54 protein-coding genes and 7 pseudogenes (1 of these 61 cut by a window edge) are annotated in these 55,957 nt (G+C 69.0%); 25 read left to right on the top strand and 36 right to left on the bottom strand.

Going from position 1 to position 55,957, the window contains the following annotated elements; translation table 11 throughout:
- Positions 1-153: 153 nt before the first annotated feature.
- The 4 genes and pseudogenes from ACFRKB_RS09015 to ACFRKB_RS09025 all read right to left on the bottom strand — a co-directional run.
- Positions 154-906 (bottom strand): methyltransferase, encoded by a 753-nt coding sequence (locus ACFRKB_RS09015; protein WP_383104526.1) that lies wholly within the window; start codon positions 904-906, stop codon positions 154-156.
- A gap of 54 nt (positions 907-960) precedes the next feature.
- Positions 961-1,230, bottom strand: a pseudogene (locus ACFRKB_RS38930) (methyltransferase family protein); the annotation flags it as partial.
- Between the two features lie 7 nt (positions 1,231-1,237).
- The gene (locus ACFRKB_RS09020) at positions 1,238-2,098 is read right to left on the bottom strand and encodes a P-loop NTPase family protein (RefSeq protein WP_383104528.1); all 861 of its coding nucleotides are present in this window, start codon (positions 2,096-2,098) and stop codon (positions 1,238-1,240) included.
- A pseudogene (locus ACFRKB_RS09025) lies at positions 2,079-2,258 on the bottom strand (carbamoyltransferase C-terminal domain-containing protein); the annotation flags it as partial. The pseudogene ACFRKB_RS09025 and the gene ACFRKB_RS09020, both read right to left, overlap by 20 nt.
- Positions 2,259-2,278: 20 nt before the next feature.
- Here ACFRKB_RS09025 and ACFRKB_RS09030 point away from each other — a divergent pair.
- Together ACFRKB_RS09030 and truD are read left to right on the top strand one after the other, a co-directional pair.
- Entirely contained in the window at positions 2,279-3,094 is an 816-nt protein-coding gene (locus ACFRKB_RS09030) for an MFS transporter (protein ID WP_383104530.1), read from the top strand.
- A 2-nt stretch (positions 3,095-3,096) separates the two neighbouring features.
- Complete coding sequence (gene truD / locus ACFRKB_RS09035; RefSeq protein ID WP_383104531.1) at positions 3,097-4,155, top strand: tRNA pseudouridine(13) synthase TruD; 1,059 nt, start codon at positions 3,097-3,099, stop codon at positions 4,153-4,155.
- Here the strand turns inward: truD and ACFRKB_RS09040 are convergent.
- Complete coding sequence (locus ACFRKB_RS09040) at positions 4,083-4,832, bottom strand: GrpB family protein (protein ID WP_383104533.1); 750 nt, start codon at positions 4,830-4,832, stop codon at positions 4,083-4,085. The two genes, truD and ACFRKB_RS09040, sit on opposite strands and share 73 nt — an antisense overlap.
- Before the next feature lie 644 nt (positions 4,833-5,476).
- Here ACFRKB_RS09040 and ACFRKB_RS09045 point away from each other — a divergent pair.
- The 5 genes and pseudogenes from ACFRKB_RS09045 (at position 5,477) to ACFRKB_RS09065 (ending at position 10,695) form a co-directional block, all read left to right on the top strand.
- Complete coding sequence (locus ACFRKB_RS09045) at positions 5,477-6,154, top strand: nucleoside/nucleotide kinase family protein (protein ID WP_383104534.1); 678 nt, start codon at positions 5,477-5,479, stop codon at positions 6,152-6,154.
- A 127-nt stretch (positions 6,155-6,281) separates the two neighbouring features.
- A pseudogene (locus ACFRKB_RS09050) lies at positions 6,282-6,602 on the top strand (FAD/NAD(P)-binding protein); the annotation flags it as partial.
- A gap of 34 nt (positions 6,603-6,636) precedes the next feature.
- Entirely contained in the window at positions 6,637-8,700 is a 2,064-nt protein-coding gene (locus tag ACFRKB_RS09055; RefSeq protein ID WP_383104535.1) for a hypothetical protein, read from the top strand.
- A 136-nt stretch (positions 8,701-8,836) separates the two neighbouring features.
- Complete coding sequence (locus ACFRKB_RS09060; RefSeq protein WP_383104537.1) at positions 8,837-10,039, top strand: cytochrome P450 family protein; 1,203 nt, start codon at positions 8,837-8,839, stop codon at positions 10,037-10,039.
- 383 nt (positions 10,040-10,422) lie between these two features.
- Positions 10,423-10,695, top strand: a complete 273-nt coding sequence (locus ACFRKB_RS09065; RefSeq protein ID WP_383104539.1) for a S1 RNA-binding domain-containing protein — start codon at positions 10,423-10,425, stop codon at positions 10,693-10,695.
- Positions 10,696-10,811: 116 nt separating this feature from the next.
- Here the strand turns inward: ACFRKB_RS09065 and ACFRKB_RS09070 are convergent, their stop codons facing one another.
- Positions 10,812-11,327: a hypothetical protein gene (locus ACFRKB_RS09070; protein WP_383104541.1), complete on the bottom strand. Its 516-nt coding sequence runs from the start codon at positions 11,325-11,327 to the stop codon at positions 10,812-10,814.
- A 79-nt stretch (positions 11,328-11,406) separates the two neighbouring features.
- Positions 11,407-11,684: pseudogene (locus tag ACFRKB_RS09075) on the bottom strand (transposase family protein); the annotation flags it as partial.
- A 41-nt stretch (positions 11,685-11,725) separates the two neighbouring features.
- On the opposite strand from ACFRKB_RS09075, the pseudogene ACFRKB_RS09080 reads away from it, so the two are divergent.
- Positions 11,726-11,821: pseudogene (locus tag ACFRKB_RS09080) on the top strand (DUF6086 family protein); the annotation flags it as partial.
- Positions 11,822-11,935: 114 nt separating this feature from the next.
- On the opposite strand, the gene ACFRKB_RS09085 reads toward ACFRKB_RS09080, so the two are convergent.
- Positions 11,936-12,856 (bottom strand): oxidoreductase, encoded by a 921-nt coding sequence (locus ACFRKB_RS09085; RefSeq protein ID WP_383104543.1) that lies wholly within the window; start codon positions 12,854-12,856, stop codon positions 11,936-11,938.
- 701 nt (positions 12,857-13,557) lie between these two features.
- Positions 13,558-14,190, bottom strand: a complete 633-nt coding sequence (locus tag ACFRKB_RS09090) for an SMI1/KNR4 family protein (protein WP_383104545.1) — start codon at positions 14,188-14,190, stop codon at positions 13,558-13,560.
- Between the two features lie 198 nt (positions 14,191-14,388).
- Here ACFRKB_RS09090 and ACFRKB_RS09095 point away from each other — a divergent pair, with 198 nt between their 5' ends.
- From ACFRKB_RS09095 to ACFRKB_RS09105, 3 genes are all read left to right on the top strand, one after another.
- On the top strand, positions 14,389-14,877 hold the full coding sequence (locus tag ACFRKB_RS09095; protein WP_383104547.1) for a GNAT family N-acetyltransferase: 489 nt from the start codon (positions 14,389-14,391) through the stop codon (positions 14,875-14,877).
- 9 nt (positions 14,878-14,886) lie between these two features.
- A complete protein-coding gene (locus tag ACFRKB_RS09100) occupies positions 14,887-15,357 on the top strand; it encodes a hypothetical protein (RefSeq protein ID WP_383104549.1) in 471 nt (156 codons plus the stop codon).
- A gap of 188 nt (positions 15,358-15,545) precedes the next feature.
- A complete protein-coding gene (locus ACFRKB_RS09105) occupies positions 15,546-15,836 on the top strand; it encodes a hypothetical protein (RefSeq protein WP_383104551.1) in 291 nt (96 codons plus the stop codon).
- Positions 15,837-15,905: 69 nt separating this feature from the next.
- Here the strand turns inward: ACFRKB_RS09105 and ACFRKB_RS09110 are convergent, their stop codons facing one another.
- Positions 15,906-16,196, bottom strand: a complete 291-nt coding sequence (locus tag ACFRKB_RS09110; RefSeq protein WP_383104552.1) for a hypothetical protein — start codon at positions 16,194-16,196, stop codon at positions 15,906-15,908.
- Positions 16,197-16,302: 106 nt separating this feature from the next.
- Between ACFRKB_RS09110 and ACFRKB_RS09115 the strand changes: the two genes are divergently transcribed.
- Complete coding sequence (locus ACFRKB_RS09115) at positions 16,303-16,830, top strand: GNAT family N-acetyltransferase (protein WP_383104554.1); 528 nt, start codon at positions 16,303-16,305, stop codon at positions 16,828-16,830.
- A 220-nt stretch (positions 16,831-17,050) separates the two neighbouring features.
- Here ACFRKB_RS09115 and ACFRKB_RS09120 read toward each other — a convergent pair.
- The 3 genes and pseudogenes from ACFRKB_RS09120 to ACFRKB_RS09130 form a co-directional block, all read right to left on the bottom strand.
- Positions 17,051-17,137: pseudogene (locus ACFRKB_RS09120) on the bottom strand.
- Between the two features lie 92 nt (positions 17,138-17,229).
- Positions 17,230-18,429, bottom strand: a complete 1,200-nt coding sequence (locus ACFRKB_RS09125; protein ID WP_383104556.1) for a GDSL-type esterase/lipase family protein — start codon at positions 18,427-18,429, stop codon at positions 17,230-17,232.
- A gap of 79 nt (positions 18,430-18,508) precedes the next feature.
- Complete coding sequence (locus tag ACFRKB_RS09130) at positions 18,509-19,078, bottom strand: TetR/AcrR family transcriptional regulator (protein WP_383104558.1); 570 nt, start codon at positions 19,076-19,078, stop codon at positions 18,509-18,511.
- 131 nt (positions 19,079-19,209) lie between these two features.
- Here ACFRKB_RS09130 and ACFRKB_RS09135 point away from each other — a divergent pair.
- The 6 genes and pseudogenes from ACFRKB_RS09135 to ACFRKB_RS09160 form a co-directional block, all read left to right on the top strand.
- Positions 19,210-19,608 (top strand): annotated as a pseudogene (locus tag ACFRKB_RS09135) (helix-turn-helix transcriptional regulator); the annotation flags it as partial.
- Between the two features lie 211 nt (positions 19,609-19,819).
- Positions 19,820-20,851 carry an iron-siderophore ABC transporter substrate-binding protein gene (locus ACFRKB_RS09140; RefSeq protein ID WP_383104560.1) on the top strand — a complete coding sequence of 344 codons (1,032 nt, stop codon included), beginning with the start codon at positions 19,820-19,822 and terminating at the stop codon, positions 20,849-20,851.
- Positions 20,848-21,891, top strand: coding sequence for a FecCD family ABC transporter permease (locus tag ACFRKB_RS09145; protein ID WP_383104561.1), 1,044 nt, complete (start codon positions 20,848-20,850; stop codon positions 21,889-21,891). Before ACFRKB_RS09140 ends, ACFRKB_RS09145 begins: the two co-directional genes overlap by 4 nt.
- Positions 21,888-22,940: a FecCD family ABC transporter permease gene (locus ACFRKB_RS09150; RefSeq protein ID WP_383104563.1), complete on the top strand. Its 1,053-nt coding sequence runs from the start codon at positions 21,888-21,890 to the stop codon at positions 22,938-22,940. Before ACFRKB_RS09145 ends, ACFRKB_RS09150 begins: the two co-directional genes overlap by 4 nt.
- Entirely contained in the window at positions 22,937-23,788 is an 852-nt protein-coding gene (locus tag ACFRKB_RS09155) for an ABC transporter ATP-binding protein (RefSeq protein WP_383104565.1), read from the top strand. The genes ACFRKB_RS09150 and ACFRKB_RS09155 overlap by 4 nt, the downstream gene beginning before the upstream one ends.
- A gap of 287 nt (positions 23,789-24,075) precedes the next feature.
- Entirely contained in the window at positions 24,076-24,381 is a 306-nt protein-coding gene (locus ACFRKB_RS09160) for a hypothetical protein (RefSeq protein WP_383104567.1), read from the top strand.
- Between the two features lie 196 nt (positions 24,382-24,577).
- Here ACFRKB_RS09160 and ACFRKB_RS09165 read toward each other — a convergent pair whose 3' ends face one another.
- A complete protein-coding gene (locus tag ACFRKB_RS09165) occupies positions 24,578-25,909 on the bottom strand; it encodes a cytochrome P450 (RefSeq protein ID WP_383104569.1) in 1,332 nt (443 codons plus the stop codon).
- A gap of 300 nt (positions 25,910-26,209) precedes the next feature.
- Between ACFRKB_RS09165 and ACFRKB_RS09170 the strand changes: the two genes are divergently transcribed.
- Entirely contained in the window at positions 26,210-26,773 is a 564-nt protein-coding gene (locus ACFRKB_RS09170) for a hypothetical protein (RefSeq protein ID WP_383104571.1), read from the top strand.
- A 75-nt stretch (positions 26,774-26,848) separates the two neighbouring features.
- Entirely contained in the window at positions 26,849-29,698 is a 2,850-nt protein-coding gene (locus ACFRKB_RS09175; RefSeq protein WP_383104573.1) for a M48 family metallopeptidase, read from the top strand.
- A gap of 56 nt (positions 29,699-29,754) precedes the next feature.
- Here ACFRKB_RS09175 and ACFRKB_RS09180 read toward each other — a convergent pair whose 3' ends face one another.
- Positions 29,755-30,729 (bottom strand): helix-turn-helix transcriptional regulator, encoded by a 975-nt coding sequence (locus ACFRKB_RS09180; protein WP_383104574.1) that lies wholly within the window; start codon positions 30,727-30,729, stop codon positions 29,755-29,757.
- Positions 30,730-30,867: 138 nt separating this feature from the next.
- Here ACFRKB_RS09180 and ACFRKB_RS09185 point away from each other — a divergent pair, with 138 nt between their 5' ends.
- Entirely contained in the window at positions 30,868-31,263 is a 396-nt protein-coding gene (locus ACFRKB_RS09185) for a RidA family protein (protein WP_365973176.1), read from the top strand.
- Positions 31,264-31,385: 122 nt separating this feature from the next.
- Here the strand turns inward: ACFRKB_RS09185 and ACFRKB_RS09190 are convergent, their stop codons facing one another.
- The 20 genes from ACFRKB_RS09190 to ACFRKB_RS09285 all read right to left on the bottom strand — a co-directional run bounded on the left by ACFRKB_RS09190 (position 31,386) and on the right by ACFRKB_RS09285 (position 51,053).
- Positions 31,386-32,732 (bottom strand): replication-associated recombination protein A, encoded by a 1,347-nt coding sequence (locus tag ACFRKB_RS09190; protein WP_383104576.1) that lies wholly within the window; start codon positions 32,730-32,732, stop codon positions 31,386-31,388.
- A 49-nt stretch (positions 32,733-32,781) separates the two neighbouring features.
- Complete coding sequence (locus ACFRKB_RS09195; RefSeq protein ID WP_383104578.1) at positions 32,782-33,633, bottom strand: PhzF family phenazine biosynthesis protein; 852 nt, start codon at positions 33,631-33,633, stop codon at positions 32,782-32,784.
- Positions 33,634-33,755: 122 nt separating this feature from the next.
- Positions 33,756-35,384 carry an asparaginase domain-containing protein gene (locus ACFRKB_RS09200; protein WP_383104580.1) on the bottom strand — a complete coding sequence of 543 codons (1,629 nt, stop codon included), beginning with the start codon at positions 35,382-35,384 and terminating at the stop codon, positions 33,756-33,758.
- 44 nt (positions 35,385-35,428) lie between these two features.
- The gene (locus tag ACFRKB_RS09205; protein ID WP_383104581.1) at positions 35,429-35,914 is read right to left on the bottom strand and encodes a DUF488 family protein, N3 subclade; all 486 of its coding nucleotides are present in this window, start codon (positions 35,912-35,914) and stop codon (positions 35,429-35,431) included.
- A 105-nt stretch (positions 35,915-36,019) separates the two neighbouring features.
- Positions 36,020-37,036, bottom strand: a complete 1,017-nt coding sequence (locus tag ACFRKB_RS09210) for a methyltransferase (protein ID WP_383104583.1) — start codon at positions 37,034-37,036, stop codon at positions 36,020-36,022.
- Between the two features lie 169 nt (positions 37,037-37,205).
- The gene (locus ACFRKB_RS09215; protein WP_383104585.1) at positions 37,206-37,616 is read right to left on the bottom strand and encodes a VOC family protein; all 411 of its coding nucleotides are present in this window, start codon (positions 37,614-37,616) and stop codon (positions 37,206-37,208) included.
- A gap of 92 nt (positions 37,617-37,708) precedes the next feature.
- The gene (locus ACFRKB_RS09220) at positions 37,709-38,200 is read right to left on the bottom strand and encodes a PhzA/PhzB family protein (RefSeq protein WP_383104586.1); all 492 of its coding nucleotides are present in this window, start codon (positions 38,198-38,200) and stop codon (positions 37,709-37,711) included.
- Between the two features lie 60 nt (positions 38,201-38,260).
- Positions 38,261-40,117, bottom strand: a complete 1,857-nt coding sequence (gene asnB / locus ACFRKB_RS09225; RefSeq protein ID WP_383104587.1) for an asparagine synthase (glutamine-hydrolyzing) — start codon at positions 40,115-40,117, stop codon at positions 38,261-38,263.
- Positions 40,118-40,160: 43 nt separating this feature from the next.
- Entirely contained in the window at positions 40,161-40,781 is a 621-nt protein-coding gene (phzG, locus tag ACFRKB_RS09230; RefSeq protein ID WP_383104589.1) for a phenazine biosynthesis FMN-dependent oxidase PhzG, read from the bottom strand.
- Positions 40,778-41,125, bottom strand: a complete 348-nt coding sequence (locus ACFRKB_RS09235; RefSeq protein WP_383104591.1) for a hypothetical protein — start codon at positions 41,123-41,125, stop codon at positions 40,778-40,780. The genes phzG and ACFRKB_RS09235 overlap by 4 nt, the downstream gene beginning before the upstream one ends.
- Positions 41,122-43,026, bottom strand: a complete 1,905-nt coding sequence (locus ACFRKB_RS09240; protein ID WP_383104592.1) for an anthranilate synthase family protein — start codon at positions 43,024-43,026, stop codon at positions 41,122-41,124. The genes ACFRKB_RS09235 and ACFRKB_RS09240 overlap by 4 nt, the downstream gene beginning before the upstream one ends.
- Positions 43,023-43,646, bottom strand: a complete 624-nt coding sequence (locus tag ACFRKB_RS09245) for an isochorismatase family protein (protein ID WP_383104594.1) — start codon at positions 43,644-43,646, stop codon at positions 43,023-43,025. The genes ACFRKB_RS09240 and ACFRKB_RS09245 overlap by 4 nt, the downstream gene beginning before the upstream one ends.
- Positions 43,634-44,842 (bottom strand): 3-deoxy-7-phosphoheptulonate synthase, encoded by a 1,209-nt coding sequence (locus ACFRKB_RS09250; RefSeq protein ID WP_383104596.1) that lies wholly within the window; start codon positions 44,840-44,842, stop codon positions 43,634-43,636. The genes ACFRKB_RS09245 and ACFRKB_RS09250 overlap by 13 nt, the downstream gene beginning before the upstream one ends.
- 376 nt (positions 44,843-45,218) lie before the next feature.
- Positions 45,219-45,845, bottom strand: coding sequence for a YybH family protein (locus ACFRKB_RS09255; protein ID WP_383104597.1), 627 nt, complete (start codon positions 45,843-45,845; stop codon positions 45,219-45,221).
- Positions 45,846-47,189: 1,344 nt separating this feature from the next.
- On the bottom strand, positions 47,190-48,029 hold the full coding sequence (locus tag ACFRKB_RS09260; protein WP_383104599.1) for an alpha/beta fold hydrolase: 840 nt from the start codon (positions 48,027-48,029) through the stop codon (positions 47,190-47,192).
- Between the two features lie 165 nt (positions 48,030-48,194).
- Positions 48,195-48,584 carry a nuclear transport factor 2 family protein gene (locus tag ACFRKB_RS09265; protein ID WP_383104601.1) on the bottom strand — a complete coding sequence of 130 codons (390 nt, stop codon included), beginning with the start codon at positions 48,582-48,584 and terminating at the stop codon, positions 48,195-48,197.
- Positions 48,585-48,976: 392 nt separating this feature from the next.
- Positions 48,977-49,231, bottom strand: coding sequence for a (4Fe-4S)-binding protein (locus tag ACFRKB_RS09270; RefSeq protein WP_383104602.1), 255 nt, complete (start codon positions 49,229-49,231; stop codon positions 48,977-48,979).
- A gap of 31 nt (positions 49,232-49,262) precedes the next feature.
- On the bottom strand, positions 49,263-49,571 hold the full coding sequence (locus ACFRKB_RS09275; RefSeq protein ID WP_383104603.1) for a GNAT family N-acetyltransferase: 309 nt from the start codon (positions 49,569-49,571) through the stop codon (positions 49,263-49,265).
- A gap of 226 nt (positions 49,572-49,797) precedes the next feature.
- Entirely contained in the window at positions 49,798-50,304 is a 507-nt protein-coding gene (locus tag ACFRKB_RS09280; protein WP_383104605.1) for a type 1 periplasmic-binding domain-containing protein, read from the bottom strand.
- 92 nt (positions 50,305-50,396) lie between these two features.
- Positions 50,397-51,053, bottom strand: a complete 657-nt coding sequence (locus tag ACFRKB_RS09285) for a hydrolase (protein WP_383104607.1) — start codon at positions 51,051-51,053, stop codon at positions 50,397-50,399.
- Between the two features lie 827 nt (positions 51,054-51,880).
- Here ACFRKB_RS09285 and ACFRKB_RS09290 point away from each other — a divergent pair.
- Both ACFRKB_RS09290 and ACFRKB_RS09295 read left to right on the top strand, forming a co-directional pair.
- Positions 51,881-52,348 carry a MarR family winged helix-turn-helix transcriptional regulator gene (locus ACFRKB_RS09290; RefSeq protein ID WP_383104608.1) on the top strand — a complete coding sequence of 156 codons (468 nt, stop codon included), beginning with the start codon at positions 51,881-51,883 and terminating at the stop codon, positions 52,346-52,348.
- A 299-nt stretch (positions 52,349-52,647) separates the two neighbouring features.
- Positions 52,648-53,388, top strand: a complete 741-nt coding sequence (locus ACFRKB_RS09295) for a GOLPH3/VPS74 family protein (RefSeq protein WP_383104610.1) — start codon at positions 52,648-52,650, stop codon at positions 53,386-53,388.
- A gap of 239 nt (positions 53,389-53,627) precedes the next feature.
- On the opposite strand, the gene ACFRKB_RS09300 is transcribed toward ACFRKB_RS09295, so the two are convergent.
- Positions 53,628-54,089 (bottom strand): hypothetical protein, encoded by a 462-nt coding sequence (locus ACFRKB_RS09300; protein ID WP_383104612.1) that lies wholly within the window; start codon positions 54,087-54,089, stop codon positions 53,628-53,630.
- A 336-nt stretch (positions 54,090-54,425) separates the two neighbouring features.
- On the opposite strand from ACFRKB_RS09300, the gene ACFRKB_RS09305 reads away from it, so the two are divergent.
- On the top strand, positions 54,426-55,643 hold the full coding sequence (locus ACFRKB_RS09305) for a CoA transferase (RefSeq protein WP_383105110.1): 1,218 nt from the start codon (positions 54,426-54,428) through the stop codon (positions 55,641-55,643).
- Positions 55,644-55,859: 216 nt separating this feature from the next.
- Positions 55,860-55,957: the 5' portion of a hypothetical protein gene (locus ACFRKB_RS09310; RefSeq protein ID WP_383104613.1), read on the top strand. 718 nt of this gene lie beyond the right edge of the window; the window shows 98 of its 816 coding nt (coding positions 1-98); its start codon is at positions 55,860-55,862; its stop codon lies off the right edge, out of view.

Genomic DNA, 55,957 nt, shown 5'->3' on the forward strand with positions numbered 1-55,957 from the left:
GGCCGAGCGTCTTGCCCCTTGCGGTAGCAGGTGGAGCGAACTCGAAGCGGAGTACGAGCCGGGCGGAGTCAGGGAGGGGGCCGCGTTGTCCGAGGCTGGACGACGCACGTGGTGCCGGAACCAACTCACCGCCGGATCACCCGCACCGCCCCCTCACGGGGCGGTCCCCGCAAGACGGAACTCCATGACGGTGGCTCCCCCCGGCAGGCGGCCGGACGCGCGCAGGCCCAGCCCGGCCCGCCCGGCGAGCCGGGCGTAGTCCGCCACCGAACGCTTCCTGCCGCCCAGCAGGACGAGCATGCGCAGATCGTGCGAGGTCAGCCGACGGGTCTCGGCCACGTCCTCGGCGGTTTCCGGCGTACCGGGCGCAGGCTCGCGCGGGAGCACCCGCTCGGCGACCAGTACCCGGCCACCGTCGGGGACAGCCGCGGCGCAGGTGCGCAGGATCCGCACGGCACTCTCGTCGTCCCAGTCGGCGAGGACACGGGAGAGGAGATACGCGTCCGCACCGGCCGGGAGGTAGTCGAACATGTCGTGGACCTGCGCGTCCGCGCGATCGCCGAGGCCGTGCGTGGCGAGGTAGCGGCGTGCCTCGGTCACGGAACCTGCCTGGTCGGCCACGGTGCCGCGCAGATGCGGATGAGCCTGGAGAATCTCCCGGAGCAGGGCGCCGCTGCCTCCGCCGACGTCGATGACGTAGTGGACTCCTGACCAGCCGTAAGCGGTGCCGATTCCCCGGGTGGACTGGGAGACCTGGGCCATCAGCCGGTCGAACGAGGCGGTCCGCGCGGACGACGCGCCCAGGTCCGCCCAGAACGGGGCGCCGTGGACCTTCTCGTGGACGGGGGCTCCGGACCGGACCGCGTCCACCAGAGAGGGGAAGGTGGAGTCGAGCCGGCCGGCCACCTCGTCGGCGTCCAGCCACTGACGCAGATTGGCCGGGTGGTCCGCGAGGAGTTCCCGGGCCAGTCCGGTGAGCGCGTACGTGCCGGGTTCCGGCTCGGCGAAGATGTCGCGGCAGGTGAGGAAGCGCAGCAGTCTGGCGAGGGCCTGGGCGTCGGCGCCGGCCGCCTCGGCCAGCTCGGGCAGCCGGGTGTGTCCGGCGGCGATGTGGTCGGCGAGGCGGAGGGTGGCCGCCGCCCGTACGGCGAAGGGGGTGACGATGTCGGCGATCTCGGCGAGGCCGCGGGACGGCCCGGGAGGTCGGGACGACCCGGAGCCGAGGCGGATGCGGTGGTCATGTGCTCCTCCAGAGGGACGTCGCGGGAGCGGAGGCCGGGCAGGTGCAGGGGCTGATGGTGAGCGTTGGGGACGGGCCGCCCCGCTGAGGGGCTGCCGGCTGGGGGCGTGCCGACTGAGGGGTTGCCTGCTGACGGTCGCGCGGCTCAGGGCCGAGCAACAGTCCGCCGTCCACGGAGCCGGCGCCGCGCGTCTCCCCCGGCGCCGCCGACGGGCACGGGCCCGGCCCGCCGAGGTCGGCGAGCAGGGCCGCCGCCTGGCGCCGGGTGCGGCAGCGACGGACGGGGGTGCCGGTGCGCCCCAGCACACCATGGATGACGACCAGATCCCGGCGCCGGAAGAACAGCGCCTTGCGGAGCAGCGCGGTCACGCTGAGCACCGGGGGGTCGCCGGATTCCCGGAGCCCGCGCGGTACGTACTCCGGTCCGCGAGCCTCGCGCGGCCGGCGCCGTCCGCGCCCGCCGTCCGGCGGTGTCCCCCGAACGCCCTCCGGAGCGCGGGCCGAGCGCCGTAGCCGCAGACTGCGGCGCACCAGGGCCACCGCGCACAGGAGCGGATGACGGTCGAGGAGCACGACGAGATCGGCGGCGCGGACGCGGGGTTCGGTGCTGTCGGCGTAGTTGCCGTCGGCGATCCACCGCGGGAGGTCGCACAGGGCGCGGACACGGTGGGCCCATTCCTCCTCACCCGGCCGGGACCAGCCCGGGGACCAGTAGAGGTCGTCGAGGTGGTAGAGCGGCAGGGCGGTCGTGACGGCGAGCAGATGGCAGAAGGCGGTCTTGCCGCTGCCGGGGCTGCCGAGGACGACGACCCGCCGGAGCGGTCGCCCGTGCGGCGCGTCACAGGACGGGGATGCCATGGAGCTCCCCGAAGCGGTCCGCGTCCTCGGTGGTGTTGACCAGGGGCTCGCCCTTGATGTTGAGGCTGGTGTTGAGCAGCATCGGGCAGCCCGTCTCCTCGTGGAAACGCCGCAGCAGAGTGTGGAGGAACGGGTTCTGCCGCGCGTTGACGGTCTGAACCCGGCTGCTGAGCCCCGGCCGTGTCGCTGTCCGCCCTCCTCGTACTCCCCCTCGTCCAGAGACGGCAACGGCACCCGCTGGTGGACCCGTGGTTGTTCCGTGACCGGCGCCGCGCGATGGCGCTGCTGGCCGCCTTCCTGAGGGCGATGTCGTACTTCTCCGTCGTCCTGGTGATGTCCCTGTACCTCCAGACAGTTGAGCATCTGGACGTCCTGTCCGCCGGGTTCCAGGTCATGCTGATGTCCGTCGGAGCCATGCTCGCCTCGCCGGCGGCCGGACGGCTGGCCACCCGTCATCCGGCGCGGCTGCTGGCCAGCGCGGGCACGGCATTGTCCGCGCTGGGGATCGCGCTGCTGGTACTGGCCCTGTCGCTCGGGCCGCCGGCACCGGCCGGCCTCATCGGGCTGGGGCTGTTCCTGACCGGCGTCGGCGCCGGCCTGTTCGGAGTGCCGAACACCGGCGAACTGATGTCGCTGGTACCGGCGCACCGGCGCGGCATCGCCAACGGCGTACGGTCCATACTCCAGAACGCCGGTTATCTGATCAGTTCGGTCGTGGCCCTGGCGCTGGTCGCCGGTCACGGGACGTCCGGCCCCGGCGGGCCGGACGGCCTCGGCTCGCCGCTTCCCGCGGCGACCGGCGGCCCGGCCGCTCTCGTCGGGCACCATCGCATGGCGCTGCTGGTTCTGCTCGGCCTGTGTCTGGCCGCCACCGCGTCGTCACTGCTGCGTGGCGGCGCACACCGGCCCGTACCACCACCGGCCCTCACCACCCCACCATCTGCCCCGCACCGCCCCGGTCCGGGCGGATCAGGCGGGACGAAAGGAACGGAGTGACTGTGGAGCACCCCATTCTCAAGGCTCGCGACACCGACTTCGTGGTCCAGGAGAGCATGGTCCTGCCCGTACGGGACGACGAGGACGGCCCTTTCCAGTATCTGCGGCTGCGCAAGCGCGGATTCACCACCTTCGAGGCGGTCGAACGGATCGCCGCGGTCTGCGGTGTCCCCGCCTCCGATCTCTCGACGGCGGGGCTGAAGGACGAGGACGCCGTCACCGAGCAGCATCTCGCGTGCCGGGGCGGACTCTCGCCTGACGGCATAGCCGAGTTCAACCACCGCCATGCCTCCGGCGAACGCACCATGCGACTCTCCCACCACGGGTACGGTGACCGGGGCCTGCGCGTCGGGCATCTGGAGGGCAACGGCTTCCGGATCATCGTGCGCGGGCTGAGCGCCGGGTTCGTGAGGACGGTCGCCGCGCTCGGCGAGCGCGCCGGGGACCTGTTCTTCGTCAACTACTACGACACCCAGCGATTCGGTGTGGCGGGGGGTCCGAGGACCACCCACCAGATCGGCCGCGCCCTGCTGAAGAAGGACCACGGGACCGCGCTCGGCCTCGTCCGGGAGTCGAAGTCCCCGGAGGCGGAACGCGCCCGGCGCTTCACCGGACCGGCGTCCGGCTTCTTCGACCGGATCGACCCCCGGGTCCTGGCCTTCTACCTGTGCGCGCACGCCTCGTACGTCTGGAACAACCAACTGACCGCGCTTCTGCGGAAGATCAGCCGCCACCCGCTCGACGAGACCGTTCGTGAGGGCATCCCCTACGCCTTCGCCACTCACCGGGACGATGTGCTGGCCCTGCTCAGGGAGGCCACGGCGCTGCCCTACGAGCGCCACCGCTGGTCCGACGGGGAGATCCGCCGCACCCAGGGCCTGCGCCCGACGGTGGTGCAGACCCGGGTGCGGGTGGACCGTACGGGCGAGGACACCGTCACACCGGGCCGCTACGCCTGCGAACTCGCCCTCTTCCTGCCCTCCGGCTGCTACGCCACCAACGCGGTGGCGCAGTGGGTGGCCTGGACCGCTTCGTACGGTGGTGGGCCGGACCAGCCGTGAAGGGGCACGGCCGGACGGCGGGGGTCAACGGGGACCCCGAGGGCCGGGGCCCCGAGGTCAGACCCGGCGGGAGCCCGGCCTGCCGCCATCGTCGTGGACGGCCGCCAGCCCGTCTCCCGCGCCCAGGGTTCGGCGACGGCGACGACGAGATCGACGACGGGATCCTTGACATCGGCGTAGGTGGCGAGGTCGGGGACGGCCCCGGCGAGCACCTGTTTGAAGCGCGCGTAGGCCGGAACCGCCTCGGGGTGGGCGCGCAGCCAGTCGCGGAAGAGAAGAGCCAGCCGTTCGTTGGGCGAACCGGCCACCCGGACATGGAGGTTGACATCCGGTTCCTGGTGGCCGCGCCGGACCCACAGCCGCTTGGTCCAGCGCGCCGGATCGTCATCGCTGCCGGCCGGGACGTGATCCTGACGGTACGGCGCGAGCTCGAACCCCTGGCCGGCCAGCGGCCCGTCGAACGCGCCCTGCGCCTCCTGGAGATCGCGGACGCTGACCTGTACGTCGAACACGGGCTTGGCCGCCATGCCGGGAACCGAGGTACTGCCGATGTGTTCGACGTGCAGCGCGAGCGGTGCGAGCAGTTCGTGCAGTCTGTCGGTGAGCGCCTTGCCGCGGGTGGCCCAGGCAGGGTCCGAGTCGGCCACGAGAAGGTCGGGAGAGATGTCCTTGGGCACCGGACGATTCTGGACGAGCCGTTGCGAAGTCCCGCTGGCGACCGCCTTCCGAGGCCCCCGACGAGGCTTCGTCCGGACTGTCGAGGCAAACAAGTGAGGCTCCATCGCTCACGTGTGACGAGCAGTCAGGAGCGCTCCCCCAACCCGCCGTCCGGGCGTGGCAAGCGACATCTCCCGCAGCCGCACACCGTTGCTGACCTGCGAGAACAGCGCTGGATAACGCTTGCGTCCACCCTGATCCAACATGTCGACACACTTGCTTCACGAAACGGTTCACGAACGTCCACAACTGTGATCGCCGGACGAACGCGATTAGATTCCACGACGACCTGGGAGGGCTCTCCGCTCATCGAGTCATCGATCAGCCGGCGGACGACGACGTCGCCGCTTCCGCGGCCGGTAACCGGTGGTCGACGCGCCCCCCATCAGACGACATGGCCTTGAGAACGGATTGTCAGACACATGCCCCGTCACGGCTTACCCCGCCGCAGTGCGTCCTCGCCCCTGGCGCCGACGACGCTCACCGCTGAGCCGGCCGTCGCCGACCGCGCCACCGGATACGGGGACATGCGCTACGTGGCTCTCCTATCCCGCGAGTTCGAGCGCGTCAGCAGCACCGCCGTGTGTCTCCGGGGCGGTGCCGCGTGATCGTCTCACTGGTGGGCTCCGACGGCGCCGGCAAGTCGACCGTTTCCCGGCTCGCCGCCGAGCGGCTGTTCGCGGCCGGTACGAGGGTCGAGCGGGTGGACCGTTGGGACATCATCGACAACCCCGGCTACCCGACGACCCTGTTCATGGGACCCGACGTACACCACACCCGGCACTGTGTCGCGGAGATGCCGAGCACGTCCCGCTTCCTCTTCTTGATCTGGTCCATCTCCCATGCGCTCCTGGGCCGTTCGCCGGAGGCGGTTCGGCCCGACGCGATCACGCTGCTCGACGGGTACTGGATGAAACACGCCGCCAGCGAGATCGTCTACGGCCTGGACAGCGCCTGGGTCGAAGGTGTCATCTCCGGCCTCCCCCGGTCCGAACAGGTCATCTACCTGCGGCTCGACCCCAAGCACGCCTGGGAGCGGAAGGCCGGGCGTGATGTCGTCCCGTACGAGTGCGGGATGGACCCGGAGTGCTCGCAGGACAGATTTCTGACCCACCAGAACCGCATACCCACTGTGCTCGACCACTGGTCCGAGCGGTTCGGATGGCTGACCGTCGATGCCGGGGAACCTCTCGACGATGTGGTCGACCGGGTCGTCTCCACCGTGCCCCGGCTGTCCACACCGGCGGGGCGCGGAGGCCTCCTGTCCCGGTCGTCGCCTTGACAGCGTCGGCGTCGCGGGCTTCCTCGCTCCCCACTGCGGCCGAGTGGTCGCCACGTACGCCGGCCTGAACGTCTGACCGGGGCGATCCGGGATGCCCCCACTCACTCTGCTCAAGGAGACCCACCGTATGCGTGCCAACCGACTCGCCATCGTGGGCGGCGGCCCCAGTTGCACCTATGTGCTGGACCGACTCGCCGCTACGGCGAAGGCGGCCGCGGGGCCGGTGCCCCTCGACATCCATATCTTCGACCGAGCAGGGCAGTTCGGCGCCGGTCAGGTCCACAGTCCCGGCCAGCCGGCCACCAGCGTCCTCAACCGGATCGCCGGGCAAGTGGCGTTCGCGGCCGACGAGAGCGTCGTGGGCGCCGGACCGCTGTTGCCACGGGAGGACCGCCCCACTCTGCACGAATGGTGTCGCGCCAGGTACGAGGAGACCGGCGACCCCGTCTTCGACCTGGCCGCAGAGGACTCGCCGAAACGTTATGGCGGGCGGCAGACTCGGGGTGCTCTGCGGCGACGGCGAGCGCGTCATCGACGCCGACCATGTGCTCATGCTGACCGGGCACTCCTCCAGCGACCCGGCTCGATACCCGCGGCAGGCCGAGTGGTCCCGGTTCGCCGAGCGCCACCAGGCTGCCTTCGTCCCCTCCGTCTATCCGTTGGAGAACGCCTTCGCGCCCGGCCAGGCCGGTCCCGGCAGCACCGTCGGCTGTGCCGGTATGGGTCTCACCGGCATCGATGTCATCCTGCACCTGACCGAGGGCAGGGGCGGGGTCTTCACGGAGCAGCCGGACGGCACCCTCGCGTACCGGGCGTCCGGCCGGGAACCCGACTCCATCGTCATGTTCAGCCGTTCCGGATTGTTCACCTTCACCCGCCCGTTCAACGCCAAGGAGCGCGACACCGGGAAACTCGAACACCGGGGCGTCTTCCTCACCGAGGACGCGGTCCACCGGCTGCGCCGGACCGCGGGCCGGCCCGTCACGATCGGCGACCGCGAGCAGCGCCAGCTCGACTTCCGTGATCATGTCTTCCCGGTGATGACGCTGGAAATGGCGCAGGTGTACTACACCACCTTGCTGGGTGAGGACTTCGGCCGCCGCCTCGAAAGGGCGGCCCGGCCCGAGTACGAGACCTTCCTCGCCGACGGCGGCGGTGGCGCCGCGTCCGACACATCCGTACAGCGCCTCCTCGCCCCGCTGGAGGTCCTCGTCGACCAAGCCGCGGAGACGCTCGACGCGGTCCTGTCCGGGGAGTTGAGACTCACCGACGCCAAGGAGCGCGACTGGGACGTGGAAGGGGCGCTGCACCGTGTCCTGGAGGTGATCTTCGGCCCCGAGCAGGCCGTTGCCGTCGCCGCGTGGTCCGACGACCCCGTGGGATTCGCGGCAGCCGTGGCAGCCGCGGAGTCCCCGTGGCTCCACCCGAAGAGCATCGCCGGCCAGCGCTTCTCCTGGGAGCGATTGATCCGTCCGATCGAGCGCGGTTCCTTCGCCACGCCCGGGGAGTACCGGGCGGCGATGCTCGACTTCCTCGACCTGGACCGCCGCTGGGCCGTCCAGGGCAATCTGTCCAACCCGGCGAAGGCGACGGCCGACGGCGTCTGGCGCGACCTGCGGCACGTCATAGCCGTCGCGGTCGACTTCGGCGGACTGCGTGCCGCGTCGCACCGTGACTTCCTCGACGTTTTCATGCGCCACCTGAACCGGCTGTGCAACGGATCCGCGCTTGAGGTCATGGAGAAGATCCGCGCCCTGATCCGGCACGGCCTCGTCGACGTATCGGCCGGCCCGCAGGCCTCCGTGGCGCCGGACGAGGAGAGCGGGCGCTTCGTGGTGCGCGGCGGCGTCACGGGCGCCGTGCTCCCCGTCGACATCCTGGTCGACTCCCGCGTCCATCCCTTCGACGCCGCGAACGACGTCCTTCCGCTCTACCCGAATCTGCTGAGGCGCGGACTCGTCCGTACGTGGCTCAACCCCGGTGTCGACGCACCGGACTTCGCCCCCGGCGGCCTCGACCTGACCGAGGACTTCCACCCTGTGCGCGGCGACGGCGAGGTGGAGAGGCGGCTCACGATGCTCGGCTGGCCGAGCGAGGGCGTCATGTTCTTCCAGTACGGCGCGCTGCGCCCGAACCAGAACCACCACATCATGCGGGACATCCTGTGCTGGATGCGGGAGTTCTGGGGGCAGGACGACACCGCGGACGAATCCGGGAAACCGCTCATGGGAGACACCATCTGGCCTCGCGTGGAACAATTGCGGCGCTGGCTGGACGCGAACGCCAACCCGGAACTGACGGGGGATGTACGGCTGTGGCGCGTACTGAAGATCAGCGAGGAAGTCGGCGAGGTCGCCGAGGCGATGCACGGCGCGACAGGGGCCAATCCGCGCAAGGGCGCATCGCACACCTGGGACGATGTCCACAAGGAGCTGTGCGATGTCGTCGTGGCGAGCATGATCGCGCTCGCCACGTGCGCTCCGGACCCAGCGAAGCTGCTCGACGAACGGCTGCGGCACCTTGTCCACCGCGTGACAGCATCCTGAATCGCCAGGTGGCGGCTCCGCCCCGGGCCGCGCAGACGGTATGTCGCGCGTCCGGGGTCCGCAACGCGCGGCCCGGCACACATCCTCACCGACGACATCACCTCACCTTCGAGCCGACGAGGAATCAATCACGCCCATGTCCGGCACCCGGCCCCCCGTGCTCCTCGACGAGTCCTTCCAGGCTGATCCCCACGCCTCGTACGCCGCCCTGCGCCGCACAGCCGCATCCCTGCGGGCTCTTGCCCCGGACGGAGCGCCGGTCTGGCTGGTCACCAGCTACCAGGACGTACGCGCGTCGGCAGCGGACCCGGGGCTCTCTGTCAACAAGGACCACGCGCGGACCGCCGGCCGCCACGGTGACTCGATGCCGCCCGAGTTGGACGCGCACCTGCTCAACACCGACCCCCCTGCCCACACCCGGCTCCGCCATCTGGTCAACAGCGCGTTCACTCAACGGCGAACCGAGCGGCTCAGGAAGTCCGTTCAGACAGCCACTGACCACCTGCTGGACCAACTGGCCGCACGCGGCGGCCACGCCGACATCGTGACCGACCTGGCCATGCCTCTGTCACTCACGGTGATCAGCGACCTGCTGGGCATCCCGGAGAACGACCGCCCGGATTTCCGCGGCTGGACAGACACACTGCTCAGCCCGGCACCCGACGCCGCCGTGCAGTCACGTAAAGCCATGAGGGAGATGCACCGTTTCCTCGCCGGACTCATCGACCGCAAACGCGACGCTCCCGGCGACGACCTGCTGTCCGCGCTCATCAACGAACACACCCACCAAGACGGCCCCCGCCTGAGCAGCGCCGAACTGGTGGCCATGGCCTTCCTGCTCCTCTTCGGCGGCTACCACAACTCCGCCGCCCTGATCTCCACCACCGTACTGGCCCTCCTCTCCCACCCGGCTCACCTCGCCGCTGTGCGCGGCGGAAAGCTGGCCATGGACCGGGTCACGGAAGAGGCGCTGCGCTGGAACTCCCCGGCGATGCTGGCCGTCCGGCGGTTCGCCACCCAGGACATGCGGATCGGCGACGCGTCCGTCTGCAAGGGGGAACGTGTCTGGCTGGCCTGGGCCTCGGCCAATCGCGATCCAGACCGGTTCGCCGCAGCCGAGACCTTCGACCCCGGGCGCGACCCTCGTGGGCACCTCGCCTTCGGCCACGGCCCCCACTACTGCCCTGGTGCGTCCCTCGCCCGCCTGGAGAACGAGATCGCTGTGACCAGTCTGGTGTGCCGGTTTCCAAAGCTGTCGCTGGCCGGCCCTGTCAGCAAGTTGCAGTGGACTACATCACTGCGCAACAGGAGCCTGCGCGCATTGCCTGTCTCCATGTGACATGACACCAACAGCAGTGTCCTCAGCGGCGCCACGGAGGAACTGGGTCTCCAGTCCGGGCGGGTCGACGGCACGCCGCGTGATCCGGTGACCAGGTAGGGCGTCCGTGCAGGTGACCACCTGTACGTCCGGTCGGTCGAGGGCACGGCGGCTCTGTGGTATTGCGGAACCCAGTCCTGCTTACTCCCGCGCGGGCATTCGCCGCTGGGCGAAGAAGAACGAGGTCGTACTGTGCTTCTCCCCGGCGTACTCGCCGCCCAGCGCAATAAACACGCTCGCATCCGCGGCGAGAAGGGCATCCGCTGGGGACGACGCCTCCTCAAGACCGCAGTGTGACCACACCTCCCGGCCAGGGCACAGCCCATCATGAAAGACTGGGCAGCATGGGCGAACCGTCTCAAAACCCGGAGCTCTGGGCGTTCCTGGAATCACTGCATTGCGGCGAGATCCTTTCCGGCACCGTCACAGCGATCGAACGGTTCGGGGTGTTCGTGGCTCTGGACGACGGCCCCCTACGAGAGCCCACAGGGACGTCCGTGGACGCTCGGCCGGATGTCGTCCAGGTCGGCGAGGAGGTCACGGTCGTCGTCGTAGTCGACCGAGAGCGACGCAGGCTGGTCCTCTCCCGACGACAGGTCTCATCCGACCGCCGGTAACTCCTCTGTCCTCCCCATGACACGGTTCCGTGTGCGGGCTTGGACAGCGCCCGTAGTCGACACGAGACGTCCCCCGGGCGGTCCGTCAGGCACCCCGATCCTGAGCACGGACTCGCTCAGCGTGCTGCGACATGCACGGTGAAACGGACTTCGGTGGAGCCGAGTGTCTCGGTCACCTGCCAGCAGCCGGGCTCGGGGAAGTCGATGGCCGTCGGCCACCACTGCCGGTCGCCGTCGCCGGTGGCAAATCCACCGGTACTGCCGCGCGCGGTGCCGGATCGGTTCAGGCGTTCGGCCTCGACACGCGGGGCGCCCTTCTGGTCAGTCACCCGCCCCTGAGCGTCGAGCGTTATCGACGCGTACTTCGCGCGGTACCTCGCTTCGCGTTCGTCCGTGTGATCCAGGAGGCGGGGTTTGGCCACCCACAGGTCATCAGTGCCGTACCACTCGCTCTTCTTGTCGAAGTCATCCACGGCGGCGGGTAGGGAGTCGGGAGGGACCGGCGCGGTGTCGGGGCAGGCCACGTTCGTCGTGTCAGAAGTGTCCGGCCAACTTGCCGAGGACGATGGCGAATCCGGCTGGGGTGAGGTCGACGTCGAGCAGCCGACGGCCAGCAGCACCAACGGGCCCACCCAGGATGCTGCTCCTCGTGCGTTCCACCTTCGCATACGCCTCAGTCTTCCACGGCTGTGAGTTCCTGCGGGTGCGTCTTCACCTTGTGATGGAGCTGGTGTGGTGCAGGGTGAGGACGGCGTGGACGAGGTTGGTGATGCGGGTCGTCGGGCAGCGGATCTTGCGCAGGAGCCGCCAGGTCTTCAGGGGTGCCATGGCCTGCTCGGCGAAGGCTCGGATCTTTGCGTGGGATCGGTTCGCCGCTTGCTGGCCTGCGGAGAGCGTCTCCCGTGGACCGCACCGGGCAACGCGGTTGATGCTCACAGCAGTCGACCGAACGGGTCTGCCAGGACCTGCACGTTCATCCCGTACTTGCGCCATTGGACGGGTTCCACAGGCTCTCGTTGTCAACGCTCGTCTGGCGCGGCACCGAAGAGCGAACCACGCCATATTCCTCGCACTCTCCGAGGGCTTCACCGCCACCGTTCCCGTTCTTGCCGAGCGCGCCGGAATCAGGGTCGATTGGCCACGGCTCGAAGCCACCCCGGAAGGCCCGTTCGAAGACGTGCAGGTTTCCGCCGTCTTAGGGATGTCCGCCCCGGTCGACGGCGGAGCCTGGGGTGTGGGACTACGTGACAGGGCACGGGGGAGTCAGTGCCTCCAGGCGGTCCAGGTCGGCCTGGGACAGGCGCAGCGCGCCGGCGGCGATGTTCTCTGCCAGGTGGGCGGGGTCGGAGGTGCCCGGGATCGCCAGCACGTTCGGCCCGCGATGCAGCGTCCAGGCCAGTCGAACCTGCGCGGGTGTCGCGCCCTGTGCGCGCGCAACCTCATGAAGCGGGTCGTCGTCGCGGCTGGCGTCGGCGGGTGCCTCGCGTCGCTGGCCCGAGATCGCGAAGAACGGCACGAAGGCGATGTCCTGCCGGCGGCAGCTGTCCAACAGACCGTTGGCGTCCGCGAGTCGCCGGTCCAGGCCATATGCGTTCTGCACGCAGACCACGGGCGCGATGGTCTGGGCCTCGGCGAGATGTTCGGGCGTGACATCGGACAAGCCCAGGTGGCGGATAAGCCCGGCCTCCCGCAGCTCAGCCAACGCGCCGAAGTGCTCGGCGATCGACACGCCGCCGGTCCAGCGCAGGTTGACGACGTCGAGGTGGTCCCGGCCGAGCTGACGCAGGTTCTCCTCAACCTGCCCGCGCAGTTGCTCCGGCCCGGCCATGGGCAGCCATTCACCTGATGGATCTCGGCCCGGTCCGACCTTGGTGACGATGACCAGATCGTCGGGGTACGGCGCCAACGCCCGGTTGATCAATTCGTTGGCGGAGCGCAATGGTGAGAAGTAGAACGCGGCGGTATCGATGTGGTTCACACCCTGCTCGACCGCGCTCCGTAGAATCCCGACCGCGAGTTCGCGGTCGATCGGGGCGCCGTCGGAATTCCCTCTCATCCCGTTACCGGTCAGCCGCATCGCGCCGAACCCGAGCCGGTTCACCTCCAGATCGCCGAGCTTCCAGGTGCCCGCAGCCGCCGCGGTGACTGTCGCTGATTCCACCGTGCCCCACTCCCATGTTGATTGTCGATCGCCTAGCACTGGTTCTTGCCCTCCGGTCGGCCGTTACGGCCACCACCGGGTTCGATCCGGGAGTATGGGGTGGCGACCGCCACGGTGAGAAGACGTACACGGTCGGCGAAAGGTCACACTGAGGTCGGGAACTCGACGCCATGACAAAACCGTTGAAGGAGACGTTGGGACCGGTTTCTTGGCCGAGGTTCTCGACGGGCCGGTGATCTGTCACCCTGGCGCCTGGTACTACACATTGGTCCCGCCAGGACCTGCGAGACGTGGCATTCGGCGGAAGCGCTGGTCCGTGGCCGGGGCCCTGGCTCGGCATCCCCCGAACCGACCGCACGAAACCCACACCGGTCACACCATACTGGGCCGTCTCGGTAAAGCAGACCGGGAAGCTGTGCACTCCCGAGGCGGCGGCCCGGTTGCTCCGGTCGGCCGGACGCGACTCGAAGGTACAGTCTGGTGACCGTGACCTGCACAAGACGCCTGCCTCGACTGGCTGACGGGACACCCCGTGCTCCCGCGCGGCGGCCGTCGTCCTCGACGCGGTACGGATGCACCCGCGGCTTGTCCACGCCGCGGCGTCCGGCAGCTGGCGAGTCAACATCTGTCACGGTGAGATCGCAGTCCAGTCCAGCGGCTCAACCTCCGCCCTTGCCCCTCGGCCCAGTCACCCGTGGCTCTCACGATTCGTCATGGAAGCTCCTGTACTCGCCATTCATCAGGTCCCAGAAGGATTGGTAGCGGACGGCGCCGGGCAGCCAGTGGGCGAGATACCAGGCTTCCCACTCCCCATCTGCGGTGACCACGCAGGGGTTGAGAAGGTACACATCAGTGGCATTCGGGGTGTGACTGATCTTCAGGGTGTGTGGCAGGTATTCGGGGCGGAGTGAGGTCGGGTCCTGGGGCTCGTCGTAGAGGAAGTACTCCTCGTCACCCACTTGAATCCCTGCGTCCCTGTATCCGTCCATCCAGCCGGAAACGAGTTGCGGGTCAAGGTCCCGGGTCCATCCAACCTCCTCGAACGGCAGGATCCGTTCGATGTCATGGGTTGTGTTGAGCCAGCCGTTGCTGGTCAGCAGGAACTGCCGGTAACTCGTCGGCAGAGCCGTGCCCAGGCGCTGTTCGAGCGCGTCGAGTTCCTCGCTGGTGGCTCCGGCGGCACCCAGCCATCGAGCCCTGCGCACTTCCTCGGAGAACGGCTCCGCCCGCTCCTGTTCATGCAGCACGGGGTCGAGCCACTCGTCACTCCACTGCTGCAACAAAGCCTGCCATGCGTAGCAGCGTCCACTGTCCTGACCTGGTGCGTTTCCCATGGCGGAAGAGTAAGGGCAAGCACTGACACACCCGTTCGGACTGCTGTGGCGGACCGGGTTCGAGCTTGTCCCTTTGTGGCCAGGGGAACGGCGAGGGCCGACGTGTCTCCAGGGAATCCGCTGGGGGAAGACTCCTACCCAGCGCAGCCTGAGCCCGTCACCGGCGCCAACACCCGGACCGTTTATAGGCTCGGGCGTATGCCGATTACCATCCGACCGGCAGCTGAGACCGACCTGCACGCACTGCTGGCGCTTTACGCAGAGCTGAACCCAGACGACGCGCCGTTGCCGGCAGAGTCCGCGAGAAGCATCTGGGCGGCTGTTCGCCATCAGCAAGGCCGGACCGTGCTGGTCGCGGACCTGGACGGCACACCGGTCGGCACCGCGGACTGCGTGGTCCTGCCGAACCTAACTCGCGGCGGACGTTCAATCCTGGTCGTGGAGAATGTCGTGGTCGCCAACACCCATCGTCGGCGCGGTGTCGGCCGGCAATTGATGGACGCCACCGCGCGGCTCGCCGGGTCCACCGGCTGCTACAAGATCCAGCTCCTGGCAGCCGACGGACAGGAAGCGCACACGTTCTACCGAGCCTGCGGCTTCCGGCCACTTGCCCAGGGATTTCGCCGCTACCTCGACCGAGACCAGCCCGCCTCTCAACCCGCTGAACCATCCCGGTCAGTGCACTAGATTGAGCGAGTGTTCGAACGAGTGAGTGCTGAAGAGGCCGCGTCCCTGGAGTCGCTCGCCTGGAAGGTCCGCAACGAGCTGGCCGCCGCGGGCCTGCCCGTGTTCGCGTCGGGGCTCATGCCCGTCCTGGCCGGCGGCGCCGAGGTGGACATCGACGAGGGAGCCGACGCGGCGGGCGGCGTATTCGTGGCCTGGCAGGCGAGCCCTCGCCTGCGGGACTGCGCGGTCCGCGCGTTCGGACTGAAGCAACTGGACGACCCGGTCCTGTGGCATTCCAGCGCGGTCAGGGCCGCGATGATGCAGGCGATGGCCGCGATCCTTGCCTCGGCGGGCTTCAGCATCGAGGACGCGCGCGACGAATATCGCCCGCAGCAGCTGAGGGTCCTCGCCTCACCGCCGTCCGGGCAGCGGCCAGTGTGGCTGCATCGCGACGACGATCTGGCCATGCCCGGCTGGTCGCACGACGATCCCGCTCTCTGAACCCAGGGTCGGATCACGGCGTCGTGAACCCGTACCAGGCGCAGGTACCCGGCCGCAGGCTGCGGGGCTCACTGGGGCGGACCGGACCGGCTCGGCCGGGCTCGCCCTGGTGGTGGTCCATCCTGGAACAGATCCGTCTACGGCCCGGATTGTGGTTGCCCGGCGGCTCACTCCACCACTTGCAGAGCATGCTCATCGGCTACGAGGCGGCGCTCGGCGTACATGCGATCGACGAACCCTTCGACCTCGCGCCCGGAGGCGCTTTCACCAACTGGCTTCACGAGCAACGCGGGATCGCCAGCTCCCTCAACTGGGCCGCTGAGATCGAACGCACCACGCCTGACGGCGAGTCGCCGATTGAGGAGTTCTTCCGGCTGCTGGACAACTACCGGCGTGAGACAAGGAGCGCATCGACGTCGAGGGCCGGAAAAGCTGATCCTCCCGGAATCGAGTTCATGCAGAACACGTTCGTGGCCTGATCCTTTCCTTCACCGACTACGACCGGTTTGCCGTCGCGTGCCCCGAGGCTGCTCAGAGCGTCCTTGACATCATCGCCAGGCAGGCCCGCCACGCCCCGCCCGTCCTCCTGTGAGCACCTGACACAGCCCCTCGGACCGACATGGGAAGCGATCACTGCCGATGTGGGAATCGATCTCCACCCCTCGGCAACCCTGCTGGTCAGCCGCCAGCAGCTCTGCGACCCCCTCCGCCGACAGCGGCGAAAGCGACAGTTCCTCCGCCAGCGGCTCCGACTCGGGCGTCGCCTGCACCCGCATCAGCCCCAAGACCACCGACAACAACTCCGGCACAGAGTTCGAGAACGTCATCATCGCCACCACCGAGGACGACCGGACTCGATCCTCCGGCGGGCGTAGGTGCGGCGGCGCCGGCACCCCTCGCATAGGCTGGTCGTCTCATCCCACGCACCGCGACGAGGATCAGCCCATGCGCAGCGGCACCAGGATCCGCCTGATCGAGCCCACCGACGCCGCCCCGATAGCCGCGCATCGGGTGCGGGACTTCGAGGCTTTCCGGGCGTGGGAACCGGCCCAGCCGGCCGACTTCTTCACCCCGGAGGGCCAGGCGGAGCGGATCGACAAGCTGCTGGCCGGCTATCGGGCCGGCTCGGTCTGGCCGGGCGTGGTGCTCGCCGACGACCAGGTGATCGGGCAGGTCACCGTCGGAGGCATCGTGCCGCAGCCGCACCTGCGCCGCGGCTCCCTCGGATACTGGATCGCCAGCGTCGCCCAGAATCAGGGGCACGCCGGGCACGCCGTCGGGCTTGTACTGCGGGTGATGACGGACGAACTCGGATTGCACCGCGCCGAGGCGTCCACCAATCTGGAGAATCTGCCGTCGCAGCGGGTACTGCGCCGCAACGGGTTCAGCCCGTACGGTGTCGCGCACTCCTCGATCTTTCTGGACGGGAGCTGGCGGGACGCGCTGCTGTGGGAGCGGGTCCTCGGCGACTGACCTGAGTCGGAGATTCGTCGTTGGTTCGGTATGAGTCGTCCCGGGCCGAAGACCTTCCCCCGCCGTTGTCTGTGACCGATGCCCGACGAGCTGTGTTGGGGGGCCGGCTGCGTCGCCGCATCACGCACGGAGGTGTCGCGTCGGCTTCCGCGCCTCGCCTCCCCGCATGCCCGCGGCCCGGCCGCCGGCCTCATCGGGCGGCGGCCGGGCCGTCGTTGTGCGGAGAGGGCAGAATTCGAACCTGCGAGGGCTTTCACCCGATCCGGGTTTCCCCAGAACCCCGTTGGGCCGCTTCGGGTACCTCTCCCCACCTCCGGGGCGGGGTCTCCCCCGTTCCCTTCGGTACTGATGATTCTGCCGAACCGGCCTGAGATTTCGCTGACATGATGCTGAGATGCCTCAGGCGGCGCCGCGGTCCGCGAAGGGTCCGGGGGACGCGAAGACCAGTCGGGCGAAGCGCTCACCGATGAGGTGGTGGGTGGCGGCGTCCGGGTGGAGTTGGTCGGGCAGCGGCAACTCGGCGGCGTCGGCCTCGCCGTAGAGGTCGCGGCCGTCCAGGTAGTGCAGGTTCGGGTCCTCGGCCGCCCGCTGCCGCACGACGCGGGCCAGTTCGTCCCGGATGACGGTGAGCGTCAGCTTCCCGGCGGCCCGTTCCTCGGGGTCGCCCGTGGCCCGGAACCGGAGCTTCCCCTCGCTGAGGGCGCTGAAGTCCGGCGCGCTGGGGCCCGGGGTGTCCTCATGGATGGGGCACAGGATGGACGAGACGACCAGCAGCGGCGCGGCGGGGTGGCCTTCTCTGATGGTGTCGAGGAAGCCGTGGACGGCGGGTGTGAAGGCGCGCAGGCGCATCAGGTCGCTGTTGACCAGGTTGATACCGATCTTGACGCTGATGAAGTCGGCCGGGGTGTCCCGCAGGGCGCGCGCGGTGAACGGGTCCAGCAGGGCGCTGCCGCCCAGACCCAGATTGATCAGCTCCACACCGCCGAGGGAGGAGGCCAGCGCCGGCCACGTCGTGGTGGGGCTCGCGGCGTCGGAGCCGTGGCTGATCGAACTGCCGTGGTGCAGCCATACCTTGCGGCCCCGGTCCGGTGCGGGCTCGACTGGCGCGTCGGTGCGCAGGGCGACGAGTTCGGTGGTCTCGTTGTGCGGCAACCAGATCTCGATGTCCTTGATGCCGCCGGACAGGCCGTCGAAGCGGAGGGTACCGACGGGGCCGGGCCGGTGCTCGGCGGTCCCCGTGGCCATGTCGATGGTCAGGGTGCTGCCGCCGGTCACACTGGCCCGGCCGGCCGGGCGGCCGTCGACCAGCAGGTCGTAGGCGCCGTCGGGGCGGGGCGGGGCGCCCACGTAGACCCGCTTGGTGGGCAGCACGTCCAGTTCTATGACGGTGGCGCCGGTACGGAAGGCCAGGCGGACGCCGGAGGGCTGGGACTCGACCATGTCGAGCTGTGCGTCGGAGTACTGGGCGCGGGCCCGCGCGGGCAGCCGGTGCGGCAGTACGCCATGCGCGGTGTGTTCCAGGTCGAGGGCACCGCGCAGGATGTCCGCGGTGATGGGCGTGCTGATGGACGGGGTGATCCCGGTGTGTTCTGTGGTCATTTCTCCGCCTGTTGATCCGGTGGTCCGAGGGGTGTCCGACGAGTGCGTCCGCGGCCCGTGGCTGCCGTGACGGGCGGGTTCATGGTGCGGGCCAGTTCCGGAGCAGGGCGTCGAGCGCGTCCAGTACCCGTGACCAGGATTCCCCCGAGTCGGGGGCGCTGTGGCTGAAGCCTCCGGCCATCTCCAGGCTGACGTAGCCGTGGAAGACGCTGCCCAGCAGCCGGACCGCGTGGGTCTGGTCCGGCTCCGTCAGGTCGTAGCCGCGCAGGATCGCCCGCGTCATCTGCGCGTGTCTGCCGCCGGCGCTGGCGGCCGCCGTCTCCGGGTCGAGCCTGAGCCGCGCCGCTTCGTAGCGGCCGGGATGCTCCCGGGCATAGTCGCGGTAGGCGTTCGCGAAGGCCGCCAAGGCGTCCTTGCCCGCCCGTCCCGCCAGGGCGGCGGCGACCCGGTCGGCGAGTTCCGCCAGGGCCAGCAGAGCGATCCGGGTCTTGAGGTCCTGGGAGTTCTTCAGGTGCGAGTACAGACTCGCGTCCTTGACACCGAACCGCCGGGCGAGCGCCGAGACGGTCACTTTCTCGAAACCGACCTGGTCGGCCAGTTCCGCGCCGGCCAGTGTCAGACGTTCCGCTGTCAGCCCAGCTCTCACCATGACCATCCCTCCATAAGCCTGAATCGATTATGCGACTACCTAGGCTCTCTAGGCAAATGGCATTGCCTGCTAGGGAGCCGTCGCGCATCCGACCGCCGTTTAGGGTGAGGGAATGCGACGGCGATCCCGCTCTCCCCGACCACTCGCGGGCGGCCACCGAGGTGCTGGTGCTCGACGTGCTCGCACCGTCGCCGCGCGAACTGCTCCTGCACGTACCCACGTCCGCCCTGCTGCGCCCGGTCGCCGAGGCGGTACGCGACGATCCGGGTGACCCACGGACGCTCGCGGACTGGGCGTCCGCGCTCGGCGTGAGCCCCCGCACGATCACCCGCGCGTTCAATGCCGAGACGGGCATGAGCTTCGCACGCTGGGTGGCGGCGGTCCGCGCGCAGCACGCGATCGCCCTGCTCACCCGGGGCTGGGACGTCGAGGCCGTCGCGGAGCAGGTGGGCTACCGGTCGGCGAGCGCGTTCGGCGCGGCCTTCCGGCGCACGACCGGGCTCACCCCGGGAATCTTCCGGGCGCGCTGAGCGTCCGGCGCCGACGACGCCGGACGCGTGTCCCGATCGCTACAACAGGTGTCTCATATGGTCGATTGCGACACAGGACGACCTCTTCTAAAGTACAAAGGCAAGCCTTACCTAACCGACTTGCGTACGGTGCACCACTCCACGACGGCATCCCGGGCCCCGGGCGTGCGAGGACCGGCACCCCTGGTATCCGGAAGTGGAGTAAGAATCGATGCGTTCACATCGCCTGCGCCTGCTCACCCTGGCGGCCGCCCTGCTGGGACTCGCGGCCTGCGGTGGTCCGCCCGCCGCCGAGGACGGGGCCGAGAAGAGCCCTTCGGGCGCCTTCCCCCTGACGGTCGAGCACGCCCTCGGCACGACGACCATCCCGTCGAAGCCGAAGCGCGTCGCCACGGTGAACTGGGCCAATCACGAGGTGCCGCTGGCGCTCGGCGTCGTACCCGTCGGCATGGCGGCGGCGAACTTCGGCGATGACGACGGCGACGGGGTCCTGCCCTGGGTCGAGAAGCGGCTCGACGAACTCCACGCCGATACGCCGGTGCTGTTCAACGAGACCGACGGGATCGACTTCGAGGCCGTGGCCGACACGAAGCCGGATGTGATCCTGGCCGCCTACTCGGGTCTGACGAAGCAGGACTTCGAGACACTGAGCGGCATCGCCCCCGTGGTGGCGTATCCGGACGCCGCCTGGGCGACGCCGTGGCGCGAGATCATCCGGACGAACAGCAAGGCGATCGGACTCGCCGACGAGGGCGAGAAACTGATCACCGATCTTGAGGCGGACATCGAGAAGACCGTCGCGAAGTACCCCCAGATCAAGGGGAAGTCGGCGATGTTCATGACGCATGTCGACCCCAACGACGTCAGCGAGGTCGGCTTCTACACGGCACACGACACACGGACGCTCTTCTTCGAGGACCTCGGGCTGAAGATCCCGGACAGCATCGCGAAAGCCTCCAAGGGCACGGACAAGTTCGCCCTGACGCAGAGCGCCGAACAGATCGACGTGTTCGACGACGTCGACATCATCACCGGCTACGGCGATGAGAAGGGCGATCTGATCAAGACGCTCAAGAAGGACCCCCTGCTGTCGAAGATCCCCGCCGTCGAGCGCGACTCGACGTACCTCCTGCCCGGCAGCTCCCCCCTGGGAACCGCGGCGAACCCGACACCTCTGTCGATCTCGTGGGTGCTCGACGACTACGTCGCGGCGCTCGCGGAGGCCGCGGACAAGGTCAAGTGACGACGGCCGGCACCCGACGCCTGCCGGACGCCGCCGTGGTGCGGCGTCCGGCGCGCGTCCGGACGCTGTGGTTCCTGGTCGCGATTCCGGCGCTGGCCGTGATCATGATGGCTTCCATCGCCCTGGGCTCACGGGATGTCGCCTGGTCCGATGTCTGGGCGGCGCTCGGGGGCGCGGACGCGACCCTGGAGCAGGCGGCGGCCACCAAGCGGATACCCCGTACGGTGCTCGCGGCCGTGATCGGTGCGGCGCTCGGCCTGGCCGGCGGCGTCATGCAGGGCGTGACCCGCAACGCGCTGGCCGACCCGGGCATCCTGGGCGTGAACATGGGGGCGTCGCTCGCCGTTGTCGCGGGGGTCGCGTTCTTCGGGCTCACCTCGCCGGCCGGCTATGTCTGGGTCGCGATGGGAGGTGCCGCGCTCTCGGCCGTGTTCGTGTACACGGTCGGGACGATCGGGCGCGGAGGTGCCACGCCCCTCAAACTCGCGCTGGCCGGCGCCGCCACATCGGCCGCGTTCGCCTCACTCGTCAGCGCCGTCGTCCTGCCTCGCAACGACATCGCCGGAAGCTTCCGGCTCTGGCAGATCGGCGGCGTGGGCGGAGCGTCCTTCGACCGGATCGCGCAGGTGTTGCCCTTTCTCGTCGTGGGTTTCGCCATCTGCCTGCTGTCGGCGCGCGCGCTGAACTCGCTCGCGCTGGGCGACGAGCTGGCGGCCGGACTCGGCGAACGCGTCGCCGTGGCACGGGCCATGGCCGCGCTCGGCGCCGTCGTGCTGTGCGGCGCGTCGACCGCGGTGGCCGGGCCGATCGGATTCGTCGGTCTCGTCGTTCCGCACACCTGTCGACTGCTGGTCGGCGTGGACCACCGCTGGCTGCTGCCGTACTCGGTGCTGCTGGGCGCGGCGCTGCTCACCGCCGCCGATGTGGTCGGCCGGGTTGTGGCGCGCCCCGCGGAGATCGACGTGGGGATCGTGACGGCTCTGATCGGCGCCCCGTTCTTCATCTACATCGTCCGCCGGCAGAAGGTGCGTGCCCTGTGAGCGCCCATGTCCTCACCCGGCCGGCGACCCGCGACGACCTCGCCCGGGGCCGGAGGCGCCGGGTGTCCCGGCGACGCCTCGTCGTCCTGGTGCTGGCCGTGCTGGTCGTCGGCGTGTTCGCCGTGACCCTGATGGCCGGGCAGACGTTCTACCCGCCCGGCGACGTGGTCCGGGTGATCCTCGGCGAGCAGGTGCCGGGGGCGTCCTTCACGGTCGGGCGGCTGCGGCTGCCGCGGGCGGTCCTCGCCGTGACCACGGGGTTCAGCTTCGGTCTGGCCGGTGTCACCTTCCAGACCATGCTCCGCAACCCGCTCGCCAGCCCGGACATCATCGGCATCAGCTCCGGCGCGAGCGCCGCGGCGGCCATCGCGATCGTCACACTGTCCCTCGGTGAGACCGCGGTGTCGGCCCTCGCGATCGTCGCCGCTCTCGCCGTGGCGATGCTGGTGTACGCCCTGGCGTTCAGGGACGGAGTCGTCGGGACCCGGCTCATTCTGATCGGCATCGGGATCTCCGCGATGCTCGACAGCGTCATCTCCTACGTCCTGTCCCAGGCCGCCGAGTGGGACCTCCAAGAGGCGACGCGCTGGCTGACCGGCAGTCTCAACGGGACGACGTGGGAACAGACCGTCCCCACCCTCGCGGCCCTGGCCGTGCTCTGTCCCGTACTGCTGTCACGGTCGCGCAGCCTCTCCGCGATGCGGCTCGGCGACGACACCGCCTCCGCCCTCGGGGTGCGTGTCGAACGCACTCGCGTCACCGTGATCATCGCCGCCGTCGGCCTGATCGCCTTCGCGACGGCGGCGGCCGGGCCCATCGCGTTCGTGGCGTTCCTCTCCGGCCCCATCGCGGCCAGGATCGCCGGGCCGGGTGGTTCCCCGCTGATACCCGCCGGACTCGTCGGCTCCCTCCTCGTACTCAGCGCCGACTTCACCGGCCAGTTCGCCTTCGACTCCCGTTATCCGGTCGGCGTGGTCACCGGCATTCTCGGCGCGCCCTATCTCGTCTATCTGATCATCCGTACCAACCGGGCCGGAGGCTCGCTGTGACCACGCCCCACTCGCTGTCGGCCGAGCGCCTCACCCTCGGCTACGGCGACCGCACCGTCATCGAGTCCCTCGACCTCGTCGTCCCGCCCAACGGGATCACGGCGATCGTCGGCGCCAACGCCTGTGGAAAGTCGACGCTTCTGCGCTCGATGTCCCGTCTGCTCGCGCCCCGCGAGGGCCGCGTCGTCCTGGACGGCAAAGAAGTCCACCGTCTGCCCGCGAAAGAACTGGCGCGCACTCTCGGGCTGTTGCCGCAGTCACCGGTCGCCCCCGAGGGCATCACCGTCGCCGACCTCGTCGGCCGAGGGCGCCATCCGCATCAGGGTGTCTTCTCCCGCTGGAACGAGAAGGACGACGACGCCGTGGCATCGGCGCTGGAAGCCACGCGGACGATGACGCTCGCCGACCGGTCCATGGACGAGCTGTCCGGGGGCCAGCGCCAGCGCGTGTGGATCGCGATGGCCCTCGCGCAGCAGACCGACCTGTTGCTGCTCGACGAGCCGACCACGTTCCTCGACGCCAGCCATCAGATCGAGGTGCTCGACCTGTTGACCGACCTGAACCACACCCGCGGCACCACCATCGTCATGGTCCTGCACGATCTCAACCTCGCCGCCCGCTACGCGGACCATCTCATCGCCCTCGCGAACGGACGGCTCCACGCGGCCGGTTCCCCGGCCGAGGTGCTGACGGAGGAGAACGTCCGCGTCGCGTTCGGTCTCGACAGCCACATCATCGAGGACCCTGTCTCGGGCAGCCCCCTGATGCTTCCGATCGGCCGACACCACACCAGGCCGCCGGTCAGCACACCGCCGGAACCCGGGCCCGTACCGAACGCGCACCGCTGACCCGCCCCGCGGTGTCACTCCTCCGGGGCGCGGCCGCCGACGGCCGGGGCGTCAGCAGATCTTGCCCGCACCAGTGAGAGAGCATTTACGGGACAGCCCTTGGCCCCGGAGGCGCGCTCCCATCAGCCAATTCAAGGACTGTCCAAGGTTTCCCCGAGGCCGGCCGAGCACAGTGATGTCCATCCCGGTGCATCGCTCAAGCAGAGGCCCTGCCAGTCGGTGGCAACACTGCACTGAGATGCATCAAGGCTCGAATTGCTGATCTTCACTCACAGGAGGAACAGAGAATGGCTGGACGAATGGCCAAGGTCATGGCCGCCGGGGCGGCGACCGTCGCGATGAGTGGCGCACTGCTGGTAGGCACCGGCAGCGCACCCGCCTACGCCGCCGTGTCAGGCTGCAGTTGGTCCAAGTCAGATCACGTGGCCACCGGCGGCTGCAGCAGCGTCACCAATGGCAGCAAATGGCGCCTCGGAGTGATCTGCAGTGGCACGTACAACTGGTCCCCGGCGCAGTACCGACCCGGAACGGTGACCGCGCGTTGCCCCGTCGGCATCATCTCCCACGTCTGGATCGACCGCGACAACTTCTAGTGCCACGACCGGCACAGCGACGGGGGTCGGCCCGGATCGGGCCGACCCCATTGCACCCTCATGTTCGCGCGTGCCTCTCCTGGCACGGTGGGCCCCCGTCGCGGGTCATTGTCCGGGGCGGGCCAGGGAGATTGACTGACCATCAAGTGGAAAGTTGGAGACTGGCAACCGTCAACTGACCATGTGGGAGACGGCCTTAGGCACGCGGCGCTCCCAAGGTCGCGGGCGTGGGGCCGTCGGGGCGGACGGTGATGCCGTACGCCGCCTTCGTGGGGGTGGAGCAGAAGGTCAGGGTGTGGGCCGGCAGCAGGTGTTCGAGGAGGACGGTCGATTCCCGGAGCGCGAATTGCAGACCGAGGCAGGCTCGGGGACCCATGCCGAAGGGGAGGTAGGAGCCCGGGTGGGCAGGTCGGCCGTCCGGGGGGATGAAGCGCATGGGGTCGAAGTGCTCCGGATCCGGCCACAGTTCGGGGTCGCGGTGCGTGAGGTACGGGCAGACGAGAATGTCGGTGCCCGCTTTGATGGAGTAGCCGGCGAGGGTGTCGTCCTCGGTGGCGTGGCGGGGAAGGATCCAGGCGGACGGGTAGAGCCGGAGCGTCTCGTGGACCAGAGCCTGGATGGCCTGGCGGCGTTGCGCCGAGTCCTCGCCGCCGGCGGCGAGGGCTTGTTCGCGGGTGGCGGGGTGCTGGTCGAGGAGCAGGTAGAGCCAGGTCAGGGTGGTCGCGGTGGTCTCGTGCCCGGCCGCGAGCAGCGTGACCAGCTCGTCGCGGATCAGCCGGTCGGTGTACTCGGGCTGCTCGGTGGAGGCGTTGATCAGGACGTGCAGCAGGCCGGGGCCGTGGGCCCCCGACCGCCCGTCGCGGGCGGCCTCGATGGCGTGCCGGGCGACCGCGTCGATCCGGGCGAGATCGGCGGCGACGGCGTTCTGGGCGTCGGTGACATCGGCGGGCAGAGTCGGAAGGGCGGCTGCCACGGCGGCTACGGCGTCCAGTTCGCGCTCGGTCCCGTCATCGAGGGCGTTCCCGGTGAGAGAGCGCCAGATGGCGTCCAGGGCGAAGCGGCGCATCTCCTGCCCGACATCGAGGCTCTGCCCGGTACGGGCGCACCGGGCCCAGCGCTCGGCGGTGGTCCGGGCGGCCTCGGTGATCCGCTGTTCGTAGCGGCGCATGCCGGGGCCGGTGAACTGGGATTGTAACAAGCGGCGTTGGCGCTTCCACGCCGCGCCGGTGGCGGCGAGGACTCCGTCACCGATCAGCAGTCGGGCGCGGTGGGAGCGCTTGACGTACCGCTCCGGATGCCGGGCGAGTACGTGCTGGACGGCCTGCGGGTCGGTGACGAGAACGGTAGGGGCCGGTCCGAGGCGGAACGCGGCGATGCCGCCGGACCGCCGGCGCACCTGGGACAGCAGCTCGACCAGTTCGCCTCCCCCGGACCGCCATCGCTGCACGAGTCCGGGCTCGGCTTCGGGCACCGGCCGTCCCGTTCCGGGAACATGCGAAAGAGAGCCGAGACTGGCTTCGGGGTCCATGATTCTTCTCCTGGTCAACCGCTGGGTCTGGCCGTATCGGAGCACCGGCACCACAGACTGTACGAGAGCAAACGCGCCCGGTGACAGCCTGCCCCGCCATGGCCCGCAACACCGGCGGGTGAGAGTGCCGGACAACAGCCTCCGACGGGCGGACCAGGGCGCTCGGCCTGATGGCTCGCCAGAGTGACACCATGCTGTCGTCATGCCAGGGCGAGCCGCCTGTCAGTCAAAGCCCGGCGGCAGTGCGCCTCTTCCCAGTAGCGTTTGCAGGCGAGACTTCGGGCTACGGGGGGAATCGGTATGAGTTCTGAGGCGTCAGTTCATGGCACGGTGCGGGTGCGCGATGTGGTGCGCGACGTGGTGGCCGAGGTTGCTCCGGAGGAGTTGTCCGTGATCGCGGGGCTGGCGCAGTTCGATGACGCGGCTGTCGTACGGATGCTGAAGCGGCAAGGCAACGGCCGCCGCGAGCCGCTCGGTTTCGGTCTCGGTGAGATCGCGGTGATGGCCACGCCGGTGGTGTGGCTGGTGGTGGACCAGGCGGCCCGCCAGATCGGGACCGTCGCCGCGGACAGCGCGACCGTCGGCGCGCGCTCGCTGGTGCGCCGGATCCTGCGCCGTCGGAGTGCCGAGGTGACAGTTCCCTCGCTGGCCCCGGAGCAACTTGCCGAGGTGCATCGCCACATCGTGGAGACGGCTGCGCGGCGCGGCCTTGAGCGTGAGCGCGCGGAAGCCCTCGCGGACTCGGTGGTGGCCCGGCTGACGCTCTCCGCAACGCGGGCGCAGACGGACGAGTCCGGCGAGTCCGCGGACGGGCGCGGAAGTGGCGATGCGTCGTCCGGAGCCGGCGGCCCGGCGGCGGAGTAGCGGGTGATGGCCGCGGTGGGGTCGTCGACTGCCGCGGGAGGCCGGCCGGTTGGCGCCGGGACGACCGTGCGGTTCGTGCTGCTGGCGCTTCTGGTCCTGGTGACCAGCGCTCTGATGCTGACGTACATGGCGTATTGGTGGGTGTCGGAGGCCGACTCGTACAGCTGCAATCTCGCGGCCGGGGTGGACTTCGACCAGATGTCCGATCTGGAGCTGCTGGTCACGCGCACCAGTCAGTCGGTGGCGTATACGAACTGCCAGCTCCGTTATGCCCAGCCGCCGCCGTGGTGGGTTCCCGCCTCGTGGCTGGCCCTGCTGGCCGTCGCGGCCGTCGCGCTGTTCTTCTGGCTGCCGGTATGGAAGGCACGGCGCGGCAAGGTGGTCCCGCTGGCGTCGATCGATCACGACCGTGGCATCCAGACCGTGCTGGAGGAGGTCGTGGCGGTGGCCGGGCTGGCGCGGATGCCGCGCGTCGTGGTCGATCCCGCCGCGTCGACCGTCGGTGCTGTGCTCTTCGGCCGTAACGGCCGGCCTGTCCTGTGCCTGCACGGAGGGCTGCTCGCTCTCAGGAGCCGTGATGCCGCGGGCTTCAGGGCAGTGCTGTTGCACGAGTTCGCCCATGTCCGCAACGGGGACATCACTCTCGTCTACGCGACAGTCGCGCTGTGGCGAGTGTTCCTCTTCCTGGTCGCACCGCCCTACCTGGTGGGTGTGGTCATGTACCTGGTCGGCCAGGTGGAGTCGGGCGGCTCTCTGTGGGCGGTTCCGTCCCGGAGCATTCTGCAGGTGCTCTTCCTTGTGGCGCTGGTGTACCTGGCGCGCTCGGACGTGCTGCGCAGTCGCGAGATCCATGCTGATCGTGCCGCGGTGCGCTGGGGTGCGGACTCCCGTGGCTGGCATGTGCCCGCGTCGCCGGCTCCCGAGGGCTTGCTGCGGCGCAGGCTCGCTTCGTTCGCCGAATTGTGGCGCTCTCATCCGAGGTGGGAGCTGCGCCGGGGCGCGCTGACCGATCCCGGCCCGGTGTACGCGGTTCCCGCGCTGCCCATGTTTCTGACCGGGGCCGCTGCCGTTCTCATCAACTCCCAGCTGGCGCTGGCTCTGCAGCCGTACACCCCGCAGATGATCGGTGCGCTGACGTCGCAGGTGGCGGCTCTGGCCGCGGCGGGAACGGTCGCCGGGGTGGTCGGTATCACGCTCTGGCGTGCCGTGATCCACGCGGTGCTGACCGGGAGGCGCCCGCCTTCCGGTCTGCGGGCAGGGCTGTGGCTGGGGACCGGGGTGGGCGTCGGCACGCTGATCATGGGGCATGGCACGATCGAGCAGCTCTTTCCCAGCCGGAACGCGTTGCTCTTGCTGTTCCTGCTCGGCGCGCCTGCCTTCACCTGGTGGACCGCGCAGGTCGCCCGGTTGTGGGTCACGGTCTGGCGGGGGCGGACGCTTCGTCCGGCTCTGGCGGCGAGTCTGGCGGCGGGGTGGCTGGCGCTGGCACAGTGGTTTGGGTGGTGGCACGGCAGGGCCGCGGTGATCGGGACCGGCTGGTGGTACGAAACCGAGGGGATGCGGAAGCGGCTGGAGCAGTTGTATCCCGGTCCGGCCGGCGACCACGAGACGATGTTGTCGGGGATCAGTGTTGTCTTTCCCGTGGTCCTGAATACGAACGCGCTGCCGCTCGCCGCGGCCGCTGTTGCTGCTTTGTGGGTCGTGCCGTTGGCCGCCTGGGTGCCGCGGCCGGCCGCCGCGGCGCGGCCGTGGACGCACCGCGCCATGCTCGACATCGAGGGTGCGGTGGAGCCCGCCTTGCAGAGCCCGCCGCGGCTGCGAGGCGTGCTGCTGACGGGCGTGTTGTGTGGTGTGGGGTGCTGGGTCGCGGTCATGGCCGTTGTGGCTCATCCCGGTACCGGTCTGACGGGGCCGCCCGCGCAGGGCACCAGTCTTCGGGGGCTGCTTTTCCTCGCCTGGATGTACGTCGCCCTGACCGTGTCAGCGGTGGTGGCCGGCGCGATCGCGGCGGCGCGTGCCCGACGGTACCGGCTGCTCATGACCCTTGTCGCGGCGCAGGTCGCGACGTTGGTGGGCACGATCGGCGTTGTGGTGTTGCTGCTCTTCGACGGCTGCGTCGACGAGCTGAGTGTGTTCAGCTCGTCCTGCGTTCGGCGGCCCGCATGGCTCAGGGACTGGCTCGATCTGCATATCGTGCTGGACTTCGCGCTGATGACCATCACCGTCGCCTCCTTCGCAGTCGCCGCGGCTGTGTCGGCCGTCCGCAGGGCGCGTGCGTCCCATCGGCCGCGGCCGGTCACAACGGCTCCGCCGCGACGGGACAGGCCCACCGGTCGGCGCGGCCTTGTGGCGGTGGTGTGCGTCGCGGCGCTGGCTGTGTCGGCGGCCGAGGCGGCATACCGGCAGAACCGGACGCCGCAGAAGGTCGCGGACGTCCGCGCTGCCCAGGAAGAGGCCCAGCAGGTGTCCACCCGGCTCAAGGCCCGCGTGGTCGCTCCTCGGACCAAAGCGCGGCAAGTGGATGCCTGGAACGATCTCGGAGGGGAGGAGCTTCTGGCCCGCTTCCGCCGGGAGCACGGCAAGCTCATCGAAATCCAGCGGGCCTTCGTCGAGGGCAAGGAGCAGCCCGGCTATCTGTTGCGCCTGCGTCCTGTCTGCGAGCGTTTCGGCCGCACGGCCATTGACGCCTACGCCTACTTCCGCGTTCCTGATGCGCGTGGTCAGGCGCTGTGGCAGCGGTTGATCCTCGACGCCGCGGAATCCACCCTTCAGTGCCGTAAGGCCCTTGACCATCTGAGTGCGAACCGTTTGAAGCAAGCGGGTTCCACTCTTGCCTCGTCATTCAAGAAGGCCAACACGGCAGACAAGAACAGCGATGCGATCGCTTCTCGGATAGAGGACGTCAAGCGCGCGGGCGGTCTGTGAAGGAAGTGGGCCTGGTGTCCGGGGCGGCGGAAGGCGTCAATTCCCAGGAAAGCGCTTCAGGATGACGCTCCATAACGGGTGGCGACCGCGACGGCGCGGTCGTGCAGGGAGGTACGCAGCGCCTGCGGGGCCAGGACTTCCGCGTGCGTGGCGTGCTGCCACAGGGCCCATTCGGCGTGCCGCGCATCCTGGAAGATCACGTTCAGCCGCAGCCAGCCGTCCGCGTCGGATTCTTCGGCGCGGACGGCCAGCGCGGTGCCCACCAGATGATCCCGCCGTGCCGGGTCCACCCGTACCAGTACGGCGAATTGGTCGCCTCCGGTCCGGAACTCCGCGTTGCGTTCCTGCCAGGCCCGGTCCAGGTCGACCGTGTCCGGTCGCTGCGCGGGTTCGTCGAGCGCCTCGGCCGCCAGCACCCGGGACAGCCGGTACGTGCGGTCCGCGCCGCCCCTCGTGGCCAGCAGATAGCCCTGCTCGCGTACGGTGACCAGACCGATCGGGTCCACCGTGCGCCACTTCGGGGCCTGGTCCACGGCCGCGTACTGGATGCGCAGCTTGTGTCCGGCGAACACCGCGCGCCGGACCTCGGCCGCTATGGTGTCGGCCACCTCGTCCGCGGCCACGCGGCGCGAGAGGAGGTCGGTCTCCGGGTCGATGAGTAATCGCTGCGCCGCGCCGGCCGCGGTGTCGCGAAGGCTCTCGGGCAGTGCGTCGACCACTTTGAGCATGGCCGAGGCGAGCGCCGAGCTGAGGCCGAACAGCTGCGCGCCGCGCCGTGATCCGGCGACCAGCAGGGCGAGCGCCTCGTCGTGGTTCAGTCCGGTGAGCGCTGTCTGGAAACCGGGCAACAACGCGAAACCGCCGTGCCGGCCGCGTTCGGCGTAGACCGGCACACCCGCTGCGGACAACGCCTCGATGTCGCGCAACACCGTGCGAGTGGACACCTCCAGCTCACGGGCCAGCGTATCCGCGGTCATCCGACCACGCTGGCGCAGGAGCAGCACCAAGGAAACCAATCGGTCGGCGCGCATATGAAAACTTTAACAAAAATACATGACGAAGGATGTCACGTTTTATTGGAAGGCTCCTTCACACGACGTCAAAGCTTGGCGGATGCCGAGCCGATGGACGTACGTACCGTCGGTGAATCGAATGGAGCGAGTGCTGCAATGGAACGAAACGCGGTCAACCCGGTGTCGTGGTCGGTGGAGATGGGCTTCAACCAGGGTGAGGTCGTCTCCGGGCATTCGCGCACCCTGTACATCTCGGGGCAGACCTCGATGAGCAGCGAAGGCAAGCCCGAGCACGACGGCGACATGGCGGCTCAGCTCGCGCTGAGCATCGACAACATCGAGGCCGTGCTCGCCGAGGCCGGCATGTCCCTCTCGAATCTCGTGCGGCTCAACGTCTACACGACCGACGTCGACCTGCTCTTCCAGCACTACGGCGTGCTGGCGGGACGGCTGGGCGCCGCCCGGGTCGCGCCGACCACCACGATGCTCGGCGTGACACGTCTGGCGATCCCCGGCCAGATGGTCGAGTTGGAGGGCACCGCCGTCGCGTGATGTGATCTCGTCTCCCCCGCTGCTCGTGCCCGTCACATCAGCACGAGCGGCGGGCCGGCGGGGGATTTCCGGTGCAGGTGGTGTGGGCGTGGGCCGTGGGCCACGCGATCGCGACACTGCCTCTACTCGCCGCGGACGGCACGGCGGAGCTTCGTGAGGCGCTCGTGCAGGACGCGCTCCCCGCCGTGCTGTGTGGGACGGTAGTAGTCCTTCCCCACGAGGTCGTCCGGCGGGTACTGCTGCTCCAGGACTCCGTCGGAGGCGGCGTGGGGGTACCGGTAGCCGATCGCGTTGCCCAGCTCCCTGGCGCCCGCGTAGCGGCCGTACCGCAGGTGTGCCGGAATCTCACCGACGGCGCCCGCTCGGACGTCGGCCATGGCCTCGTCGATTCCGGTGATCACCGTGTTCGACTTCGGCGCCATGGCCAGATGCACGGTGGCCTGCGCCAGCGCGAGGCGGGCCTCGGGCATGCCGATCAGCTGGACCGTCTGCGCCGCCGCGACAGCGGCCTGCAGCGCTGTGGGGTCGGCCAGCCCGACGTCCTCACTGGCATGCACCACCAACCGCCGTGCGACGAACCGCGGATCCTCCCCGGCCACGAGCATGCGGGCCAGGTAGTGCAGCGCGGCGTCGGGGTCCGAGCCGCGGATCGACTTGATGAACGCGCTGATGACGTCGTAGTGCTGGTCGCCCTGCCGGTCGTAGCGCACGGTCGTCTCGGCGACGGCCCGCTCCACGGCCGGCACGTCGATCACCGTACGGCCGGTGTCGGTCACCCCGTCGGCACTCGCCTCCAGCGCGGTCAGCGCGCTACGGGCGTCGCCCGCCGCGAGGCGTACCAGGGCGTCCTCGGCCTCGGGGGACAGCGAGACCGAACCGTCGAGGCCGCGCTCGTCCTTCGCCGCCCGCCGCAGCAGCTCGCGGACCTCGTCCTCGTTCAGGGACCGGAGCTGCAGCACCAACAGCCGTGAGAGCAACGGCGCCACCACCGAGAACGACGGGTTCTCCGTGGTGGCGGCGACCAGCAGCACGAGCCGGTCCTCGACGGCCCCGAGCAGGGCGTCCTGCTGGGTCTTGGAGAAGCGGTGCACCTCGTCGATGAACAGCACGGTCTGCCGGTTCTGGCGGTCGCGGCGACGGCGCGCGTCGTTCATCACCTCGCGCAGTTCCTTGACTCCGCTGGACAGCGCCGAAAGCGCGATGAAGTGCCGGGTGGCGACGGTGGCGAGCAAGCGCGCGATCGTGGTCTTACCCGTGCCGGGAGGGCCGTAGAGCAACACCGAGGCCGCCTCCCCGCCCTCCGCCAGCCGCCGCAGCGGCGCGCCGGGACGCAGCAAGTGCGCCTGGCCGACGACTTCCGCGAGCGTACGCGGCCGCATCCGCACCGCCAGCGGCGCGTTGGCCCGCACGGGCTCGGCGGGCGGGGTGTCGTCGGACGTCGGTAACGCGAACAGCCCCTCATCCGTCACGCGCGGCGGCCCTTCCTCTGCGAGTTGGTCACTCATACGTTCTCGGCGACTACGCGTACAGCGTTCCCCGGGCGACGACCACGGCCGACCCCGCCACCTGGACCGACTCGATCCGTTCCGGCGTCCCCATGGCCCGGGCGCGCATCGTCGAAGGACGGCCGATCTCCACCCCCTGGCGGATCTCGATCCACTCACCGAAAGGGATCAGACCATGCCGGGCCAAGTGTACCGCGAGCGCGCCGGCGGCCGAGCCGGTGGCCGCGTCCTCCACCACACCATAGGCGGGTGAGAACATCCGCAGTCTCCATCGAGTGCCCGCGCCCGCGAAGCAGTTGGCGGCCATGTCGGGCAGCCGCGCGAGAATCCTCTGGTCCGGCTCCACGTCGGAGAGCGCGGCCACGCTGCCGAGGCCGACGAACACGTGCCGCGGCCCGTTGCGGTAGACCTCGACCGGCAGGGTGCTGCCGGAGGCCACCAGATCGAGACCGGTGAGCAACTCGTCCGCGCGGTCGTAGGGTTCCCACGTCGGGACGGGTTGCCACATGCCGGCCGCGCCGGCCCGGCCGTCGCCGTCGCGTTCGAGTTCGAACGCCACGGTGCCCATGGCGGTCTCCATCCGGAGCTCCTTCGCCGAGCCCGACTCGCCGAGCACCACGGCCGTACCGAGGGTCGGATGTCCGGCGAACGGCAGCTCGTTCACCGGGGTGAAGATGCGGACCCGCACATCACCGTCGTCTTCGGCGGGGAGGACGAAGACGGTCTCCGACAGGTGCATCTCCTGCGCGATCCGCTGCATGCGCTCGGGGGAAAGGCCGGAGGAATCCAGGAAGACCGCGGTCGGGTTTCCTTCCAGCGGGACGTCGGTGAAGACGTCGGCTACCACGTACTCGTACGTACCCATGGGTTCCGTTCTCGAAGTGGGGACATCGGGGCTCATGCCGTGGTGGGCACATCGGGGGCTCATGCGTCGAACGCCCGGGGGAGGATCGCGCCGGCCTCGCCGCCGACGCGGCGTGCCGCGGGTCAGTGGGTGTCGAACAGGGTCTGGTACCGGGCGACCGCCTGTTCTGTGGCCGCGCGCTCGACAGGGGTCGGGTGGAAGGGATCCAAGGCCGGAGGCAGGGCACCGAGTTTGAGCAGCGCGGCCATGAGGAGCATGCGCGCCTTGGTGGCCGTGAGGTTGTTGCCCGAGATGAACGTCGGGTCGGTCCGGTACGCCATGCCTCCGGTGTTGCCGCGGCCCGTGCGGACGACCGGCATGCCGGCGAAGATGGCGACGCTCAGTGCCGCGTTTCTCGTCGGGTCGGCCATCCCGAACGGTGACATGCCCTCGCAGACGAAGCCGGCCAGTGGTGTGCCGGCGAGGTTGGCGTCGATCCGTGCGAGGATCTCGACCTCTTCGTCGGCGACGCGCGGACTGTCGGTGCCGGCCCCCGTTGCGGCGTACCGGCTGTACTTGGTGATCGAGACGTGCGGCATCGCGGCGGGTACGAGCCCGTCGGCGTCCTTCGTCACGACGTCGACCACGGACACACCCGTGCGCAACGTGCCGGCGACGCCGGCCACCCGCCCGGGGAGCACGGTGAGGCGGAGTTCCGAGTGATGGGTGTGCCTGCGGGCGGGGAGGTAGGTGAGCTGCGGAGGGCCGTAGCCACCCAGGTCGGCCACCACTCCCCCATGGCCGCCGGTGACCTCGTAGCCCCCCGGTCGGGCGTCGACCTTGGTCACGTCCCGGGCCGCGTAGACGAGTTCGTCGACGATCAGGCACGCCCCGACGCGGTCCTCGCCCCGCTCGTCCAGGGCGACGCCCGACGCGATGAACTTCACGCCGTCCACCACGTTGCGGTCCCCGTCCGCGCTCAAGGACTGGTGGCGCCGTTGAGCGGCGTGTCCGACGAGGGGCACCGTCGTGTCGACCATCAGTCCGAGCCAGTACAGGGTCTCGTCGACGGTCGGACTCCCTTCGAGCCACTGGACGCCGGCGTAGTCTCCCGTGGCCAGGACGGCCTGGACCTGGTTGGTCGCCTGGGCGAGGTTCGCCAGGCCCGGTTCGCTCTGGAGGTGGTAGGGGTAGTAGACGAAGAAGTCCTGCCCGAGGCGTTCGGATTCGGGACCCGTGGTGTATCCGCCCGACGGTGCGGCGCGGAAGAAGTCGAAGTCGGCGACGGACCCCAGCTCGACGGGGGTGCCGTGGTCGCCGAGGCCGAACCGATCGATCTCCTCGTAGAGGCGGCGGGCGTCGGGGTAGAACGTCTGACGAGCGGCTCCTGGTGGTGCGAACGGTGCCGTCGAGGTCTCCTCCCAGGCTGATCCGTCCGCCTGCCTGCCCATGTAAGGGAGGGGATAGAGACCGTCGGCGGGATCGAGTTCGACGACGTACACCGGCGTGGCGTCGTCGAAAGGCCGCTCGTCGTGGAACGTGCCGTCCTTGTCGAGCCAGCCGTCCGGAGGGGCGTACAAGCCGGCCGCGTCTCGTTCCAGCGGGTGCGCGCTGAACGCCTCGATGTACAACGTCGCGGGCGCCGCGAGCCGTTGGGGACGCAGGACGTCGAGGTGAGTGGGGCGCGGCGGCAGACCGTGGCGTACGCGTGCCTTGTTCGACGTGACCAGGTCCGGCGTGTTCAGAATCGTCGCCGTCGGTCCGGCGAACACCGCGATCCTGGGTCGCGGCGCGCCGCCCGGGAGGTGGTGACCCGTCACAACGGCCGCAGGTGTTCGACGGTGATGTGGTGCTCCTCGGCCAGCCGCCGGGAGACCAGCGACCGGTGGCAGGCCTCGGGGTCGCGCTCGACGCAGAACAGCGCCGCGGTCCCGCTGCTCGGCAGCGTCGACACGATCGGTCCGAGGTCGGCTACGTCGAGGATCTCGGCGGTGTAGCGGCGGGTGTACTCGGCGGCGAGCTCTCGGCGTGAGCGCTTGCCGACCCCCTGGCGGTCGTCCTCGGCGTACTGGAGGTGACGCAACTCGGTGGTCGGGGCGAGTTCACGGTGGTGCTCGTAGGCGATCCCGGCCTCGGCGAGAGCCGCCTGCAGCCGGAGTGAGTTCGCCCAGGCGTAGTCCGGTCCGCGGACACCGCGGCGCTGGCGTACGTCGAGCAGCACGCGCACGTTCGTCTGTTGCAGTCGTTGCAGGAAGGAATCGCCGTCGAAGCCGTAGACGCCGATCGTTGCCAACTTGAGCACCGGAGATCTCCTGTTCGAGCCATTACTCGTGCACCCACCCGACGGTTCTGTCCCGCCCTTGCGCCATGACGCCGCCCGGGTCGGATTCAGCGCGTACTCCTGGTGTTACGGCGCGGTGCGCGGCGCGGCGATCAGAGCGGTCGTCTCCATGGGCAGTTCCGCGGTCCCGGCGATGTCCAGGCCGGCCCGGTTCAGCAGCCGCGTGATCCTGTCGAGGGTGCGGTGTTCGCCGCCCGTCGTCACCAGGAGGTGCAGATCCCACAGAGCGGGCAGCACGGTGGAGTTCTCGTCCTCGACGAAACGGTCGAGGATCAGCAGCCGCGACGAGGAGTCCGCCATGGCGCGGCGGCAGTTCTCGAAGACGCCGATGACGGCTTCGTCGTCCCAGCCGGCCAGCACGCGGCAGAGGATGTAGACGTCCCCGCCCGCCGGGACGTCCTTGAACATGTCGCCCCCGACCAACTCGGCACGGTCCAGGCCGACGGTGGCGGACAAGTGCTCACGCGCCTTCGGCATCATGTGCTCGCGGTCGAAGAGCGTGCCTCTGGCATCCGGTGTGGCGCCGAGGATCGTGGCGAGCAGGTGCCCGCCCCCTCCGCCCACGTCCACGACCGTCTTGCCGCCCGAGAAGTCGAAGATCTCGGGCACCTGGTGGAAGAACATGCTCGCCGCGTTCATGGTGTGCTGGAATCGCCTGGCCATGGCCGCGTCCTGGCCGAGATACGCGTAGAACGGCCGGCCGTAGGCGACTTCGAATCCCGAGCTCTCCGTGCTGATGGCGTGGTGGGCGTGGCCCCACGCGGAGTAGAACTCCTCGCCGTACAGCAGGCACATGTCGCGCAGGGACTGAGGGCCGTCGAGCAAGGCCGCGCTCAACCGGGTGCCGCGGTAGCCGGTGGGCTCGTTGCCCTCGAATATGCCCATGGCCACCAGGAGGCGCATCAGGCGGTGAATGCCCTGCTCCTTCGCTCCGGTCGCCTTGGCGAGTTCGGCGTCGGTGTCACGGCCGGCCGCGATGTGGTCGGGCAGTCCGAGTTTGACCGCGGTGTAGAGCGCCTGTGCCCTCCATCCGCCGGTGATGATGTCGACCACGTCCCGAGTGGCCTGCACGTCGACTGTCATTGAGACCTCACCATCCCAACCTGCCAACCGATGCCGGTCGACCCACTTCGCCGCGGTCTCTCCACGGCATGACACAGAGCTTTGTGATACGACGTGCCCCTGCTCCCTCACGAGGAGCCGGCCCGCTGCCGGTCCGGGGCCGCTTCGAACGCTGTGGCCCCGTGGTCGATCAGGACCGCTGCTGGGTGATGTTGAACATCCAGGTGATCCCGAACTTGTCCACGAGCGTGCCGGCCTCGTCGCCCCAGATCTGCTTCTTGAGAGGCATCGCCACGGTGCCACCGGCGGACAGCTTCTCGAAGTACTCGCGGAGCGTGGCGTCGTCGCCGCCGAGGTAGAGCGCGACATTGGTGCCCGGGTTGAAGGGAACCCGCTCCGGGACGTCCCACGCCATCACCGTGAAGCCGTCCGAGGTGCTGAGAGTGGCGTGCATGATCCTGTCGGCGTCGGGCGATTCCGGCGAGCCGAAGTCGCCGAACGTGCCCAGCTCCAGCTTGCCGCCGAGGACTTCGTGGTAGAACTCCATCGCCTGCCGCGCGTCCCCGTCGAAGGCGATGTACGGGTTGAGCTGAGATCCCACCTGATGCTCCTTGCTGTGTGTGCGAATGACGGTGTGACGGTGAACCTGGCGGCGGGCGCCAACGGACCGTCCGGGCCCGGCGGCGCGCTCCCCTACGTGGGGATTCCCCCGCGATTGACCTTCGGCACCTCGATACCCAGCGCGCGCAGCTGCTGGAACGGGTTCATGAACTCGCGGTTCTGCTTGATCCTGCCGTCTTCGAGCAGGAACGAATGTATGAAGTGGTTCCTGTAGTAGCCGGGCGGGTAGTCCGGGTAAAGAATCTGCCCCTCTCCGTCACACTCGACCCAGAACCTGTTGGGGTCTTGTGTCTCGAAGATCTCGACGTTCTTCCATTCCCAGTCGGGGAACATGCGCAGCGACCACTCGCCGTGCGCCTTGAGCTTCTCGTGCCCCTGCGAGGTGATCGGTTCGCCGGTGTCGCTGGTCCACAGGCCGGCGCTGCCGTCCTCGGTGAAGAGCAGGTAGCGCGTGAGTCGGTTCTCGCCTTTGCGGCTCATGTAGTCCGCGACGACGGCACGGTGCCGGTCGCGCAGGTCCAGGTCGCTCTTGAGCCCCTCGGGCCCAGTGCTGTCCGTTCCCATCTCGAATCCCTCAATCCATGATGTGGGCGTGGATAGTGACGCACCGACGGGAGCTCTGCGTCAGAGCCGGAGCTCGGGACGGTAGATGTCCAGCCAGGTGCTCAGGTCGAGCACGCGCTCCATGCCGTTGCGGACGTCGATCGGCATGGTGGCCGAGTCCCGCCGCGTGATGTCTTCCAGCCAGCTGCGGTCGACCAGATCGAACACCGGGTCGTCGGTCGTGAGCAGTTCCTTGGACTGCTGCAGCAGTGCGCCGGTGTAGTGCGGGTCCAGAGTGGCGGGGTAGGGAGCCTTCACCCGGTTCAGCACCGACGCGGGCAGCAGGTCGGCGGTCGCGGCGCGGAGCAGGCTCTTCTCCCTGCCGTCGAAGGTCTTCAACGACCACGGGGTGTTGTAGACGTACTCCACGAGTCGGTGGTCGCAGAAGGGGACCCGGACCTCCAGACCGACGGCCATGCTGATCCGGTCCTTGCGTTCCAGGAGCATCCGGACGAAGCGCGTCAGGTGCAGGTGGCACATCACCCGCATCCGCATCTCGTGATCGCTCTCCCCCTCGGCCCGCTCGACCTCGGCGACCGCGTCGGAGTAGCGGTCGCGGATGTAGGCGGGCAGGTCGAGGGAGGCGGTGATGTCGGCGTTGAACCGGTCGGACACCTGGGCCCGTGCGCCGCTGACGAAGACGGCCATCCAGGGGAAGGTCTGCGCGGCCTGGACCTCCGGTTGGTGGAACCACCTGTACCCGCCGAAGACCTCGTCGGCGGACTCGCCGGACAGGGCGACCGTGGACTGCTCGCGGATGGCCTGGAACAGCAGGTAGAGCGAGGCGTCCATGTCACCGAGGCTGAGCGGACTGTCGCGCGCGGTGATGACGGCCCGGCGCACCGCCGGGTCGGCGATCGCGGCATGGTCGAGCACGATGGGCTCATGCCGCGAGCCGACATGTGCGGCCACTTCGAGCGCGTACGGGGCGTCCGACGTGGCACGCAGTTCGTCGGCGACGAAGTCGTCCTCCCGCCCGGCGAAGTCCACCGCGAAGCTGCGTACCCTTTCGCCGGGCTCGCCGTGCTCCCCGGGCCGGCCGAGCTTGGCGGCAGCCAGTGCGGTGATCACACTGGAGTCCAGACCGCCGGAGAGGAGGGTGCAGCGCGGCACGTCGGAGACCAGCTGACGGCCCACGATGTCCTCGAGCAGTTCGCGCACGGTGGCGACGGTGGTCTCCCGGTCGTCGGTGTGCGGACGGGTGGGCAGCGTCCAGTAACGGCGCTCACGCAGGCCGGAGCGGTCGACGGTGACCACGCCGCCCGGGACCACCTCGCCCATCCCGCACCACACCGCGCTCCCCGGCGTCTGGGTGAAGCTGACCAGCTCCCGCACTCCGGCGAGGTCGACCGCGCGGTCGGCCAGCGGGTTGGCGAGGATCGCCTTCGGCTCGGAGCCGAACAGCACTCCGTCGTCGGTGCTGGAGAAGTAGAGCGGCTTGACGCCCATCCGGTCGCGGATCAGCACGAGCCTCTCGGCCCTGGAATCCCAGACGGCGAACGCGAACATGCCGTTGAGCCGTTCGGCGACCGCTTCGCCCCACTCCAGGTAGCCGTGGAGCACCACCTCGGTGTCGCTGCGCGTCTGGAACCGATGGCCCCGCCGGAGCAGCTCGCTCCTGAGCTCGGTGTAGTTGTAGACCTCACCGCTGTAGGTGATCGCCACCGGACCGTCGTCGGTGGGCACCACCATGGGCTGGGTGCCGCCTTCGATGTCGATGACCGCCAGCCTCCGATGACCGAGCGCCGCGTGCCGGTCGAGCCAGGCGCCCGCGGCGTCCGGTCCCCGGCAGGCCATGGTCTCCGTCATCGCGTCCAGTCGCACGCGCTGCTGAGTCAGATCCCGGTCGAACGAGACCCAGCCCGTAATTCCACACATCGGCTTGCCTTTCTTCCTCTCACGTCCACGATCCGGAGCACGGTCAGGGTTGGAGCCGGCCCGTGGACCAGCCGGAACCGTCGCGCTCGTAACGCAGCCTCCGGTGCAACCGGTCCTGCGGGTCGGCCTGCCAGAACTCCACCGACGCCGGCTCCAGCAGATAGCCCAGCCAGCGGTCCGGGCGAGGCAGCGCCGAGCCGCCCCGGCCCAGTTCCCGGGCCCGCTCCCGCAGCGCGGCCTCGTCCAGCAGCGGCGCGCTCTGATGCGACACCACCGACATCGGGTGCGTGCCGGCCGGCCGGGCGGCCCACAGGGCGTCGGACTCCTCGTCGGGCAACGGACGGGCCGGGCCGCTCACGCTCACCTGGCGGCCGGCCTCGCGCCAGTAGAACACGCCCGATGCCCAGCCGGTCTCGGCCAGGTCCCGGCCCTTGCGGCTGTCGGCGTGGCTGGCGAACACCAGCCCCGTACCGCGAACCGCGAGCACCTGCACGATCCGGTTGGAGACATGGCCGCGGGCGTCGGCGGAGGCCAGCGCCAGCGCGCCCGGTTCGCGGACGGCGTTCTCGACAGCACTGTCGAACCAGGCCTGGAGCAGGTCCATCGGTTCGGCGGGCGGGGTGGAGAACTCCTCGGCCACCCGGGGTTGGGTCGATGCGCTCACGATGACTTCCTGATCGGTTCGAAGGCCAGGCCGCGATCGGCCAGTTGGCCGGAGTGGACACCTTCGACGATGGCCTCGATGTCGGTCATCATGCGGACGGCCGGCGGGAATCCGATGAGCTCGGTGGCCCGGTTCGGCGGCATCGGTGCCGTCAGGTCGGCCGTGGAATCCCACAGCATCACCGCGCCCCAGCGGTTGGTCCGCCGGTCGGAGATCCAGAACTTCAACCGCAGCCCGTGAATCCCCGCCCACGGATCCACGCCCTCGTCACGCAGGTAGCCGCGTAAGGAGTCGATGGTCTGGTCGGACCCGGAGAGGTCCCACCAGGAGATGGTGGCTTTCATACGTTCAGTACCTCCGCGGTCTCCATCAGCGGTACGAGCAGCCCGGCCAGGACGCGTTCGCTGTCCTGGGTGAGCACGGATTCAAGGTGGAACTGCACCGAGCCGAAGTGCGGCCCGCGCAGGGCGTGCACCTCGCTGGTGCCGGCGTCGAGGCTGACCTTCACCTCGCCGACGCCGGGACACTCCAGCCGCTCGGCTCGCGCGCGGGCCACATAGGAGTTGTAGAACCCCACCCGCTCCCGCGAGCCGAACAGGTCGATCTCGCGCTGGGTGCCCTGGTTCGGGACTTCCCGGCGCCTCAGCTCAAGCCCGAGGTGCCGGCACAGCAACTGATGGCTCAGGCACACGGCCAGAAAGGGGATGCGCCGGGACAGCAACTGCTCGATCGCCGAGGTGAGGTGGGCCATCCTGGGGTGGCCGGTCTCCCGTGGGTCGCCGGGTCCGGGGCCCATGATGACGAGATCGTGGTCGTCGAAGCGGTGGGACGCGTCGAAGCGGCTGAGTTCCACGGTCAGTCCGATGGCGCGCAGTTGGTGGGCCAGCATCGAGCTGAAGGTGTCCTCGGCGTCGATGATCAGCGCCCGGCGGCCCTCCAGCACCGGATGCGGCTGTGCTCGTGACGCGGCGTCGCTGAGCCAGAAGCGCGCGATCGTCTCGTTGCGCGTCCCCAGAGCCTCCCGGATCAGTGGGCGCTCGTCGAGCCGCTGGTTGGCCTCCAACGCCTTGAGCAGGCCCGCGGCCTTGGTGCGGGTCTCGGCGACCTCGGTGCCGGGGTCGGAGTGCCGGACCAGGGTCGCGCCCACCCCGACCTCGAGGTGACCGCTGTCGTCGACGTCCGAGGTACGGATGTCGGCGGTACGGATGAGGATGGCCGAGTCCAGGGTGCGCGCGCCGCCGGCGTCCCGGCCGATGAGGGCCGCGACGCCCCCGTAGTACCCACGGCCGCGCGGCTCGTAGCGGGCGATCACCCGGCAGGCGTTCTCGAGCGGACTGCCGGTCACGGTGGGGGCGAACATCGTCTCCCGCAGGATGTCCCGGGGATCGAGGTCGCTGCGCCCCTCGATGACGTACTCGGTGTGCGCGAGCCAGGCCATCTCCCGCAGGAACGGCCCCCGCACGCGGCCACCGCCCTGGCAGACCCGGGCCATCATCTTCAGTTCCTCGTCCAGAACCATGTACAGCTCGTCGGTCTCTTTGCCGTCGGTGAGGAAATCCATGACCTCCGACAGGACCGGTCCCGTGGGCGGGTAGCGGTAGGTGCCGCTGATCGGGGTCATCGCCGCGATGCCGTCTCGCAGGCTGACATGGCGCTCCGGTGTGGCGCCGACGAAGGTGCGGGTGCCGGTGTGAACGATGAAGGTCCAGTAGGCGCCGCTCTCCCGGGTGAGCAGCCGGCGGAACAGGCTCAGTGCGCTGCGCGTCGAGTACCCGGTGATGGTGGTGACGAACGAGCGCTTGATGACGAAGTTCGAGCCCTCTCCGGTGCCAATCTCGTTGTCGAGCACCGCGCGGACCGTCTCGGCGTACGCCTCGTCATCGGCGTCGAAGTGCCCACCGGTCAGGGCGATCGGGTCGTCCGGCAGGGATCTCAGCGCCTCGGACGTGGTGATCTGCCCCTGGTCGGTCACCGACATCGCGAGCAGCGGTGAACCGTCCTCGACGGCGGCGAAGCCGCGCTCGGTGATCTGCTGGTGGGGCACCAGGACCAGCGTCTCGTGACGGGCCTCGCCGGGCCGCCCGCCCTGGCCGGCCGACGGGATGTCGGCGAGCAGGGCCGGGGTGCCGACCTGGCCCAGCAGGATCTCCACGCGGTCCGGGCCCAGGGTCTCGGGGCGGTGCAGCAGGGCGAAGGCACCCGGAGTGGGGCCCAGCACGTGCTCGAACAACTGCGTCGAGTTCATCGGAAGACCTCCTCGGTGGTGGTGACCACCGAGCAGCGGGCGGCCGCGTAGTCGAGGGCCAGCCGGTGGTACTCGGCGGAGAAGTCGCCGACGGCGTCGGCGACCAGGAACGGCTGGATGTCATTCGTGAACGCCTCAAGCGCCGTCGCCAGTACCCCCACATGCGCGTACACCCCGCAGACGATCAGCTGATCGCGGCCCTGGGCGCGCAGTTGCGCCAGCAGGTCCGAGCGGAAGAACGCGCTGTAGCGCCACTTGGTGAGCACCTGGTCCGCCGGCCGGGGTGCGAGCGCGGTGACGATCTGGCGATCGACGGGGTCCACTCTCATGCCCGGACCCCAGAAGTCCTTGAGCAGGCCGCGTTCCTCGTCGGTCATGCCACCGGGTTGCGCGGTGTAGAACACCGGGACCCCGAGCGCGGCACAACGCTCACGCAGCAGCGCGCAGTGGCGCACCAACGGTTCGCGTATCTCTGAGGGAAACGGCGCGAGGAAGTAACGCTGCATGTCGTGTACGAGCAGTGCCGCGCGGCTCGGGTCGGGTGTCCACCGCGCCGTGCTGATGGGCAGTTCCGCCGCCGTGGGCAGCGGGTAGGCTGGGATCGGCGCTATGCCCGGCACGGTTCTCCCTCGGCTCGGTTCGTCATCATCCGCGTCTGCCAGGCCGAGACCACCGCCACCGCCTGGCGAGGGTTGAGTCGCGGGTCGCACAACGTCGTGTACTTCTCACCGATCCGGTCGGTGCCGTTCGGGACGTCGGCGCATTCGGTCACCGCGTCGGGGGTGGTCTCCAGATGTATCCCGCCCGGTATTCCGCCGGCGGTGTGAACAGCGGCCTGGAAGGCCGTGACCTCCCGGACGATTGTCTCCACGACCCGGGTCTTGCGCCCTTCCGCGGTGGTCACGGTGTTGCCGTGCATGGGGTCGACCAGCCAGATCACCGGGTGTCCGGCGGCGCGCACCGCCCGGACCAACGGCGGCAGCAGATCCATGGTCGCGTCGGCACCCATCCGGGCGATCAGGGTGAGCCGGCCCGGCTCCTTCTCCGGGTCGAGCCGCTCGCACAACCCGAGCAGCTCGGCGACGGTCATCCGCGGCCCGACCTTGCACGCGACCGGGTTCACCACATCCGCCAGCAGCGCGACGTGGGCGCCCTCCAGCTGGCGGGTTCGCTCGCCGACCCACGGCCAGTGCGTGGAAGTGAGCGCGACCCGGCCCTCCCGGTCCCGGCGCAGCATCGGGATTTCGTAGTCGAGCAGCAGAGCCTCGTGGCTGGTCCAGAGGGCGGGGTCGAGGCGCGCCTGCGGCGTCGGACAGAGGTTGGCCATGAGATGGCTCGCCGCCCGGTAGCCGGCCAGCAGCCGTCGGGGGTCGGGCCGTCGTGCTTCCGGGTCCGGCTCGGGACCGTTCACCATGTGCCCTCGGTACACCGGGATCTCGACGCCGCCGGCCAACTCGGTCAGCGCCGACCGGGGCTTGGCGTACTGGCCCGCGATCCGGCCCACCCGTACCACCGGCTGATGAGTGATCGCGTTCATGACGCCGGCGAGCACGTTGAGGAGTCCCGCCTTGCGCTCGACGTCACTCGCGGTGCATTCCGCGGGGTCCTCCGCGCAGTCACCCGCCTGCACGACCTGCGCCTGCCCGGCGGCGACTCCGGCGAGCAGACCGCGGAGCCTGCCCAGCGATTCGGTCTCCACGAGCGGGGGGAGAGCTGCCAGCATGTCCCGGACCTGCTCGACCTCCGCCGGGTCTCCCCACTGAGGCTGCTGCCGCGCGACCGGGGCCTGTAAAACTTCGAGCGAGGTGGCGTTCAAGTTTGCTCCAAACCTCCGACGTGTCGGCACATCACTATCCGCGCATTGATTGACCGATGGCCGGCCACCCATGGTCGATGGTGAAATTCCATGGGGGGCAGGAGTTTCCTCGGAATACTTGATTTTCGGCACGACGGATCAAACTCCCGTTTGCACGGCAAAGGGCTGTCCCGAAACTTCTGAGCGCCCGAGTGAGCGGCGGCTTGTTTCAACCAGGTTGACAGCGCGGCTGGGCACCTGAAGATAGGGACGCAATAGGTCATGCCAACGTGCTGATGACAGCAGTCGGTGTCTCATCCGTGAGTTACGGGACAGCCCTTGGTCGGCCGACCGGCCGACTGCGCGGAAAGCGGACGAGGCCGCCCGGGTGGTCGGATCAGTGGTGGGCGGCCGCAGGCGCCGGCCCACCGTGGGGCGGGTACGGGTTGTCCTGAACGTACAGCCACGTGCCGTCCAGCTGCTCCTGCACGGTGTCGCAGAAATTGCCGGTGAAGCTCTCGCGGGTACCGTCCGCCGCGTTCTGCTCCAGGCTGTAATCGCCCATGATGGCCGCCGTGCGGCTACGCACCTTGCCGTCCAGCCCGCGCCACCCGCCCGCCACCACAGTCTGGCGAGGGTTGACGGTGAGCACCGGATCCGACGTGAACCAGTCGATGTAGAACGCCCGGATTGCCTGGCGGCCCCTGATAATCGATCCGTCGTAATTGACGATCGCCGCTTCGGGCTCATGGAGAGCGATGATTCCGTCGATGTCCTTGGCCTTGATCCTCTCGCCCAGGAGTTGCAGCAACTGGGCGGGGGTCGTCGCGACCGTCCGCGTACCGATGATCCCCGACGGGGCCTCGGTGGTCGGCGACGTCTCGGTGGTCCCCGGAGTCTCGGTGGCAGTTGATGTGCTCGCGGCCACCGACTCGGCCTGGATAAAGCCGGGGCCGGCGATGCTTCCAGCCGTCAGCACAATGGCTGCGGCAGCGATCGGAAGCGTGTGCTTAATCTTGCTCATGACATCCCCCCAAACTGGGGATGGCAACAGGTTAATACCACGCGTCTGCCGACGTTGAACCCGCCGGCTGGCCCCCCATTTGCCATCCCGCCCCCCTGATGACAGTCATACAACAGCCCGGAACTGGACCCTGTCAACGCTTTTGGAAATGCAGAGGATGCCGGTACGTTATTCCGCTCATCCGGGAGTTGAAGCGGAATAACGACTGCATCGTTATGACCTGTGGCTATCACTGTTCTCGGAACCCGTCTGGCAGGGATTCAGGTGACGAGGCAGGGGCAGCCGACGGCCAGGAACCTCCCATTCCAACGGCCAACACCCTCTATTTACACCGGTTTTGTGACGATATCTCCCCCAACAGAAAGGCCCATCAGTGACGTGGGTCACATCAATCACATCAGCCCGAAGGCACGGTCACTGTCCGTGAATAGAAAGCCCGGCACAGGTCACCGCTGCGTAAAGAAAGAGGACAGCGGGATTCCGGCCACGCCGGGTTGATGACGCAGACCACGGCTCGCCGTCGGGGGAATCCGTCGCCTGGTGTCCCGCGTCGGGAACTCGTTGCATATGCAGGCCGCTTTCATCGCGAAGATGGGCCGGCCGATGGCCGAGTTGGTGCGGTCCGAGGAGGAGCGGGCGACGCTGGTGCGGTGGTCACGGCGGGCGAAGTCCTCGCATGTGCCGGCTCAGCGGGTGCCGGGTCGTGCAGGGGCCGTACGTTGCCCAACTCGGGCGGCCACGGGCTTCCCGCCGGCGCCATACCCGTGTACCGGAACGGCCCAGGCCGCGGACCCGCAGCTGGATTCCTGAACGGCGCAGGACGGCCCAGCCGCCGATCGAGCACTGCGCGGGAATACCCTCTCGCGCGTCCGCCAACTCGTCACGACGCGCGACCACCGTCATCCGCCGGCCCGGAACGCGTACGGCCAGGAGCCCGGTTGAGATCACTGTGAGCGCGGAGCCGCCGGTGGCGGCCGTCGGCCGCCACCAGTTCGCGCACTCTCGGCCGAGTGCCGTCTGTATCGAGCGGCCCGGTGCCCGACGCAATGCGGCGGCGTTCGCGCGGCGGCGTGACGATGGGCGGGCGACTGCGGGAAACCCCGTCGCTGACCGGCTGATGGTCGAGCACGACGATCAGGCCCCATGCCGGGCACCGCGCGATGAGACCTTCGAAGCGGCTGAGACAGAAGCCGCTGTCGAGGTGAGAGTCCTCGTCCGTGGGAGTTGGCCGGCGCGGACAGTCCGGCCGCCGACGGCCAGGTGATCGTGGACATCGACGGCGTGCTGGTCCTCGCACGCGTAGCCAACGGCCGATGCCGAATGCTCGCCGGTCTCGTCGCGGATCTAGCCGAGGAAGGAGCGCAGGGCTGAATTGACCTCATCTGCGTGCGTCCAGAGCAACCCGTGCGGGGCACCCTCGATCTCCACATACTGCGCCTCGGGCAGGTCCCGTCGAAAGCGGCGGGCGGTAGCGTCGATGGGGAGGATCTTGTCGGCTGTGCCGTGCAATATCAGGGCCGGCTTGCCGCTGTCGCGGACCGCTTCGACGTCGGTGCGGAAGTCTTCGATCCACGCGGGAACGACCGCGTACGCCGCCACGGGGGCACTTGACGTCGCCACGTTCCAGCTCGCGGTGACGGCCTCCTGGCTGATCCGGCTACCAAGGTTCTCCTCAAGGTTGTAGAAGTCCGAGAAGAATTGCGTGTACCAGGCGTACCGATCACCTTTCGCCGCTGCCTCGATCCCGTCGAAGACCTCCTGCGGCACACCCTCGGGGTTGTCGTCCCGGGCGACGAGGAAAGGCTCCAGCGAGGCCAGGAACGCAAGCTTGGCGACCCTTTCATGCCCGAATTGTGAGACGTAACGGGCGACCTCGCCCGTACCCATCGAGAAGCCCACCAGCACGACGTCGCGAAGGTCGAGCGTCTCCAGCACGGTGTTGAGGTCCGCGGCGAAGGTGTCGTAGTCGTACCCGGAGTTCACCTTTGACGACTTGCCGAAGCCCCGACGGTCGTAGGTGATGACGCGGTATCCGGCGGCCAGGAGACTTCGCGTCTGGCGCTCCCAGCTGTGACCGTTCAGTGGATATCCGTGGATGAGGACGACGGGCTGGCCCGCGCCCTGATCCTCGTAGTAGAGCTCGACCGGCGTGCTGTTCTCATTCCCTACGGTGATGTACCCCATTTACTCTTCCCTTCTGAGTCGCTGTGGATGTCGAGGCACGGAAGGTCAGATCCCCTGTGTTCCGTGCCTGCTCTTAAGACGGGCGTGAAGGCGCACATCTGCTTTCGAGGCTTCGCCGGCCGACACCATGACGCATGGTGAGCGGCCGGGCCTCCAGACTTGGTGTCAGACCATCGGGTTGCCGCTGACAGTCGCGTCGGGGCTGGTCAGGTCCTGGATGACGTCCCAGTGTTCGACGATACGACCGTTGTCCAGCCGGAAGATGTCGACGATGACGACAGGATTCGGCGCCCAGCCGTGGACGATGCTGTGGGTGAAGACGAGGTCGCCCTGCGCGGCGATCCGCTTCGGCTCCCACGAGAAGCCCTCCAGGCCCGGCACCACGGCACGGAGCGTGTCCAGACCACTGGGCATCTGGGGACTGTGCTGCACGTAGGGCTCACCCCAGTACCGGTCAAGCGCGGTGATGTCTTTCTCCTTGAAGAGCTCTCGCATGGCGGTAAGCACCGTTTCGGTGTTGCGCTGAGCCTGGTCGGCCGCGGTACTGCCAGTCATGGTCATGTCTCCTCGATTAGTCCCGACAAAGTCGCAGAGAGCGCCGCCCACAGTCACGTTGGAATGCGGCGTCCCGTTGGCGAAGTCCTCGACGTGGGTGACGGTGGCGCCAAAGCGCGGGGACGACGATCGACCACAACCCCGACCACGCAGGTGTCGCCGGCCACGTCATCGACGCGAGCCCGAAGACCGAGGCCGGCGGCCGCGTCGCAGTGTGAGGGGCGGGTCAGCCCGGCGCTGTCTGAACGCAGAGCCATGCGTGGTCGCGGAACAGGCCGAAAACGGCTCTGCCCGCAGCCACACACGGCTCTGGTCTCGGCGCGCGGGCCTCCCGGCGTGTGACACGCTCAACTCGCCGCGTACGATCGGCTGTCCGATGACGTCGCGCGCAGTTACGCGGACCGGTCCGGGGTCTCCGACCCGCCGTCCGCGAGTTCGTACTGCAGCGCACCCGAGGGGCAGCGCCGCACCACTTCGGCCAGGCGCTCGGCGTCGGCACCGTCGGGGCGGATCCACGGGCGCGCGGCCGTGTCGAAGACCTCCGGCAGGCCGTTGACGCATTCGGCGGCGTGCAAGCAGCGCCTGGCCTCAAAGGTCACGGTGATCGACTGGCCCTGGTAGGCCTTCTTCTCGGTTCCGCCGCTCATACCGGCCTCCCTCGCTTCCGTGCCCGGCTGTTCAGTCGCTGACCTTGCTGCGGGACTGGTACAGCAGGTCCTCGTACTCGGGGTGCCGGGCGATCCACCCCGCGAAGAACGGGCAGGTGGCGAGCACCCGCAGGTTCGCGGCGCGCGCGTCGTCGAGGGCGGTGCGGGCCAGTGCCGACCCGACTCCCCTGCCCTCGTACTCCGGCGAGACCTCGGTGTGTACGAACGCGACGAGTTCCGTCGTACGGATGTACTCCGCGACGCCCGCGACCTTGGACTCTCCGTCGACCCGGGCCTCGTACCGCCGGACTTCGGGAACGTCACTCACTTCGACTGCCATGTGTCCTCCATACGTACTCTGCGTGGGCCTCGTTCCACATTAACCTCATCTGGTTGATGCATCAACTTGCCTATCGCTGGACAGGGTTGCGGCCGTCCGGATCACCGAGCAGCCGGCCCCAGTACTGGAGCGCGGCCATCACGGCCGTCGTCAACGCCTGATCGAATCGAGGACGGGTCGCCAGGATGTCCGGCGGCCCGTCCCGAAAAGCTACGGCTGGCCTCCGTCACTCGGCAGCGAGAGCTTCCGTGTAGGGGAAGACGAGTCCTCCGGAAGTGGATTCCGGTGGGGACACCACGACTTGTCTCGATCCGTTCTGGAACTGACCGACCTCATGGCCGGAAATTCCTTGGAACTGGACCTGCAGGACACGCGGCTCCGACCACTCGCCCTTGACTCCGAACCTGACATCGCCCATGACGGTCGGGAAGGTCTCCTCCCGCGCATACGCCGCGAGGCTCGCGTCGTCGACACCACCAGTCGCTTCGACAGCCTGGGCGACCACCTGCATCTGGGCGTAGGCGAGCGGCACCATGTAGTGCCCCAGGAGGTCGACACCGGCTTCGCCGGCCCGTGCCTGGTAGGTGCTCAGCAGTTCCTGAACACCCGGGAACATCATTGTGGGCACCGGCGCCCAGTACTCGTAGTTCACGAAGCCGTTGAGCAACGGGCCGAGCGACCGGGCGGCCGAGCAGGCCGCCCCGGCTGTTGATGTCTTCCCGCCAGATCTCATGAGCGAGACGGGCCGACCGGCTGTTGTCCGCGAGCGGACCGGTCAGCGACACGCAATACCCGATACGGATCGGTGCCGGGGCGGTAGCGATGTCAGGCCTCGCTTCCGGTGGGCGTGGCCAGGAGCTGCATCTCCCAGGCGAAGGCCACACCGCTGGCACCGCCGTGCTGCGACTGGACCTCGGCGGCGCCCGGCACGGTCTTCTCACGGGCCCAGTCGCGCTGCCACTCGCCCATCACGGCCATCCAGGTGATCGGCACCACGCCCGCCTGGACCATGCGCAGCACCGCCATGTCGTGGGCCTCCTTCGAGACACCGCCCGACGCGTCGGTGACGACGTAGACCTCGAAGCCCTCGCCCGCCGCCTGTATCGCCGGCATCGCGACACATATCTCCGTCCAGAGGCCGGCGATGATCAGCTTCTTTCGTCCTGTCGCCTTGACGGCGTTCACGACACGCTCGTCCTGCCAGGTGTTGATGAAGGTCCTGTTGATCGGCTTCTGCTCCGGGAACACATCCTGCAGCCCCTGGAGAAGAAGGCCACCGCGCTCCTCCAGGACGGTGGTCAGAATGGTCGGAACGTCGTACACCTTGGCGGCCTTGGCGAGCCCGACGGCGTTGTTGATGACCATCGTCGGTTCGTGGCTGTGCAGGTTGGCGACCTGGAACGGCTGGTGGTCGATAAGGGCGAGCACGCTCTCCTCGGGCGTCAGCAGTGCCTGCAGTCCGGACTTCGCTGCGTTGCTCATGGGATCCCTCTCCGGGTGCTTCGTGTCTGCGGGGTCGAACGGGACACCGTCGATCTCGACGCCGACGATGCAGCCGCACGTGTCCTCGGCGGCGCCCGCAAGGCCGAGTCGGCCGGACATCGCGCCGAATCGGTTGACGCAGCCCCACGATCTGGCGCGGCCTCCGCATCAGTGGCGGTCCGCAGTACCGGTAGAGGCCCACCCCAACCCGACTGGATGACGTGTCACCTATGTTAAGCGCGACCTGTTGACGTGTCAACTAGATGCCGAGGTAGGCCCGTACACGTTCGAGCCCGCGGGGGTGGCCCGGGAACAGAAGTTGACGCACCACCCACCCCTGAGGGTGCATCAACAGCGGCGAGGGCCGGGCGCCCACAAGGGATGCGAGCCGCCGGGACATCACCGGTCGCCGCGATGGGTGCGCCAGGGACCGGCGAGACCGCCATCACCACCCCCTGACTGCCGCCCGACTGGAGCGCGCCTCCTTGATGGGTTGGCCAGTTGATCGATATGTCCGTCCGGTTAGTGATCACTCACGCAATGCGGGGCCGGACCGAGCCGTTGATGCCGGCCGCTCCTGTCCGTGGACAACGCCGAACCGACCACCGCCGAACTCTCGAAGCCGTCGCACGGTCAGATGAGGCCCACAATCAAGGAGCCGCCTACCCTCAGCAGGCAAACCAGCAAGGGCCCCCTTGACGAACGGGCCGATTCGACGCCACCCGACCACTCAGCGCTCGCAGCACCCCGGACATTCCGGGCATCGCGCGGAATTGGCCACGTCAACGGGATAGATGAGCTGTCAACGTTTTCGTTACACTCCCTCAATGAACGCAACGCCTCGCTGGCTGACCTCGCAGCAGAAGGCCGCCTGGGACAGTTTCATCCGCATGCAGGAGACGCTCATCGGACGACTCTCCCGCCGGGTCCAAGCCGACTCCGACATGTCCGCCTCCGACTACATCGTGTTGGCGAGTCTCACGGAAAGGGGCGGCGGACGGATGCGCTTCCTCGACCTGGCCAATCTGGTGGAGTGGGAGAAGAGCCGGATGTCCCACCAGGTCAGGCGGATGGCGAAGCGCGGACTGGTGGCCAGGGAGGAATGTCCCGACGACGGACGCGGAGCGTTCATCGTCGCCACCCCGGCCGGCTACAAGGCGATTGAAGACGCCGCGCCCATGCACGTTGCACACGTCCGACGACTGTTCATCGATGCCCTCACCCAGGAAGAGCTCGATACGCTCGCCCGGATCTCGAGCCGCGTCCTCGAACACATGAAGAAGCAGCCTGACTGACCGATCCGCTTCCTCACGCTACCCACGCCCACACGGGGACGGCGCACAGTCAGCTGATTGATCAACGGTCACCGTAGGGATCACCACATCGTCAACCGTCGGCTTCACGGTGGCGCCGCGGCAGGAATGCCCACGCCTGGCATCATGTTCACCCGAGAGTTGATACATCAACCATACAGGGAGTCCCGCCTGGCCTGCGGGCGGACGGCGCTACTTTCACAACACGCCCCACCCCTCGTTCGGCAAGGGCATCCGCCAGGGCATCAACACCCTGACCTGCATGACAAGGAGTTCCGATCGTGAATCCCGCATTGCCCGAGCCGCTCGGTGGAGGCGAACCCGACGACGCGGCAGGGCCAGCCCAGCAAGGTGGCCCCTCGCTGGCCGAGGACCTCCTGCTACTGCTGTTCCAGCCCGAGTCCGGAACGATCGCCGGAGAGAACACACTCTTCTACACCCTCGCCGGCGCCGTGCTCAGCGACCTGGCACTGGCCGGTCGGCTCACATACGACGGGACTCACGCGAGCGCCGCGCGAGCCGAGGCCCTTGGCGAACTCCCGCCTTCCGACGAGATCCACCGCTCCGCCCTGACCTATGTCGCCGAGAAGCCCCGAAGCGTCCAGACCGTCCTCGCCGCGATCGGACCGCGGCTTCGGGCACCGCTGCTGGACAGGCTGATCGCACGCGGCGATATCAAGCAGGTGAGAAGGAAGGCGCTCGGCCTGTTCAACACCACCGCACTGGTCGAGGGAGCAACCGGTCGCCGGCCGGCGCTGCTGGAGAGCGTGCGCGCCGTCCTCGTCGACGGCGGGGAGCCGAGTGCGCGCGTCGGCGCCCTCGCGGCCCTGCTGTCGGCGAGCGGAACCCTGCCTCAGTTCGACCCGCAAATCCCCTGGACAAGCCCGGTGATCACCCGCGCGAAGCAACTGGAGCAGGGCGACTGGGGAGCCGGCGCCGCGGCTGAGGCCGTGACCCGCACGATGACCGCGGTCATCGTGAACACCATCGTTGCGACAACCACCCAGTCACCGAGCCAGTAGAGGTAACGCCTCGTGCGTGACGGGCGCCGACACAGCGCCCGAAGACGGCGCGGGGCCCAGTGGAAACCGACCAGCAGCAGCGCCCGACCCAGGACCACGGAGGAACCTCCACGTCGACGTCCCTCAGGTTGCTCGCGCGGGCACCGACCACCGCAAGGCCGGTCAGCGGAGCCGACCCGGTGTTCGCGAGGTCGTCCAGCCCCACTGTGTGCACCCGATACGCGCAGAGTGGGCCGGGATCAGCCGCAGTGACCCCAATCGCTTGTCCAGCTCACCTTGCTGTACCCGCCGCCCCACATGACACAGGTGCCGGCCGCCGAGATGTAGACGGGGCCCGCGTACGACGTGTACTGCCCGGTGTCGATGACCCGTTTGCCATCGGTCTTCGTGACCCAGGCTTCCATGAAGTTGGCGGTGCCCGCGGTGTCGCGGATGGTCACGACGCAGTTCTTGCCAGTACCGGCGCTGTACAACAGGTAGATGGTGGCCGGTGTCGCCAGGCTGTGCGAGTCGATAACGCTGTACCCAGAACCGCATACGGCGGTCGGCGACGCGGCGGCAGCGCTGGCGGGAGCTGCCGTCCCCAGCAGGCCCGCAGCGGCAACGACGGCGACGACGGCCGCAGATCGCAGCCGTCGCTTCCCACTTGTCCAGTTCTTCCAGTTCTTCGGGCTCGTTCCGTTCCTGCTGGTCCTCTGCATGGACACTCCAATCGTGATCAGCTCATAGAGGAGGTGACCACCGATTGGTGGATTTCGTAAAGACTCACGCGCTGTCAAGCGTGGCTTTTCAGATAAGGCGTTGCTACCGGACCGGAAGCCCAGGCGGGCTGGTCGTTGGCGGGCCCGTCGGCGACGTCATCCCAGGCTGCGCCGCACAATGGGCTCATGACGGACACCGAGGACGCGGCCACCGCGCACGCCTGGGCGGCCCTGGAGGGCCGGGGCCAACTGGTTCAGAGCGTGCGCTTCGAGGGGGCGGGGGCTGTCCTGCCGTCGCGTCTGCCGGTGAGGGAACTGGCGCGGGCCTGCGTGGGAGTGTCCTCGCTGGCCGCGGCGGAACTGCTGGCGCTGCGCAACCGCGTGCCGGTGCCCGCGGTACGGGTGAACGAGGCGGCGGTGGCCACCGCGTTCGTCAGTGAACGCCACCTGCGGATCGACGGCCGGGCCCCGACGTCCTTCGCCCCGCTGTCAGGGTTCTGGCAGGCAGCCGACGGATGGGTACGCACCCATGCCAACTACCCGCACCACCGGGCCCGGCTGCTCAGCGCCCTGGGTATCGAGGACACGGGACAGGACCAGGCGCTGGTAGGTGTGCTTTCGAAGGAGCTGGCATCGCGCCCGGCCCGGGAAGTCCAGGAGACCGTCTACGCGGCAGGCGGCCTCGCCGTCGCCGTGGCTTCCGCACCCGCTGCGGCCAGACTCCCTCTGGTCGAGACGCGGCGCGTGGGCCGGGGCAGCCCCCGCCCGCTGGCACCCGCATCCGTGCCGGCCCAAGGAGTGCGGGTCCTGGACCTGACCCGCGTCATCGCCGGCCCCGTCGGCACACGCACACTGGCGCTGCTGGGCGCCGACGTGCTGCGCGTGGACGCACCTCAGCTCCCCGAGGACGCGGATGCCCACGCCGACACCGGGACGGGCAAACGCTCCACGCTGCTGGACCTCACCAGCCCTGGCGACCGACGCACCTTCGAGGGCCTCCTCAGCCGGGCAGACGTCGTGGTGACCGGCTACCGCCCCGGTGCCCTGGACCGGCACGGACTGACCCCCGACGCGCTCCTGGCCCGGTATCCCGACCTGATCGTCGCCCAACTGTGCGCCTGGGGCTGGTCCGGCCCCTGGGCCGAGCGCCGAGGCTTCGACAGCCTGGTCCAGGCCGGTACCGGTATCGCCGCGATCGAGGCCACGGCCGACGGCCGCCCCGGTGTACTGCCCGCCCAGGCGCTGGACCACGGAACCGGGTATCTGCTCGCCGCCGCCGTCCTCCGCGCACTGAGCGACCGCCAGCCCACCGGCGGCGGCCGGCGTCTCCGCCTCTCTCTGGCAGGCACCGCCTCCTGGCTGCTGCATGACATCCACCCCACCCCCGCACACGGCGACGCCGACCGCTACGACCCCGAACCCTGGCTCACCGAGACGGAATCGCCCTACGGTCTGCTCCGTCATGCCCTGCCCCCGGTCCACTATGACGGCGCACCCGCGAACTGGAACCGTGCACCGACCCAGCGGGGTACGGATCTGCCGAACTGGGCCTGAACGGGAGCGGGAGGCACGGCCGAGCCGTTGTGGCTTCTGCCCTCACCTTGGCGGGACCCCCTTCACTCTGGAGCAGGGCACGCACAGTTGAGAACCCGATCCTCCACATGGTGCTACGGCCGTCGCCGAGGCCGGCTTACGGAGGTGGAGCGCAAGGGCTCCTTGGGTTGATCTGCAGAAGTCGCTATCGTCTGCGTATTAACGGGGGAGGGGATCATGGCAGGTGCATCCGGGGACGATTCCACCAGCAGGTTTTGGGCATGGCTCGGAGGAATCGCATCCCTGCTGGCGATCCTGACCTGGTTAGGTGTGAG

The sequence above is a fragment of the Streptomyces scopuliridis genome (assembly GCF_042790125.1).
GTDB lineage: Bacteria > Actinomycetota > Actinomycetes > Streptomycetales > Streptomycetaceae > Streptomyces > Streptomyces scopuliridis_A.

Coding starts and splice junctions, on each gene's coding strand:
- ACFRKB_RS09020 (WP_383104528.1), bottom strand. CDS start 2,098: ATGGCATCCCCGTCCTGTGACGCGCCGCACGGGCGACCGCTCCGGCGG.
- ACFRKB_RS09055 (WP_383104535.1), top strand. CDS start 6,637: ATGGCGGGCGGCAGACTCGGGGTGCTCTGCGGCGACGGCGAGCGCGTC.
- ACFRKB_RS09060 (WP_383104537.1), top strand. CDS start 8,837: ATGTCCGGCACCCGGCCCCCCGTGCTCCTCGACGAGTCCTTCCAGGCT.
- ACFRKB_RS09065 (WP_383104539.1), top strand. CDS start 10,423: ATGGGCGAACCGTCTCAAAACCCGGAGCTCTGGGCGTTCCTGGAATCA.
- ACFRKB_RS09090 (WP_383104545.1), bottom strand. CDS start 14,190: ATGGGAAACGCACCAGGTCAGGACAGTGGACGCTGCTACGCATGGCAG.
- ACFRKB_RS09095 (WP_383104547.1), top strand. CDS start 14,389: ATGCCGATTACCATCCGACCGGCAGCTGAGACCGACCTGCACGCACTG.
- ACFRKB_RS09105 (WP_383104551.1), top strand. CDS start 15,546: ATGCTCATCGGCTACGAGGCGGCGCTCGGCGTACATGCGATCGACGAA.
- ACFRKB_RS09115 (WP_383104554.1), top strand. CDS start 16,303: ATGCGCAGCGGCACCAGGATCCGCCTGATCGAGCCCACCGACGCCGCC.
- ACFRKB_RS09125 (WP_383104556.1), bottom strand. CDS start 18,429: ATGACCACAGAACACACCGGGATCACCCCGTCCATCAGCACGCCCATC.
- ACFRKB_RS09130 (WP_383104558.1), bottom strand. CDS start 19,078: ATGGTGAGAGCTGGGCTGACAGCGGAACGTCTGACACTGGCCGGCGCG.
- ACFRKB_RS09140 (WP_383104560.1), top strand. CDS start 19,820: ATGCGTTCACATCGCCTGCGCCTGCTCACCCTGGCGGCCGCCCTGCTG.
- ACFRKB_RS09160 (WP_383104567.1), top strand. CDS start 24,076: ATGGCTGGACGAATGGCCAAGGTCATGGCCGCCGGGGCGGCGACCGTC.
- ACFRKB_RS09165 (WP_383104569.1), bottom strand. CDS start 25,909: ATGGACCCCGAAGCCAGTCTCGGCTCTCTTTCGCATGTTCCCGGAACG.
- ACFRKB_RS09170 (WP_383104571.1), top strand. CDS start 26,210: ATGAGTTCTGAGGCGTCAGTTCATGGCACGGTGCGGGTGCGCGATGTG.
- ACFRKB_RS09180 (WP_383104574.1), bottom strand. CDS start 30,729: ATGCGCGCCGACCGATTGGTTTCCTTGGTGCTGCTCCTGCGCCAGCGT.
- ACFRKB_RS09185 (WP_365973176.1), top strand. CDS start 30,868: ATGGAACGAAACGCGGTCAACCCGGTGTCGTGGTCGGTGGAGATGGGC.
- ACFRKB_RS09195 (WP_383104578.1), bottom strand. CDS start 33,633: ATGGGTACGTACGAGTACGTGGTAGCCGACGTCTTCACCGACGTCCCG.
- ACFRKB_RS09210 (WP_383104583.1), bottom strand. CDS start 37,036: ATGACAGTCGACGTGCAGGCCACTCGGGACGTGGTCGACATCATCACC.
- ACFRKB_RS09220 (WP_383104586.1), bottom strand. CDS start 38,200: ATGGGAACGGACAGCACTGGGCCCGAGGGGCTCAAGAGCGACCTGGAC.
- asnB (WP_383104587.1), bottom strand. CDS start 40,117: ATGTGTGGAATTACGGGCTGGGTCTCGTTCGACCGGGATCTGACTCAG.
- ACFRKB_RS09235 (WP_383104591.1), bottom strand. CDS start 41,125: ATGAAAGCCACCATCTCCTGGTGGGACCTCTCCGGGTCCGACCAGACC.
- ACFRKB_RS09240 (WP_383104592.1), bottom strand. CDS start 43,026: ATGAACTCGACGCAGTTGTTCGAGCACGTGCTGGGCCCCACTCCGGGT.
- ACFRKB_RS09255 (WP_383104597.1), bottom strand. CDS start 45,845: ATGAGCAAGATTAAGCACACGCTTCCGATCGCTGCCGCAGCCATTGTG.
- ACFRKB_RS09260 (WP_383104599.1), bottom strand. CDS start 48,029: ATGGGGTACATCACCGTAGGGAATGAGAACAGCACGCCGGTCGAGCTC.
- ACFRKB_RS09265 (WP_383104601.1), bottom strand. CDS start 48,584: ATGACTGGCAGTACCGCGGCCGACCAGGCTCAGCGCAACACCGAAACG.
- ACFRKB_RS09270 (WP_383104602.1), bottom strand. CDS start 49,231: ATGAGCGGCGGAACCGAGAAGAAGGCCTACCAGGGCCAGTCGATCACC.
- ACFRKB_RS09275 (WP_383104603.1), bottom strand. CDS start 49,571: ATGGCAGTCGAAGTGAGTGACGTTCCCGAAGTCCGGCGGTACGAGGCC.
- ACFRKB_RS09280 (WP_383104605.1), bottom strand. CDS start 50,304: ATGAGATCTGGCGGGAAGACATCAACAGCCGGGGCGGCCTGCTCGGCC.
- ACFRKB_RS09285 (WP_383104607.1), bottom strand. CDS start 51,053: ATGAGCAACGCAGCGAAGTCCGGACTGCAGGCACTGCTGACGCCCGAG.
- ACFRKB_RS09290 (WP_383104608.1), top strand. CDS start 51,881: ATGAACGCAACGCCTCGCTGGCTGACCTCGCAGCAGAAGGCCGCCTGG.
- ACFRKB_RS09300 (WP_383104612.1), bottom strand. CDS start 54,089: ATGCAGAGGACCAGCAGGAACGGAACGAGCCCGAAGAACTGGAAGAAC.